Below are 48636 nucleotides of genomic sequence, written 5' to 3' on the forward strand. Positions count from 1 at the left end.
GACACCAATCCATGAACTACGCATCCCGGACTTGACGAAAGACATAGAGGCACCCCCCCGCCCGGGGGGCCGGACCGGCCATGCCCGCCGCCCTCTCATGAAGCGACCTCCGTTGCCATGCAGTTTTCTGAATCAAGCTGCGCACTTGTATTGACTCACGCGCACTCCTGATCCAAGGTGCAGTGACGCAACGCCGCAGAAGGAGCCGCCGTGGTCTCTCACCGAAGAAGCTGGAATGCCCGAGCACTCCTGGCCGCCGCGACGGCGACCCTGATGCTCGCCTCGTGCGGCATCGGGGGGTCGGGGGCGGACGAGGGCCCGACGACCGTCACGTTCTGGTCGTGGACCTCCGGATCCCAGGAGATGGCGGACCGCTTCAACGCCACCCACGACGACATCCGCGTCGTCTTCGAGCAGATACCCGCGGGCACCGGCGGCGGCTACTCGAAGATGTACAACGCCGTGCGCGCGGGCAAGGCGCCCGACGTCGTGAACGTCGAGTACCCGCAGGTCCCGGCGTTTGTGACGCACGAGGTCATCCAGCCGCTCGACTCCCATGGCGTGGCCGACCTCCGCGACGCGTACCCGGAGTGGGCCTGGAACCAGGTGGCGCTCGGCGGCGAGGTCTACGCCGTCCCCAAGGACATGGCGCCCCAGGTGTTCCTCTACCGCGCCGACCTCTTCGACGAGCTGGGCATCGAACCCCCCTCCACCTGGCAGGAGTTCCGCGACACCGCCGAGCGGGTGCGCGCCGAGCGCCCCGACGCCGTGCTCGCCACCCTCGGGAACACCGACGCCGGGCTCATCGCGGGCCTGGCCTGGCAGGCCGGGGCCCGCTGGTTCGACACCTCGGACAACGTCTGGCAGGTGAACAGCACCGATGACGCCAGCCTGGAGATGGCGCGCTTCTGGGACGAGATCATCGGCGACGGGCTGGTCAACGCCGAGCCCGTCTTCGCCGAGAAGCACATCGCCGACCTCCAGGAGGGCCGTTCGCTCGCGATGATCGCCGCGCCCTGGATGGCGGGGAACCTCTCCCGCTTCGTGCCCGACCTCGCCGGGCGCTGGGGCGCGGCGCCCCTGCCGACCTGGGACGGCGTCGCCGCCGGCAACTACGGCGGCTCGACCCTCGCGATCCCCGAGGGAGCCGAACACCCGGAGGAGGCGATGGAGTTCGCCCGCTGGGTGGCCACCTCCCCCGACGCGGTCGCCGCCGCCGCGCCGGTCAGCACGGGCATGCCAGCCAACGCCGAGCTGTTCGACGCCTGGCGCACGGAGTTGGAGGCGGCCAACCCCTATGTCCAGGGCACGGGGCTCCCCGAGGTGGCGCTCGCCGCCGCGGAGAGCGTTCCCCCGTCCTGGGAGTGGGGGCCCGATATGACCGAGGGATTCGCCCGGCTCATCGACGAGATGGCCACCTCCGTCGGGCGGCGGGGCGGCCTGGAGTCCGCCCTGCGCCGCTGGCAGGACGGCACCGTCGACCAGCTGCGGCTGCGCGGCTTCGACGTGCGCGCCTGACCGCTCCCGCCACCAGCACGACCCTCGACCTCCGCCTCCCGTCCACCGCTTCCCCGGGGAATCCCATGGCATCGACCGCGCCGTCCCGAACCGGGCCACGCGGGCAGGGCCGCAACGGCGTCCTGCTCCTGCTCGGCCCCTTCTTCCTGCTCTTCTTCCTCACCTATGTCGTGCCCCTCCTCTACGCCGTCGGGCTCAGCTTCTTCCGCGAGCGCTTCAGCGGGATCGGCTGGGACGGGCCGCGGCTGACGTTCGCCGGGTTCGACAACTACGCGCGGGCGCTGACCGACCAGGAGTTCATCGACGGCGTCGGCCGCGTGCTGCTCTACGGGCTCGTGTACGTCCCGCTGCTGATCGCCCTGGCGATCGCGCTCGCCCTGCTGCTCGACAGCGCGATGACCTACGGCCGGCGCTTCTTCCAGACGCTGCTGTTCCTGCCGCACATCGTGCCGGGGCTGATCGCGGCGATCATCTGGCTCTACCTCTACACGCCGGGGCTGAGCCCGGTCCTTGACGCGTTCTCGGCGCTGGGCTGGGAGATCGACTTCCTCGGCGGCGACGGCGTGCTGTTCTCGCTGGTCAACATCGCCGTGTGGGGCGCGCTCGGCTTCAACGTCGTGCTGATCTTCGTCGGGCTCCAGGCGGTGCCGAGGACGATCGTCGACGCGGCGAGGATCGACGGCGCGGGCGAGCTGCGCATCGCCCTCGGCGTCAAGCTCCCGCAGGTGCTCCCCACCGTGCTGGTGGCCACGCTGTTCACGATCATCGGCGCGCTCCAGCTCTACACCGAGCCGATGATCCTGCGCACCTCGGGCGAGAGCCCCATCAGCAACACCTGGACGCCCAACATGCTCGCCTACTCGTCGGCGTTCAACAGCAACGACTACCACTACGCGGCCACGGTCTCCGTGCTGATCGCCCTGCTCGCGGGCGTTCTGTCGTTCCTCGTCACCCGGTTCGCCAACAGAAGGGCGCTGCGATGACCCACCTCGTCGACACCGAGCGGCGGGCCGCGGAAGGCGAGCGGCGCGGCGCCGGGACCCCCGCGCGGCGCCCCGCGGCGCCAGGGGCGGACACGCCCTGGTGGCTGCGGCGCTCGGCGGTCACCGCGCTGAGCGCGCTCGCGGGCCTCTACACGCTGCTGCCGCTGGTGTGGCTGCTGTTCGCCGTGACGAAGACGCTGCCCGAGCTGTACAGCGGCAACGGCTTCTCGCCGTCCGCGGGCTTCCATGTGGTCGACAACGTCCGCGACCTGTTCACCGAGGACTCGGCCCGCTTCGGGCGGTGGATGCTCAACACGGCGGTCTACGCGGTCGGCGGCGCGCTGATCGCGACGCTGCTCTCGGTGGCGGCGGGCTACGCGTTCGACAAGTTCGCCTTCCGCGGCAAGGAGAAGTGGTACGGGCTGGTCATCGCGGGCGTCCTCGTCCCGCACACCGCCATCGTCATCCCGCTCTACCTGATGATGGCCAACCTCCAGCTCACGGACACGATGTGGTCGGTGCTGATCCCGCTGACGGTCAACCCGTTCGGGGTCTATCTGGCGCGCGCCTACGCGTCGGGCGCCATCCCGGGCGAGCTGCTCGAGGCGGCGCGGATCGACGGGGCGGGCGAGGTGCGGACGTTCTTCTCCGTGGGCCTGCGGATGATGATGCCGGGGGCGGTGACGATCTTCCTCATCCAGTTCATCGGCATCTGGAACAACTTCTTCCTGCCGATGGTGATGCTCACCGACAACGACCTCTTCACCGTGGCACAGGGCCTGTTCACCTGGAACTCGGCGGTCAGCCAGAACCCCGAGTACACGCGCCTCGTGGTCGTCGGCTCAGCGGTCACGACGATCCCGCTGCTTCTGCTGTTCATCCCGCTGCAACGGCGCTGGCGGGCCGGGCTCGCCGAGGGCGGACTCAAGTGAGCACGGTGGGTGACACTGCTCTAGGATGCCCCATATTTGTTCACTGGAGGAACCATGGCCGACATGCTCGTCACGCAGCGACATGAGCTGCTGGTGCGGGAGTTGGAGTCCTCCGGCATCCTGAAGGTCACCGAGCTCGCCGAGCGGCTCGGCGTCTCGCGCGCCACGATCCGCCGTGACCTGATGGACCTGGAGACCGGTGGCCGGGTCACCCGGGTCCGCGGGGGCGCCGTGCTGGCCGCGGGCGCCGGGGGCGCTGCGGCCGCCGGGGCGCCCGAGCGGGCGCCGGGGTCGGCGGGACGCGCCGCGGGGGCCGCGGCGGCGCAGGTGATCGGGCTGCTCGTGCCCTCGGCCACGTACTACTACCCCCGGGTGGTGGCGGGCGTTCAGGCGGTGGCGGCGGAGCGCGGCGCGCGCGTCGTCATCGGGCTGACCGACTACGCGCGGCCGCGTGACCTGGAGCAGCTGGACGAGCTTGCCGCGTCGGGGGCCACGGGGCTGCTGATCGCCTCGACCGGGGGCCACCATCCCCCGTCGGCCACGCTGGAGCGGCCGCGGGGGCGCGGGCTGCCGTTCGTACTGCTCGAACGCCAGCCTCAAAGCCCGTTCGAGCCGTGCGAGTTCGTGATCTCCGACCACCGGCAGGGCGCGTTCGCGGCGGTGAGCCACCTCGCGGGCCTCGGGCACGACCGGGTGGGCCTGTTCACCAACGGCAGCCCCACCGCGCCACTCGTGGCCGAGGGGCACGCGGAGGCCAGGGCCCGACTGCCGCTCGATCCCTCGGCGCCGGTGCTCGACAGCGGCCGCCCCACGCTCGGCAGCGCGGAGGCGGCGGACTTCTACGACCGTTTCCTCGCCGAGTGCGCGGCCAGCGGGACGCGCGCGGCGCTCGTGCACTCCGACCACGACGCCATCGAGCTGATGCGGCGCATGCGCGCGCGGGGGCTGCGCGCCCCTGACGACCTGGCGCTCGTGGCCTATGACGACGAGATCGCCGCGCTCGCGGACGTGCCGCTGACGGCGGTCGCCCCGCCCAAGCACGAGCTGGGCGAGCTGGCGGCCCGGCTGCTGCTCGACCGGCTCGACGCGCCGGAGCCCGGCGCCGTGCCCGTGCGCCAGCTCGTCCTGCAACCGCGCCTGATCGTGCGCGCCTCGTGCGGGGCCGGCGCCCGCGCCTGACCGTTCACCCCACGCGCGCTCATGCACGGTGAGCCTGCGCTTTGGATGGTCACGGACACCGATGATTAGAATGAAGCATTCTATTTACTCGTTGATGCATGTGGTCATGGTTGAACGACCCATGCCCGCCGATCGAAGGTGTTCCCTCGCGATGCGCCAGCGCCCCACCGCCCTGTTCGCCCTCGACGGCGGGAACCTCCCGCGGCTCTTCCCCTCGGATGTGCTGTCCTCACTCGTGGACCTCCTCGACATCGATCCGGCGCTCACGGTCTCGGACTTCGACGACGCCGCCGTCCGGCACCGGCTCGCGGACGCGGAGATCCTGGTCACGGGCTGGGGCTGCCCGCCGATCACCCCGCGCGTGCTCGACGCCCTGCCCCGCCTCCACACGATCCTGCACACCGGCGGCACGGTGAAGAAGCTCCTGGCGAGCGAGGTGTGGGACCGCGGCATCGCCGTCTCCACCGCCGCGGCGGCCAACGCGCTCCCCGTGTCCGAGTACACGCTCGGCATGATCCTGCTCACGGGCAAGGACGTCTTCGCCGCCGCCGACAACTACCGGGCCACCGGGTCCCCCTCGGGCCACGCCCGCCGCCAGGACATCGGCAACGTCGGGCGCCGGGTCGGCATCGTCGGCGCCTCCAGGATCGGCCGCCGCGTGATCGAGCTGCTGCGCCCTTTCGACTTCGACGTCGTGCTCCACGACCCCTATGTGGACGCCGCCGAGGCCGAGGCGCTCGGCGTGCGGTCGATGGCGCTCGACACGCTGCTCGCGAGCAGCACGATCGTGTCGGTCCACGCCCCCGCCACGCCCGAGACCCACCACCTGCTCGACGCCACGCGCCTGGCGCTGCTGCCAGAAGGCGCGGTGCTCATCAACACCGCGCGCGGCAGCCTCGTCGACACCGAGGCGCTGGTGAAGGAGCTGGCCACCGGGCGCATCAGGGCGGTCCTCGATGTCACCGACCCCGAGCCCCTGCCCGCCGACTCGCCCCTCTTCACCATGCCCAACGTCTTTCTGACCCCCCATGTCGCGGGCTCGCTCGGCAACGAGCTGCGCCGCCTCGGGCTCACCGCCGTGCGCGAGGCCGAACGGCTCGTCGCCGGGCGCCCGTTGGCCCACCGCGTCGAACGCGCCGAGCTCGACCGCACCGCCTGAGCGGACAGCGGGCAGCGGGCCCGCCCCCGAGCGCCGTCACCCACCGAAGGAGCCGCCGTGTTTCCCCGTTCGCACAGCCGCGTCGCCCCCGCCGAGGGCTCCCCGATCACGGGCCTGGGCCGCGGCGACTGGGAGCGGACCGCCGAGCGGCTGCTCGACGCGGTGCGCCCGCACGCCGAGCCAGGCCACTCCCTCATCCACCTGCCGGGCCCGCCCAGCGGCTCGGGCCGCCTGAGCGACGGCCTCGAAGGATACGCCCGCACCTTCCTGCTCGCGGCCTACCGCTCCGCGCACGCGGGCAGGCACCTCGCCGACCACGTTCTCGCCCCCTATGCCGAGGGCCTTGAGCACGGCACCGACCCCACGGCCCCCGGGCGTTGGCCGCTGCCCGCCGAGCTGCCGCAGGCCAGGGTCGAGGCGGCGGCCGTCGCGATCGGCCTGCACGAGTCACGGCACCGGCTGTGGGACCGGCTGCCCGACCGGGTCAGGCAGCGGACCGCCGACTGGCTCGGCGGCATCTCCGACACCGAGGTGCCGCCCAACAACTGGCTGTGGTTCAAGGCGGTCGTCGCGGCGTTCCTCCGCTCGGTCGGCGCGCCCCACTCGGCCGACGACATCGCGCGCGCCGTGGAGCGCACGGAGGAGTGGTACGCGGGCGGCGGCTGGTACAGCGACGGCGCGAGAGGCCCAGGGCAGCGGCGCAACTTCGACCACTACAACGGCTGGGCGATGCACCTCTTCCCGCTCTGGTACTGCCGGATCTCCGGCACCCTGGCCGAGCCCGAGCTGCTGCCGCGCTACCGGGAGCGGCTGCGCGCGTTCCTCGCCGACGCGGCGCACCTGGTCGCGGCCGACGGGGCGCCGCTGTTCCAGGGGCGCTCCCTCATCTACCGGTTCGCCGCCGCCGCGCCGTTCTTCGTCGGCGCCCTGTTCGACGCCACGCCCCTCGCCCCCGGGCTCACGCGCCGCGCGGGCAGCGGCATGCTGCGCCACTTCCTTGACCGCGGCGCCACCGAGCAGGACGTGCTCTCCCTCGGCTGGCACGCGCGCTTCCCCCTGATACGCCAGAACTACTCGGGGCCCGCATCGCCCTACTGGGCCTCCCAGGCGTTCACCGGGCTGCTGCTCCCGCCCGAGCACCCCGTGTGGACCGCGCCCGAGGAGCGACTGCCGGTCGAGCGGGGCGACTTCACCCGCGCGCTTGCCGCCCCCGGGTGGCTGGTCTCGGGCACCGCGTCCGACGGCGTCATCCGGGTCGTCAACCACGGCACGGACCACACGCCCCCCGACCGGCCCGCCCGCGACGACCCCTTCTACGCCCGCCTCGCCTACTCCACCCACACCGCCCCCGACCTCGGCCCGCGCCCCGACCTCTCGGGCGACCCGCAGGCCCACCCCAGGGACGGCGACGCCCGCGCGCCCCAGGGCCCCGACAACCGCGTCGCCCTCGCCGACGCCGACGGCGCGCTCTCCCACCGCAGCCCGCTGCGCCGCATCCTGCTCGCCGAGGGGGTCGCGCTCTCCGCGCACACCGCCCACTGGCCGGTGCTCGGCGAAACCGCGCGCGAACGCTGGCCCACGGGCCCCGACCTCCTGACCGCCTCGCTCGTGCGCGGGCCCTGGGAGGTGCGCCTGGTCCGGGTGGCCGACGCGACGGGACACCCGGTGGTGATCGGCGGCCACGCCCTCGCCGCCGAACGGCCGCCCGAGGTCAGGGCGGCGGAAGGCCGCGTCGTCGTCACCCGCCCCGACGGGCTCACCAGCGCGCTCGTCGTCCTCCACCCGCCGTCGGGCGGCGCCGCGCTGTCGGCGCGCCGGGCGACGGCGGTCAACGCGTTTGGCACATTCAGCGCGACGCCCGTGTACGAGGCGGGAGGAACGCTGCACGCCACGGCGGTCTTCCTCGGCACGCCTCGGGAGGCGGCGGCGCTGCCGCCGCCGCCCGAGGTCCGCCTCACGGCGTCGTCGGCCACGGTGTCCTGGCCGGACGGCACCACGGGGGAGGTCGCGCCGTTCACCCTCACGCCGCCTTCCGATGTCGCGGCGGGCCTGCGCGGGTCCGGGGGCGCGGCGCGATGACGCTCAGTCGCGGCGTGATGACGCTCAAGGGGCCGCGGTCCCACGTGGGTTCGGCGACGACGCGGCTGATCACCCCGCGGCGGAACTCGGCGTCGGGCACGTCTTGCGTGGCCGCCGAGATCAGGGCGCGGTACGGGCGCGGTTCCGGCCGCTCGCTCTGCCGCCCGGCGCGGTCGAGACCGTCGTGCCCGCGTCCAGTGGCCTCGACGCGGCCGTCGACCTGGTGATGCGGGAGGCCGGGCTCGTCCCCGCGGATCAGGGCTGACGTGCCGGTGCCAGTGCGGGTGGGCGGGGGGTCGGCGGGTGACACTGTCCCCCGTGTCGGACATGTCAGAAAAGGGGCGGAAGGGCGAGGCGGCCGAGGTAGGGGGTGTGCCGACCCCGTCCGCGTTGCTGCCGCGGCTCGACGACGAGCAGATCGCGGTCCTGCGGCAGGTGGGGCGCGAGTGGGGGCGGGTCACGGGCGACGCGGAGCTGTGGCGGCGCGCGCTGCCGGTGACGCCTGACGTCGGCAGCTTTCCCCGCCCGACGAGGCGGGTCCGACGCAGTTCAGCCGACTTGTCGACATCCCGGTGCTCAAGGGGCAGCCGCCCGCGATCGAGTTCGAGGAGGGCGAGGTCCCGCGGCGCGGCCGCCGGGCCCGCGCCGCGCACCGGGCGAGGCGTCTGGTGCTCGGCGCCGCGCTGCGCAGCAGCGCGATCGCGCGGGAGCGGATGAGCGAACGGGTCGCTCTGCCCGTACTGTCGGCCGACGCGCTGTCGTCGGTGGCGTACGGCCCCGAGGCGCTGCTCGGCATCCTCGTCCTCGCCGGGAGCGCGGGGCTCGGCTACTCGATGCCGATCGCCGGGGCCATCGTGGTGCTGATGGTGGCCGTCGGGGTGTCGTACCGCCAGACGATCCGCGCCTATCCGCACGGCGGCGGCTCCTCCCTGGTCGCCAGCCGGAACCTCGGCCGCCTCCCCGGGCTGATGGCCGCGGGCGGGCTGATGGCCGCGGGCGGGCTGATGACGGACTATGTGCTCACGGTCGCCGTGTCGATCGCCTCGGGGGTCGCCGCGTTCTCCGCCGCGTTCCCCCTGTCGGTGGTCGCGCTCGCCGTTCTCGACCTCGCCGGGATGCGGCGCTGGCCTATGCCGCCTCGCTGCGGCAGCCGGTGCTCGCGCTGCATGTCGCGCCGAGCGACGACGAGGCGGCGCGCTTTCGCGCGTACTGGGCGCAGTGGGGCGACCACCTGCCGCTTGAGGTGGTGGTGACGCCGTATCGGGCGATCGTCGCGCCGCTCGTCGACTACGTGGAGGCGCTGCACCGCCAGCGCCCCGGTCAGACGCTGACGGTGATCCTGCCGGAGATCGTCTCCAGGCGGCGCCGCTACCGGATCCTGCACAGCCGGATCGCCGCCCGCCTCCGCCACTCGCTCAGGCCGCTGCCCAGGATCGTGGTCACCACGATCCCGTTCCACGTCTGAGGCTTCGGGGGCTCTCGGGGATCTCGGGGATCTCGGGGCGCGCCTCACTCCCCCGCGAGCAGGCCGTCGGCCACCAGGTCGTCCCACAGCGCCTCGGGGACGGGGGTGGCGGCGCGGGTGGCGTTCTCCCTGATCTGCTCGGGGGACTGGGCGCCGACCGCGACGGCCTTCACGGCGGGGGCGCGCAGGGGGAACGCGAGGGCCGCGGTCGGCAGGTCGACGCCATGGCGTTCGCACACCGCCCTGAGCGCGGTGATCCGCTCGAACACCGCGGCGGGCATCGCGCCGTACTCGTAGGGCAGCGAGGGGTCGGGCTCGGGGCGGCTCAGCGCGCCCGAGTTGAACACGCCCGCGGCCACGACGCACACGCCACGGGCCGCGCACGCGCGCAGCAGCGCGGCGGCGGGCTGTTCGAGCAGGGTGTAGCGGCCCGCGATCATGAGCACGTCGACCAGGCCGGTCTCCACCGCCGCGGTCAGCGTCGGCACCGACTTCGAGCCCACGCCCACGGCCCGCACCAGTCCGTCGGCGCGCAGCGCCGCGAGCGCCCGCAGCCCTGAGCGCAGGGCCGCACCCGGGTCGGCCGGGGCGTCGGGGCCCGCGGCGGCGGCCGGGTCGTACTCGTCGGGGTCGTGCAGATAGAGGGTGTCGACCCGGTCGAGGCCGAGCCGGTCGAGGCTGGCGGCCAGGGACCGTTCGACCCCGGCGCGCGAGACGTCCCACACGCGGCGGTGCGTGGCGGGGACGGCGAAGCCGCCTGCCAGGTCGTCGCCCACCGGCCCGCCCACCGGCCCGCCCACCGGCTCCAGAACGCGGCCGACCTTGGTGGACACCGCGAACTCCCCGCGCGGGCGGCCCGCGAGGGCCGCGCCGAGCCGCCGCTCGGACAGCCCGAGGCCGTAGTGGGGCGCGGTGTCGAAGCCGCGCACCCCGGCCTCCCACGCGGCGTCGACCGTGGCGCGCGCGACGGGGTCGGCGACCTCGCGGCCGAGGTTGCCGATGCCCGCGCCGCCGAACCACCAGGGGCCCGCGCCCCCGCCGCCCGTCACCCCAGGCTCCAGACCAGCGGCAGCCCGTCGTCGTCGCCCGCGTAGTCGTCCTCGACCTCGAGCAGCTCGGCCATGCGGGCCTGCCACGCGACGTTCACCGGGTCGTCGGCGAGCGCCCTGCGCATCGCGCGGTAGTCCTCCACCTCGATCTCGTGGAAGAGGTCCCTGCCGCTGCGCCAGATGCGCCAGTCGACCACCCCGGCCGCCCGCAGGCGCTCGGCCAGCTCGGGCGGGATGGTGGCGTGGACGCGGTCGTAGTCCGCCTCGCGGCCCGGCTTGAGCCGGGTGTGGACGGCGACGCGCTGGGTCACTCGGCCTCCTTCGCCGCCGCGTCGTCGGTCAGGAAGATCTCCACCACCGGGACGGCCACGTCGGGCCGCACGACCGGCAGGGTCAGGGTCAACGTACCCGGGGGCTGGCCGCCCATGCCGGTGAGCGACGCCTTCAGGCCGGGGTCGATCTCGCGGAACGCCACCTCGGACGCGTCGTGCAGGAGCTGCGCGTAGGCGACCTTGCCCGCGAGCCCCGGCAGGTGGACATGCTCGAACGGCCAGCTGAAGAGGTGCAGATAGAGGCGGTCGCCGCGCTGGGTGTACCGGGCGTCGGGCGGCGCGGTGAACGCCGCGGGCCCCGCGCCGCGGATCGAGCGCTCGTGGCGGCGCATCCACTCCCCGATCCCCGCGAGCGTGGCCAGCGCGACGGGGTCGAACTCGCCGCGCCCCGTGGGGCCGACGTTGAGCAGCATGTTGCCGTTCTTGGAGACGCCGTCGACGAGCATGCGCACCAGCAGCTCGACGCTCTTGACGTTCTGGTTGTCGCGGTCGTAGCCCCAGCTGCCGTTCAGGGTCTGGCACGCCTCCCACGGCACCGGCTCGCCGTCGATCTCCATCGGCGCGTCGGGCTGGTACTGCTCGGGGGTGACGAAGTCGCCCGGGAGGTCGAGGCGGTCGTTGACGACGATGCCGGGCTGGAGGCGGCGGGTGAGCGCCAGCAGCTCCTTGGCCCCCCAGTCGTCGGCGCCCTTGCCGCCCCAGATGTCCTGGTGGTCGTCGTCGCGGTAGGAGAAGTCGTAGAAGAGGTAGTCGATGGTGCCGTAGCCGGTCAGCAGCTCCTCGACCTGGCCGTGCAGATAGGCGCGGTAACGGGCCATGTCGCGGCCCTCGTTGAGGCGGTCGACCTCCTCGCGGGGGTCGTCGCGGCGCGGGTGGTGGCCGTCGATGGTGAAGTCGGGGTGGTGCCAGTCGATGAGGGAGTGGTAGAAGCCGACCTTCAGGCCCTCGGCGCGCACGGCGTCGGTGAACTCCCTGACGAGGTCGCGCCCGATGGGCGCGTGGACGGCCGTGTAGTCGGTCAGCTTGGAGTCCCACAGGCAGAAGCCCTCGTGGTGCTTGGTGGTCAGCACGACGTACCGCATGCCCGCGTCCTTGGCCGCCCTGGCCCAGGCGCGCGGGTCGTACAGGTCGGGCTCGAAGCGGGCGAAGTAGCGCTCGTAGTCCTCCACGGTGCGCCGCTCGCGGTTCATCACCCACTCGTGGCGGGCCGGGAGCGAGTACAGGCCCCAGTGGATGAACATGCCGAAGCGGTCGTGGGTGAACCAGTCGGGGACGGGCACGGACGTTTCCTTTCGGGAAGCGGGACGGGCGCGGTCAGCGGCCCCCGAGGCCGCTGGTGACGATGCCGCGGATCAGGTGTCGCTGGAGGAGGAGCAGGATGATCACGGTGGGCAGCATGGAGATGACGGACGCGGCCATGACCAGGTGCCACTGGCTGCCCTGCTGGCCGAAGAACTGCTGGAGCCCGAGCGGGACGGTGGCGTGCGCCTCGACGTCGTTGACGATGATGAGCGGCCACAGGAACGAGTTCCAGTAGGCGATGAACGTGAAGACGGCGAGCACGGCGAGCGTCGGCCTGGCCAGCGGCAGCATCACGGCGAAGAACGTGCGCACGGTGCCCGCGCCGTCCATGCGCGCGGCGTCGTCGAGCTCCCGCGGGACGGTGAGGAAGAACTGCCGCGACAGGAACGCCCCGAACGCGGTGAACGCCCACGGGATGATCAGTGCCTGGAAGGAGTCCACCCAGCCGAAGTCCTGCATCATCACATACATCGGGATGACCAGGACGTCCTGCGGGATCATCAGCGTCGCCAGGAAGAGCGCGAAGACGAGGTTCCTGCCGCGCCATCTCAGGCGCGAGAAGGCGTAGCCGCTCAGGGCCGCGACCGCGACGTTGATGGCCGTGCCGAGGACGGCGACGATCACGCCGTTGACGATGAAGCGCTCGAACGGCAGGTAGGTGAAGACGTCGGCATAGTTCTGCCAGCGCAGCTCCGAGCCCCACAGGGTGGGCGGGCTCTCGAACGTCTCGCCCGCGGGCTTGAGGCTGGTGGCCACCATGTAGATGAGCGGCGCGAGAAACGCCAGGGCTATGAGGCAGAGCAGGGCATACCCGATGGCGTGCCGCAGCCGGGACGGGGTGGCGGGCGGTCGGGCCCGTGTGAGGCTACTCATAGTGCACCCACCGCTTCTGGCCGAGGAACTGGACGGCGGTGACGCCCAGGATGATCATGAAGAGCACCCACGCCCCCGCCGAGGCGAGGCCGAGCTGCTGCACCTGGAACCCGGTGGTGTAGATGTACTGCACCAGCGTCTCCGTCGAGGTGCCGGGGCCGCCCTTGGTCAGCAGGAACGGCTGCGCGAAGACCTGGAACGACGTGATGAGCGTCATCATCGTGCCGAAGAAGATCGTGGGCGAGATCGCGGGGAACTTGATGCGCCAGAACGTCTGCCACGGGCCCGCGCCGTCCAGCTCGGCGGCCTCGATCAGGTTGTCGGGGACCGCGTCGAGCGCGGCCGAGAACAGCAGCATGTTGTAGCCGAAGCCCTGCCAGACGCTCATGGCGACGATGGCGAGCATCGCCCAGTTCTCGTCCACCAGGAAGTTGGGGGCCTGGACGCCGACGGTCGACTCGAGCGTCGCGTCGATGAACCCGCCAGGCTCGTAGAGCATGCGCCAGACCACGACGTTGGCGACGATGGGCGTCACCGTGGGGATGAAGAACAGCACTCTGAAGACGTGCCGGTGCCGGATCCGCGGGGTGAGCCAGGCGGCGAGGCCCAGGGATATCACGAGGTTCAGCGGCACATAGAGGAGCACGAACCCCACGGTGTTGAGGATGACCGTTCTGAAGACGGGGTCGCCGAAGAGGTCGGCGTAGTTGTCGAGGCCGACCCAGCCGCGTTCGCCGACCATGGGCCAGCTCATGAAGCTCACGACCAGGGAGGCCACGATGGGGACCGCGGTGAAGATCGCCAGGCCAAGCGCGTGGGGCCCGGCGAAGACCGCGCCCCACCACGAACGCCGCCCGGGCTCTCGCGGCGCCGGTGCCCGGCTCGCGCCCGCCGCCTTGCGCGAGGCGGCGGGCGCGGACTCGTCGAGCCGCGGGGGAATCACACTCGTCACTTGATGATCACCGCTCACTGTCCGAGCTGGCCCGCGATGGACTCCATCGTGTCGGCGCCCGACTGCTGCCCGTTGACGGCCTGGACCGCGTACTGGGTGAGCAGCTGCGCCAGCTGGTCGCTCTGCTTGTTGCCCGGCAGCGGCACGGACGCCTCCTGCGCCGCGGTCAGCACCTCCTGGGCGCCCTCGATGCCCGCGCTGTCGTACCAGACCTGCTGCACGGCGGTGCGCGCGGGGAACGCCCTGCCCTGCTCGGCGAGCGAGCGCAGCACGGGCTCGCTCGTCATCGTCTGGATGGCCTCGAACGCCCGGTCGGGGTGCTCGCACTCCTGGGAGATGCCGAATCCGGAGCCCGCGGAGAACGTCGAAGGGCCTGACGTCCCCGCGGGGACGGTCGTGACGCCGAGCGTGAAGTCGACGCGGGCCTTCTGGGCGAGCAGCGACCAGGGGCCGTCGACGTACATGCCCGCCTGCTGGTTGACATAGGCGTTGTCGTCCGCGGTGCCCTCGGCGCTCGCCTGGGTGGCCCGGCCGCTCTCGACGAGCGAGGCGATCCAGTCGAGGCCGTCGGAGAACGTCGGGTCGGTGGGGTCGAGCGCGCCGTCCTCGTCGATGACGCGGCCGCCGTTGTGGCCGAGGATCAGCGACTCGAGGAACATGTCCTCGACCGTGGAGGCCAGCAGGGGCGTGCCCGCCTCCTCGAACCGCGCGGCGGCGGCCTCGAACTCGTCCATGGTCCAGCCCGGCTCGGGTATCTCGGCCCCGACCTCATCGAACAGGTCCTCGTTGTAGAACATCACGACGGGGCCCGTGTCGTACGGCAGCGCGTACAGCTCGCCGTCCACCCGCATCCCGTCTATGGCCGTCTGGTCGAACTCTGCGAGGTCCACGCCCGCTTCTTCGGCGAGGGAGTCCAACGGCACGAGCACATCGGTGTAGTTGGCGGCGCGCAGGCTCTGGATGCTGACGATGCAGGGCGCGCCGCCCGCGCTGAGCTGGGTGCGCAGCTTGGTCCAGTAGTCGGTCCACGGGGAGCCCTGGATGGTGACCTCGGGGCCGCCGTTCTCATGGACGGCGTCGGCGACCTCCTGCCATGCCGCCTTGTCCTCGGCTCCCGAGATCCACATCGACCACACGAGGCTGTCCTCGCTCTGGCTCGCGGCGTTGGTCCCCGAGGAGCAGCCGGTCAGCACGAGCCCCGTGGTGGTGGCGACGGAAGTGACGCCCAGGATGAGTCGTCGTCTCATTGCATGTTCCACTTCGTTGCGAATGTCGGCCGGGGCGCGAGGTCAGGGACGCCGGGGTGCCCTGAGCACACGGTGCCGCGATAAAAACATCCGATGTATCCCGCGTCAAGGCATCGGACAGAACCGCAATTATTCCGTTCGCCGGAAGCGCGCGGGGAAAGAGCTTGGATGTCCACGTCGCGGAGCGAGGAGGAGGGCCGCCGACACCGCCCTCCAGAGGTCGGGTGTCTCATGGGGATGCGGCGGACTTTCCCGCATCTCAGGGCACTTGACGGCCCATACATCGGATCTATAATCTCCGCTCTGATCAGCGTCCCCCACCCGCCGGCCGCCTTCGAAGACGAGGTCCCGCTGTGGCAGAACGTGGTTCCCCCCGACGTGCGTTCACCACCGGCATGACGCTGTGGTACGACGAGCCCGCGACCGCGTGGGAGTCGGAGGCGCTGCCCCTGGGCAACGGCGCGCTCGGCCTGACCTTCTTCGGCGGGCTCGCCGAGGAGCGGCTCCAGTTCAACGAGAAGACGCTGTGGACCGGGGGCCCGGGGGCCGAGGGCTATGACTTCGGGAACTGGCGGACCCCGCGCCCCGGCGCCATCGACGAGGTGCGCGCCCGCATCGACGAGGAGCTGCGCGTCTCCCCCGAGCGGGTCGTCGGCAGGCTCGGCCAGCCCAGGACCCACTTCGGCGCCTACCAGGCGTTCGGCGACGTGTGGGTGCGCTTCACGCGCCAGCCGTCCGGCGTGACCGGCTACCGGCGCCACCTCGACATCTCCGAGGCGGTCGGGGGCGTCACCTACGCGTCCGAAGGCGTCACGCACACGCGCGAGTACTTCGTCTCCGCGCCCGACGGCGTGATCGTCGCCCGCTTCACCGCCGACCGCCCCGGCTCGATCGGCTGCGCCGTCTCGATCACCACGCCTGGCGACAGGTCGTCCGAGCTGCGCGCCCACCGCGGCAGGATCGCCCTGTCCGGCGCGCTGGACGACAACGGGATGCGCTACGCGTCCCACCTCCAGGTCCTGCACCGGGGCGGGAGCAGGACGGAGAACGCCGACGGCTCGGTCACCGTCGCCGACGCCGACTCCGTCACCCTGATCCTCGGCGCCGCCACCGACTACGCCGCCCGCCACCCGGGATACCGCACGGGCGAGGACCCGCGCGCCGAGGTCGCGCGGCGGGTGGACGCGGCCGCGGCCAGGGCGTTCGGGGAGCTGCGCGACGACCACACGGCGGACCACCGCGCGCTGTTCGACCGGGTGCGGCTGCGCGTGGGCGGGGAGGACCCGGGGCTGCCCACCGACGAGCTGCTGACCGCCTACCGGGACCGGACGCTGACGCCGGGCGCGCGCAGGGCGCTTGAGACCCTGTACTTCCAGTACGGCCGCTATCTGCTGATCGCCTCGTCCCGCCCCGGCTCGCTACCCGCGAACCTCCAGGGCGTGTGGAACGACTCGACAAGACCGCCGTGGGGCGCGGACTACCACGTCAACATCAATCTCCAGATGAACTACTGGCCCGCCCACACCACCAACCTCGCCGAGACGACAGGGCCGCTGTTCGACTACATCGAGTCGCTTGTGCCGCCGGGCGAGGTCACCGCGCGTGAGATGTTCGAAAGCCGCGGCTGGGTGGTGAACAACGAGACGACGCCGTTCGGCTTCACCGGGGTCCACGACTGGGCGCAGTCGTTCTGGTTCCCCGAGGCAGGCGCGTGGCTGGCCCAACACGCCTGGGAGCACTACCTGTTCACACGCGACGCGGGGTTCCTGCGGGAACGCGCCTATCCGCTGATGAGGTCGCTCTCGCTCTTCTGGATCGACTTCCTGGTCACCGACCCGCGCGACGGCCATCTCGTGGTGTCGCCCAGCTACTCGCCCGAGCAGGGCGACTTCTCCGCGGGCGCCTCGATGTCCCAGCAGATCGTGTGGGACCTGTTCACCTCCACCGCGGCGGCGGCCGAGCGGGTCGGGGACCGCGGCGCCTTCGCCGCCGAGCTGGCCGACGCGCTGGACCGGCTCGACCCGGGGCTGCGGATCGGCTCGTGGGGGCAGCTGCGGGAGTGGAAGGAGGACTGGGACGACCCGGCGAACACCCACCGGCACGCCTCCCACCTGTTCGCCCTCCACCCAGGGCGGCAGATCACGCCACGCGACGACCCCGAGTACGCCGAGGCGGCGCGGGTCTCGCTGACCGCGCGCGGCGACGGGGGCACGGGCTGGAGCAAGGCGTGGAAGGTCAACTTCTGGGCCCGGCTGCTCGACGGCGACCGCGCCCACACCATGCTGTCCGAGCAGCTGCGCTTCAGCACCCTGGCCAACCTGTGGGACACCCACCCGCCGTTCCAGATCGACGGCAACTTCGGCGCGACGGCGGGCGTCGCCGAGATGCTGGTCCAGAGCCACCGCGGCGTGATCGACGTGCTGCCCGCGCTGCCCGCCGTCTGGGCGAACGGCTCGGTCGAGGGCCTGCGCGCCCGCGGCGATGTCACCGTGGACATCGCGTGGCACGGCGGGGCGCCCACGCGCGTGGCGCTGCGCCCCGGGCGCACGGGCGAGCTGACCGTGCGCGGCGAGCTGTTCGACGGCCTCTTCGACGTGCGCGACGAGGACAGCGGTCGCCGCGTCGACCTCCGGCGCGACGGCCCCGAGATCACCTTCGGCGCCAGGGAACAGCGCGCCTGTGTGGCGACATCGCCCGTGCGGATGTCGCTGGCCGCGCCCGAAGGAGGCGGGGCGGGAGGGCCGTTCACCGCCGAGGTCACCGTGGCGGCGGACGGGCGCTCGCTCCCCGCGGCCGGGCTGGCCCTGGACCTGCCCGAGGGCTGGAGCGCGACCCCGGCGAGCCGCCCGGTGCCGCCGATCCCCGACGGGCGGAGCGCGTCGTTCGCCTTCGAGGTCACGCCAGGGGCGGGCGAAGGGCCCCGGCAGCACCGGCTGCGCGCCGTGCTGCGCGGCGACGGCTGGCGCTCGGCGGCCGTCGCCGCGGTCACCGTCGAGCCGACGCCGCCGTGACCCGCGCCGGACGAGGCCGCCGCGCCGGACGAGGCCCGCGCCGGACGAGGCCGCCGCGCCGGACGAGGCGGCCGCCGCCGTGGGCGCCGCTCAGCCGTGGGCGTACGCGCCGAGGGACGCGGCCACCATCTCGGTGCCCGCGCCCGGCGCCTGGGGCGCGAAGTACCGCCCTTCGCGCACGTCGACCGGGGTCACAAAGTGCTCGTGCAGGTGGTCGACGAACTCGATCATGCGGTCCTCGACCGTGCCCGAGACCGCGACGAAGTCGAACATCGCCAGGTGCTGCACCGCCTCGCACAGCCCGACGCCGCCCGCGTGCGGGCAGACCCTGACGCCGAACTTGGCGGCGAGCAGCAGGATCGCGACGTTCTCGTTGACCCCGGCCACACGCGTGGCGTCGAGCTGGAGCACGGAGGCGCCGCGGGTCTGGAGGAGCTGCTTGAACACCACGCGGTTCTGGGCGTGTTCGCCCGTGGCGACGGGGATGGGCGCGATCGCCTCGGCGATGGCGGCGTGCCCCACGACGTCGTCGGGGCTGGTGGGCTCCTCGACCCACGCGAGGTCGTATGGGCGCAGCGCCTCGACCCAGCGGATCGCGTCGGCCACGTCCCAGCGCTGATTGGCGTCCACGGCGATGCGGATGCCGGGGCCGCACACGTCGCGCGCGAGGGCGAGGCGGCGCACGTCGTCCGCCAGGTCGGCGCCCACCTTGAGCTTGATCTGCCCGAAGCCGTCGGCCACCGCCTCGCGGCACAGCCGGGCGAGCTTGTCGTCGTCATAGCCGAGCCAGCCCGGCGTGGTGGTGTACGCGGGGTAGCCGTCGGCGAGCAGCCGCGCCTCGCGCTCGGCGCGCCCCGGGCCCGCGGCGCGCAGGATGCCGAGCGCCTCGTCGGGGGTGAGCGCGTCGGTGAGGTAACGGAAGTCGACGAGGTCGACGATCTCCTCGGGGCTGAGCGACGCGAGCAGCCGCCACAGGGGCTTGCCCTCGCGCTTGGCGCGCAGGTCCCACAGGGCGTTCACGACCGCGCCGATGGCCATGTGCATGATGCCCTTCTCGGGGCCGAGCCAGCGCAGCTGCGAGTCGTGCACCAACTCCCGCCACATCCCGCCGAGATCCGCCAGGGTCGCCTCGACGTCGCGCCCGAGCACATGGCCTTCCAACGCGCGCAGGGCGGCGACCTGCACATCGTTGCCCCGCCCGATCGTGAAGACGAACCCATGGCCCTCGAGCCCGTCGCCCGCGTCGGTGAGCAGCCGCACATAGGCGGCCGAGTAGTCGGGATCGGGGTTCATGGCGTCGGAGCCGTCCAGCGTGCGCGAGGTGGGGAACCGCACGTCGTGCGTCTGTATGTCGATAAAGCGAGCCACGGACACACTCCCTTGAACGAGCTGGGCTTCCGGCGACAATAGACATCCGATGTATCGAGCGTCAAGACTGCGTGAAGCCCGCCGATTCCCCCGTGATTCCCCTCCGTGTCGCCGCGACGGCCCGGCCCGATCGGCCAAGAGACCCGATCATTGGGGGTGTTGGCGCGACGCGTGGGGCGCGGTGCCCGGGGCGGCGGCTCAGCGCCGTTCGACGAGGGTCTGGCGGAGCCACTGCTCGACGCCCGCGACGTGCACGGTGGCCGTGGCGCGGGCGATGTCGGTCTGGCGCCCGGCGAGCGCCTGCACGATGGCGCGGTGCTCGGCGAGCGTGCGCGCCACCGCGCCCTCCTGGGTCAGCCCGCGCCAGGTGCGGGCGCGCTGCGTGCGGCCCGAAAGGGTCTCGACGAGCGAGGCCAGCATGGCGTTGCCCGAGCCCGCGGCGATGCGCCGGTGGAACTCCAGGTCGTTCTCCACCAGTTGGTCGACCGTGGGGTCGTCGCCCAGCGAGTCGAGCAGCTCGGCGAGCGCGTCGATGTCGGCCATGGGCATCTTGAGCGCGGCCAGCTCGGTCGCGGCGGGCTCGATGATGCGCCGGGTTTCGAGGAGCTGGAGCACGGTGTCGTCGCGGTGGAAGTCGACGACGAAGCCCATCGCGTCCATCAGCAGCGAGGGCTCGAGGCTGGTCACATACGTGCCGTCGCCGCGCCTGACGTCGAGGACGTGGATGAGCGAGAGCGCGCGCACGGCCTCGCGCAGGGAGTTGCGCGACAGGCCGAGCCGGTCGGCCAGGTCCGGCTCCCTCGGGAGGCGGTCGCCTGGCCGCAGCTCGCCGTCCACGATCATCTGCTTGATCGCCTCGATGGCGTCGTCGGTCACGGACATCGCGTTCCTCCCCACGTCGACGCCCCAGCAGAATACATCGGATCTTTCATGCGGGACGGCGGTGGAAGCGGGGGACGGCCATGGGCCCGCGGGCATCGGCGGCGGGTCGCCCGCCGCGGCCCGCTCAGCCGGTGAAGACGTGCTGCCCCGCGATCTCGTCGAGCAGGGTGCGGGACAGCTCGGCGGCGCGGTCGCCGGGGAGCAGGAGATTCAGCCAGGGGTGGGCCCAGGTCCCGTACCCGGCCTTCTTGAGGTCCCTCACGCCGGGGGCCAGGCGGTCGAGGAAGTCGAAGTAGTCGAGCGTCTCGGCGAGGATCGGCGCCGAGCCGTCGTGCCGCAGGCCGCGCAGCGTCTCGGCCTCGGCCTCGGCCGCCTCGCCGCCCTCGGCCGTCCCGTCGGCGCCCCCGGCGGGCGGCCCGTAGGAGACGGCCTCCAGCACGAACGACGTGCCCCGGCGCGGCTTCTCCGCGTGGGAGCAACCGTGCCCGTACCACCGGGGGGGTTCACCGCCGTGGAGTCCCTGCTGCTGCGCACCGTCTCGTCGCTCGGAGCCGACGCGGACGACGAGCCGTGCGCCCGCGGCGCGCCGCCGTGCGAGGCGCTGACGCAGGTGGTCCAGCGCCTTCCTGGCGACCACGACCCGCACTTCGGCGACATTCCGAGACCGGATCCCGGGCTCGCGGCGCGCCTGGAGGAGCGCATCGCCTCGTGACACGCGCCTCGTGACACGCGCCTCGTGACGCACGAAAGGCAAGGGGCCCACGGGCTCCCTGCCGCTCCCGACGCGTGGCGCGCCCGAGGGCTCCCGCGTCGGGTCGCTCACCCCTGAGCTCGGCGAGGGAGTCCCCGGAGCGGTCGACCGCCGTGTCGCGATGACAGGGCGCCCCAGCGGCTTGTGGTCCTCACACGCCCGTGACCCCACGGGCACGGGGCCGTCAGGGGGCCGCGGCGCGCCACCCGGCGGGTGTCAAGGCCGCGCCGCTGGCCCGTTCTCGCGCTCAGTCGCCGTCGATCTCCACGTCGACGCCGATGTCCTCGAGCGCGTCCTCGGTCTCGTCAAGGGCCTCGTCCACCACTTCGTCCAGGAAATCGTCCATCGCAGCTCCGCCTCTCGCGCGTCAACGCCCCGTGGCCCGGGGCGCGTTGATAGTAGCGGCGGCCCAGCCCTGCCGCCCCACCGCGGGCGGATGCTCTTCCGAGACGGGGCACGTTCTGTTCGACACAACGTGTGCGCCACCGCAACCGACCACGCAGAGGTCGGCCATCCGCAACGGGCGCGCCGCCGTCTTCTCCCTCGCCGACGCCCCGGCGCGGGTCGCCGTGCCTCTGGCCTCGATCGGCGCCCGGCCCGACGACGCGGTCAGGGAGCTGTGGACCCACGCCGAGATGCCGCACGAGGGCGGCACCCTGCACGCCGACCTCGCCCCGCACGGAGGCGCCCTCTGCCGCCTGCCCCGGCGGGGGCGAGGGCGGCCTCACGGCCTGACGGCTACGCGCGGGCGGTCGACCGTGACGGAGGCGCGCGTGGTCCGGACGGCGCGTCGACGCGCGCGGCTGAAGCCACGGGCGGCTACCACCGGTTGCCTGACGTAGCCGGGCTCGGCATACCATCACCTGGACAACAGCCTGGGAGCCCGCGACGCCCACGGGGGGCTCGGCTCCCGTGAACTGGTGACACAGGTGAGGGATTTCACGACCATGCCGACCGAGACGTTCGAGTTCCAGGTTGAGGCGCGCCAGCTCCTCCAGATGATGATCCACTCGATCTACTCGAACAAGGACGTGTTCCTGCGGGAGTTGATCTCCAACGCCTCCGACGCGCTGGACAAGCTCCGCATCGAGGCGCTGCGGGACGACACGCTGGGCGCCGACGTGTCCGACCTGCACATCGCGCTCGAAGCCGACAAGGACGCCCGCACGCTGACCGTGCGGGACAACGGGATCGGGATGTCGCACGACGACGTGGTGCGGCTCATCGGCACCATCGCCAGGTCCGGCACCGCCGAGTTCCTCCAGCAGCTCAAGGAGGCCCAGGCCGCGGGGGCGGCCGAAGGGCTCATCGGGCAGTTCGGCGTCGGCTTCTACTCCAGCTTCATGGTGGCCGACGAGGTCACGCTGGTGACCCGCCGCGCCGGTGAGGACAAGGGCACCCGCTGGACGTCCACGGGCGAGGGCACGTACACCGTCGAGACGCTCGACGAGGCGCCCCAGGGCACGGCGATCACCCTGCGGCTCAAGCCCGAGGACGCCGAGGACAGGCTCTTCGACTACACCGCGCCGTGGAAGATCAAGGAGATCGTCAAGCGGTACTCCGACTTCATCACGTGGCCCATCCGGATGGTCACGGGGGAGAAGGCCGCGGGGGAGAAGGCCGCGGGGGAGGAGAAGGACAACGAGGGCGAGGAGGCCGCCGAGCCCGAGACGCTCAACTCCCGCAAGGCCCTGTGGGCGCGTTCCCGCGACGAGGTCTCGGACGCGGAGTACCACGAGCTGTACAAGCACATCAGCCACGACTGGGCCGATCCCCTGGAGATCATCCAGGTGCGCGCGGAGGGCACGTTCGAGTACCAGGCGCTGCTGTTCCTGCCCTCGCACCCGCCGCGCGACCTGTTCGCGCAGGACAGCAAGCGGGGCGTTCAGCTCTATGTGAAGCGCGTCCTCATCATGGAGGACTGCGAGGCCCTGATCCCCGAGTACCTGCGCTTCGTCAAGGGCGTGGTCGACGCCGCCGACCTGTCGCTCAACGTGTCCCGCGAGATCCTTCAGCAGGACCGCCAGATCCAGCTGATGCACCGCAGGCTGGCCAAGAAGGTGCTCTCCACGATCAGGGAGATGAAGTCCGCCCGCCCCGACAACTACTCGGCGTTCTGGCGGGAGTTCGGGCACGTCGTCAAGGAGGGCCTGCTCAGCGACTTCGACAACCGCGACGCGATCCTCGCCGTCGCGTCGTTCGCCTCCACGCACGACGCGGAGACGCCGACGACGCTCGCCGAGTACGTGGAGCGCATGAAGGACGGGCAGAAGCACATCTACTACATGACCGGCGAGTCCAGGGCGGCCGTCGAGAACTCCCCGCACATGGAGGCGTTCCGCGAGAAGGGCGTCGAGGTGCTGATCCTCACCGACCCGGTCGACGAGGTGTGGGTCGGGGCGGTGCCGCCCTTCGACGGCAAGGAGCTGCACTCCATCGCCAAGGGCGAGGCCGACCTCGACGCGGGCGACGAGGCGGAGGAGGCCAAGGCCGAGCGCGAGCAGCGACGCGAGGAGTACGCGGGGCTGCTGACGTGGATGGGCGAACGGCTCGGCGATGACGTCAAGGAGGTGCGGCTCTCCTCCCGGCTCACCGTCTCCCCCGCGTGCGTCGTGTCGGACACGGGCGATGTGACGCCCGCCCTCCAGGCGATGTACCGGGCGATGGGCCAGGAGGTGCCCGCGAGCAAGCGGATCCTGGAGCTGAACCCCGGCCATCCGCTGGTCGAAGGACTGCGCAGGGCGCACGCCGAGCGCGCCGACGACCCCGAGCTGCCCGGCACCGCCGAGCTGCTGTACGGCATGGCGCTGCTCGCGGAGGGCAGCCAGCTCGGCGACCCGGCGCGCTTCACCAAGCTCCTGGCCGAACGCCTGGAGCGCACGCTGTAACGTGCCGCACCGGGACGACGGCGGGAACGAGGGGATCAGGTGGCGGCGAGTGGGAGCGCGCGATGAGTCGGCGTGAGGGTCGCGGCGGTCTCGACCGCGAGCTCGAACGGCTCGACGGCGCGCCGTACGGCAGGTACAAGGGGCTCGTCGGCCCATGGCAGCTGCCGGGCGGATGGACGGTGGAGCTGGTCAGGGCGCAGGCCGACCCGTTCGCGCCCCCGGCGCGCGTGGCCGTGCGGGTGCCGGGGGAACGGGCCGCGTTCCCCCGGGACCTGTGGGACTCCCCCGTGCGCCGCCGCGCCCTCGCCGGGTACGTGGTGCGCCGCGCGGCGCGCGAGGCGGCCCCCGAGCGGGCCCTGCGCGTGGACGCGGGCGGCCAGGAAGTGCTCGACCGCTCCTCGTGCGTGGTGGACGCGGCCGACGGCTCGGTCACGCTGCGGCTCGGCGTGGCCCTGCCGGGCCAGGGGCGGCGGATCGAAGGGCGGGCCGCGCGCCGCCTGCTGTGCGACGTGCTGCCGCGCCTCGCCGAACGCGCCCTGTGCCACAGGGCGTCGGACGCGGACGCGGCGCGGGAGTTCGTGGCGACCGTGGAGGACTCCGCCGCCCTGCGGGCCGCGCTGCCGGGGCTCGGCCTGGTGGCGTTCGTCGCCGACGGCGCGCTGCTGCCGCGCCGCACGGGGGCGGACGACCGCCCGGCCGATGGCGCGGACGGCGTCCCGTTCACCGCGCCCGACGCGCTGCGGGTGACGGTGCGGCTGCCGCACGCCGGGCCCGTCACCGGGACCGGGATCCCCGAGGGCGTGACGCTGATCGTCGGCGGCGGATTCCACGGCAAGTCGACGCTGCTGCGCGCCCTGGAGACCGGCGTCAGGGACCACGAGCCGGGCGACGGGCGCGAACGGGTCGCCTCGCGCGCGGATACGGTCAAGATCCGTGCGGAGGACGGGCGTTCGGTGACGCGGGTGGACGTGCACGCGTTCGTCGACCGCCTGCCGCAGGGCTCGGACACCCGGGACTTCTCCACGCCCAACGCCTCGGGCTCCACGTCGCAGGCCGCGTCGCTGTGCGAGGCGGTGGAGGCCGGGGCGCGGGTCCTGCTCATCGACGAGGACACCGCCGCCACCAACCTGATGATCAGGGACGCGCGGATGCGGGCGCTGGTGTCCAGGGAGCACGAGCCGCTGACGCCCCTGGTGGACACGGTGCGCTCGCTGCACCGCGACCACGGGGTGTCCACGGTGCTGGTGATGGGCGGCTCGGGTGACTATCTGGAGGTCGCCGACCGGGTGTTGATGATGGACGCCTACCGGCTGTCCGACGTCACCGAACGCGCCAGGCAGGTGGCGGCCGTGCCCGAGGGGCGGCGCGCCGAGGCCGAGTCGTTCCCCGGCGTCGTCCACCGCCGCCCCGACCCGGCGTCGCTGGACGCGACCGCGCGCGGCCGCCCGCGCGTGCGCGCCAGGGGGCGTGACCTGCTGGTCCTCGGGGAGCACGAGGTGGATGTGCGCGCCGTCGAGCAACTGGCAGACGCCCAGCAGGTGGTGGGCGTCGGCCTGGCCATCGACCTGCTGGTGCGGCGCGGGCACCTGGACGGGCGGCGTTCCCTCGCCGAGGCGCTCGACCTGCTCGACCTGGACCTGGCGGGCCCCGAGGGCGTCGCGGCGCTGCTGGCCGTCAGGGACGAGGACTTCGCGGTCCCCCGCCGCTTCGAGATCGCCGCCGCCGTCAACCGCGTGCGCGGCCTGAGGGTCAGCCGCTGAGGCGCCGCTGACGCGGAGTCGCCCCCGCGCGCCGCTCGCGTCCGGGCGGGGCCTCTCGGACCCGCCCGGACATCCCACCCCGGCGCGCGCCGACGAGGATATGCCCGGGGACGCCCTCTGATCCATGACGTCGCGTCGCCGTTCCCTTGACGACGCGTGCCCGGCTCCCCGCGGGACCGCGCCACCGCCCCGGCCGCAGCGCCTACGATGCGGAGCGGCTTCGGGGTGAGGGAGTGGGACGGCGAGGGAGTGGGACGGCGAGGGAGTGGGACGGCGAGGGAGTGGGACATGGTCGGCACGGGGGAGTCGCCGGTGGGCGGCGCGCGGGGTGGCGATCGTGGCAAGCCGGGCGATGTGCACTACAACCGGATCAAGGACGACCTGATCCACGGCGCCTATCCCCCGGGCAGCGTCCTGCTCGAGACCGTGCTGGGCGAGCGGTACGGCGTTTCGCGGACCCCGGTCCGTGAGGCGTTGGCGCCGCCGACGCCTTCGCGGCGCGGCTCACCGCGCGGGGCCTGCCGGGTTCAGAGCTGGCGGGCCCCCGGCACGCCGTTCTCGACGACGAACGACGCGAACGTCTCCACCGGCGCGTCCGGCCTGCCGACCGTGCTGACCATCCGCAGATCGGTCACCCACGCGTCCCGCTCGACCGTGCACCGCACATAGCCGCGCCGGTCGCCGTCGAAGAAGCGGATGTGCGGGTTGTGGCGGATCATCGGGCCGTAGTAGGGGCCGTGGACCTCGCCGTCGCCGTTGGTGGAGATCGACGTGCCGACGAACTCCGTGGCCACGACGGCCGATTCGGGGTTGTCGAAGTCCCGGTGGATGTCGTTGACGAACGTCGAGTGCCAGTCGCCCGTGATCACCACGGGGTTGCTCACCCTGGCCTGCGCGAGCCGGTCCGTGACGCGCGCGCGGGCGGCGGGGAAGCCGTCCCACGCGTCGTGCCACAGCACGTCCCCCGCGGGGCCGTCGTGGTCGAGGCGGCCCATCATCACGTTGTTGGCCAGGACGTTCCAGCGCGCCCGCGAGTCGGCGAGCCCGTCGAGCAGCCAGCGCTCCTGCCGCTCCCCCAGCATCGTCACCGACGGGTCGTACGCGGCCTCGGTCGCGGGGGCCTCGCCCCAGCCACCCGGCGGGATGTCGCGGTACTGGCGGCCGTCGAGCACGTTGAACTGGGCCAGGTCGCCATACGTCAGCCGCCGGTAGAGCCGCATCTCGTGGTCGCGCGGGATGGCGGAGCGGCGCAGCGGCTGGTGCTCGTAGTACGCCTGGTAGGCGGCCAGGCGCAGCGCGCGGATGTCGTCCTCGTACTGGGAGACGTCGCCCGCGTAGTCGTTCTGCACCTCGTGGTCGTCCCAGGTGACGATCCACGGGAAGAGGGCGTGCGCGCGCTGGAGGTCGGGGTCGGACTTGTAGAGCGCGTACCGCAGCCGCCACTGCTCCAGGGTGCGGGGAGCGGCGCGCAGCCGCTCGGGCACCGGAGTGTTCCGGTAGCCGCCGTCGGCGGGTATGCCGCCCTCGTAGACATAGTCGCCCAGGTGCGCGACCAGGTCGATGTCCTCGTCGGCGAGGTTGCGGTAGGCGGAGTAGTAGCCGGACGCCCAGTCCTGGCAAGAGGCGTAGGCGAACGACAGGCGCCGGGGGCGCGCGCCCCGCGCGGGGGTGGTGCGGGTCCTGCCGACCGGGGAGAGATCCGCGCCATGGCGGAACTGGTACCAGTACTCGCGGTCGGGGCGCAGCCCCACGGGCTCGACGTGCACCGAGTGCCCGAGCTCGGGCAGCGCGGCGACGGTGCCGCGGCGCACGACGTGCCGCATGTCCGGGTCGGCGGCCACCTGCCAGGAGACGGGGAAGGGGCGGCGCGGCATCCCGCCGTCCGGCTCGAACGGCTCGGGCGCGAGCCGCGTCCACAGCACGAAGCCGTCGGGCGCCGGGTCGCCCGAGGCGACGCCGAGGGAGAACGGGTCGCGCCCGTGGCCCCGGCGCGGCGCGGCGAAGGCGCCCCGTCCGAGCGGCACCTGCGCGAGGGCGGCGAGCCCGGCGACGCCGCCGAGCGCCCCGGCGAACCGTCTGCGGTTCCAGGGGGTTGCGGGTGGGGTCATGGCCGTACTCCAGGGCGCCGATTGCGGATTGCGGTGAGGCCGGGCCATCGTGCGGGGGCCCGGTGTACCGCGCCTTAAGCCCCGGTGACATCCGACGCCCCGTCGGCTGATGGCCGGGGCGTCACGTGCTCCCGGCGATGCGGCGCATCAGGGCCTCCACGGCCGCCACCATGTCCTCGAGGCCCGCGACCTGGGTGCGCAGCGGGCGCGGCAGGTGCTGGCGTTCCCAGCGGGCGACACTCTGGGCCGCCGGTCTGCGCGCCCACACGCGGTCGAGCTCGCCCGCGAGCGTCACCGCGGGGTGCAGGGCCGCCTGGGCCGAGACCAGGGCGCGGCCCAGGCGGGGGCCGAACGCCCCGACGCCTGGCGGGTGTTGGCGCGTCACCGCGGTGAGCGACGCCTCGGCGCCCGCGAGCCCCCGCAGCCGGGGCAGCCAGCCGCCGCCGGTGCCGGAGGTGCCGAGCGCGGGGACGAGGGTGGCCAGCTGCGCGGCGGCGAAACGCTCGGCGCTGCCCGGCGCCCAGTGCCGCGCCGCGTGGCGCGAGCCGATGTCCGCGAGCTGGTCGAGCGTCAGCTCCGCGGCCTCGCGCCAGGCGGGGACGGTGCCGGGCAGGCCCGCGGAGCGCACGGCCCTGACCCGGTCGCCCCACAGCGCGGGCGGCATGCCGGGAGCCCCGCCGTTGGTCTCGTCGGCCACGTCGTCCTCGACGGCGGCGGCCAGGTGGCGTTCGACCACGGCGCGGGCGGCGCGCGCCAGCATGGGGCCACGCCGCAGGATGCCGCGCCAGCCGGGCGGCGGGCCCGGCACGTCGGCGGGCGGGTGGCCGCGGGTGAGCAGGCCCTCCACGCGGGCGTCGCCGAGCCGCCCCGCCACTGCGGCCAGCGGCACGTCCTCGACCGGGAGCCCAAGGTCCCCGGCGACGCGCCAGGCCGCGAGCGCGAGCAGGTCGGTGGCCAGCCGCCAGGTCCTCGCGGGCTCGCCCTCGCCCGGATCGCGGCCGATGTGCCACTCGGTCAGCGCCCGCGCGCTCTCCCGCGCGTACGCCCATGCCTCGCTCGCCCGTGACAGCACGGCCCCTCCCCCTCAAGGCGCGGTCACTTCTCCTGTATGGTTCCGCGCCCGACGGGCCTTCACGCCGGTGTGCGCCGGGCGCTCAGGGCCCGTGGTGCGGCACGGGGGCGCGCCCCGGCGCGGGCGCGGCGGGCGCGACCCTGCGTGGCTCCGCGACCTCCGGCAGCGCGCCCGCGTCGCTCGCCACGGCCGTACCGATCGCCACGGCCGTCCCGATCGTCCCGGCCGTCCCGATCGTCCCGGCCGTCGACACCGTCATCAGCGTCATCGCCCCTTCCACACGTCCGCGGATCTCGCCCACCGGCGAGCGCGCTGACCAACCGAGCAACTGGCTCGGCGCCTACCCCCGTTGACACGTCCCATGCGGCCCCGGCGGCGTCAGCGCTCCGTCGCCGTCCAGCCGTCGGGGACGAAACGGGCCGCGTCCGCGGGGCGTTCACCGGCCAGGATCACCCGGTGGCCCCGGTGACGCGGATGGCGTCCACCACGACGCCACGGCCCTGCTCGGGTCGGGGGCGTGGGCGGGCGGGGCCGCGCGGCCGGGTCAGCGGTACGGATCAGCGGTAGATGAGGTGGTCGCGGCGCAGGCGGCGGAAGGCGGCGAGGTCGTCGGCCCAGAGCGCGGGCAGCTCGTCGGCGTCGGCGCCCTCCTCGATGGCGAGGCGGACGGCGCCGTTGCCGCTGAGCTTGTCGAGCCAGTGGGCGGAGCCGCCGTCCTGGGAGCGCCAGCGGTGCTCGGGGAAGAGCCGCCACTGCTCGGTGAGCAGGGTGAGCCCCACGGCAATGGGGTCGTGGGCGTCCGGGTCGGTCACCTGGACCTCGACGCCGCCGCAGGTCTCCCCCGCCCACTTGGAGAAGGTGGGGCTGAAGTACGCCTCGCGGAAGCGGACTCCCGGCATGCCGCGGTCGTTCAGCGCCTCGGACCAGCGGTGGTCGATACCGGGGGCGCCGAGCAGCTGGAACGGCAGGGTGGTGCCGCGGCCCTCGGACAGGGCGCTGGCCTCGAACAGGCACGTGCCCGCGTAGAGGTCGGCGGTGGCGGGAGTGGGCATGTTCGGCGACGGCGGCACCCAGGGCAGCCCGGTGTCTGCCCAGCGGTGCGAACGGCGCCAGCCCCCGAGCCGTTCCACGCGCAGCTCGGCGGCGCGGCCCCCGGTGGCCTCGGGGACGAAGACCGCGTTGAACAGCCCGGCCAGCTCGCCGATCGTCATGCCGTGCCGCTGCGCGATGGGCTTGAGGCCGACGAACGAGGCATGCTCGGGGTGCAGCACGGGACCGGTGGCCTCGGCGCCCGAGAGGGGGTTGGGGCGGTCGAGGACGACGAACCGCAGGCCGAGGCGGGCGGCGGCCTCAAGCGCCAGATACATGGTCCAGATATAGGTGTAGAACCGGGCGCCGACGTCCTGGATGTCGAACACCACGGTGTCCAGGCCCAGTTCGGCGAAGCGCTCCTCCATCGTCGCGGCGTCGTTGTAGGCGTTGTAGACCGGCAGGCCCGTCTTGGCGTCGACGAAGAAGTCCTCCCCCTCGCCCGCCTGCGAGGTGCCGCGGAAGCCGTGCTCGGGGCCGAAGACGGCGACGAGGTCCACGCGCCCGTCGGCGACCATGACGTCCACCAGGTGGTTGAGGTCGCGGTCGACGCCCGTGGGGTTGGAGATGACGCCGACGCGCTGCCCCGCGAGAGCGGCGTAGCCGTCGGCGCGCAGCGCGTCGAACCCCGTGGTGACCCGGCGCCCCCGGCGCGCGGTCTCGGCGGGGGCCGGGGAGGCGGCGCTCACCGGGGCCGCGGAGGCGGCCAGGGCGGCGGGGGCTGCGGCCAGCAGGTGCCTGCGGCGCAGGGGGCGGGGCAGGGGATGGCGCATCGGGTCCTTCCTTCGCTTCTCGCTCGCGCTTCTCGCTCGCGCTTCTCGTTCGTCTCCTGGCTACGGGTAACGCAGGCCGTGGCCCAGGGGGTAGAGCACCCGGTCGGGGTCGTCGGCGGCGGGGACCTCGACGGGCAGCGTGCCCACAGGGCCGCTCTCGCCCAGCAGCACCGCGGCGGCGGCGTCGAGGGCGACGGGCACCGATGAGTAGAGCGCGAGGTGCGCGTCGGCCGACGGGTGGTGGGCGATGTCGTAGGGGATGTCGGTGGAGAGGGTGATCACGGGCCTGCCGGTCGCGGCCAGCGCCTCGACGAGCGCGGCCTGCCCGGCGTTGGCCGCGGTGTTCGCGGTGACGACCAGCACGGTGTCGTGGCCCTCGGCCGCCGCGACCGCCTCGGCGATCGCGTCCGCGCCAGGGTCGGCGCCCACCGGGTGGGCAGCGGCGGGCAGGCCATGCGCGGCGAGCCGGTCGGCCAGGCCGCGCACCGCGCCGCCCGCGCCCGTGACCAGCGCGTCGCGGCCGTCGGCGGCCAGCGGCAGGGTGGCGCCTTCGTTGCGCACCAGGGTGGTGGTGCGCCCGGTGATGTCGAGGGCGGCGGCGCGGTGGTCGGCGTTGCCCACGATGTCGTCCACCCGGTCGATGTCGGCGAACGGGTCGTCCACGATGCCCGCTTCCCACTTGAGGGTGAGCACGCGGCGCACCGACGCGTCGACGCGGTCCTCGGTCAGCTCGCCCGAGGCGACGGCGTCGAGGACCGCCCGGTGGGCCAGCTCCAGATCGGGCGGCATCAGCAGCAGGTCGACGCCTGCCGCGAGCGCGCGCACGGGGACCTCGGCGTCGGGGTAGCTCTCGCGCACGCCCGCCATGCGGAGCGAGTCGGTGATGACGACGCCGTCATAGCCGAGCTCCTCGCGCAGCAGGCCGGTCATGATGGGCTCGGAGAGGGTCGCGGGCGCGCCCGAGGGGTCGAGTTCGGGGAACGTGAGGTGCCCGCTCATGACCGCGCCCGCCCCGGCCTCGACGGCGGCGGCGAACGGCGGGGCGTCGAGCGCGCGCCACTCCTCGAGGGTGTGGGTGATCACCGGGAGCCCCACATGGCTGTCGACGGCGGTGTCGCCATGGCCGGGGAAGTGCTTGGCGCTGGCGACCACGCCGCCTTCCGACTGGTATCCGGCGACCTGGGCGGCCGTCAGCTCGGCGGCCAGGGCCGGGTCGCCCGCGAACGAGCGGATGCCGATCACGGGATTGGCGGCGTTGACGTTGACGTCGGCGACGGGCGCGTGGTTCATGGTGATGCCGACGGCGCGCAGCTCGGCCCCGGCGATGCGGGCGGCCTCGCGGGCGTCGTCGGGGTCGCCCGAGGCGCCAAGGGCCATGGAGCCGGGGAGGCGGGTGGCGGGCTCGCCGAGGCGGGTGATGGCGCCGTGCTCCTGGTCGGTGGTGACCAGCAGCGGCACCTTGGACGGCTGGTCGAGCGCGGCGCGCTGGAGGCCGTTGGACAGCTCGGCGACCTGGACGGGGTCGGCGAGGTTGTCCGACCACGTGAAGTAGATGACCCCGCCGAGGTGGTAGCGCTCGACGGCCTCGTGGCCGTTGTCGACGCCGAGCCACTCCTGGTTCCTGGCGACGTCATCGGGGTCCGTGGTGTCGGCGGTCGCGCCGTAGGCGTAGGTGACGAAGAGCTGGCCGACCTTCTCGTCGAGCGTCATCGACGCCAGCCGCTCCTCCACCCACGAGGCCCGCGCTGCGGGGTCAGGGGCGTGCGGCGCTTCCGCGGGCGGCGCCGTGGGGGCGGGAGCCGGGGACGGGGTGGGGGACGGGGTCGGGGACGGGGTCGGGGACGCGGTGGGCGCCGGGGTGGCCGTGGGGGCCGGGGTGGTCAGCAGCACCCCCGCGGTCACCACCGCCGCGGCGAGCGACCGCAGGAGCCTCCTGCGTCGGGCACGGGACATCGCGCACTCCTGTGGGGGGAAGGGGAGCGGAGGTAGACCGTTCGATTTCCGAGAATGGCGTAAATCTCCTCCAGATCAAGGGGGTTGGGAGAGAAAGATTCCTTCAGCGGCGTCGTTGCGGCCACGCGGGCGGAACGGCGAATGCCGGGGATGGCGAGGCGCCCGGCCTACCCTCGTTCCGTCATGAGCCGATTTGTCGGCAATGCCGGACGCTGAGGAGCCGCACGATGACCCCCGAATTCGCCGCAGTCAAGGACTACCTGGGCACCGCCAACACCATCCGCATCGCCACCCCGCTCGCCTCGGGCGGCGAGCGGGAGACCCCGATCTGGTCCGTCACCGTCGACGACGTGCCCTATGTCCGCAGCGCCTACGGCGAGGGCTCCCACTGGTACCGGCGGGCCACGCGCGCGGGCCGGGCGACCATCGTGTCGGACCGCGGCAGGCACCCCGTCGCCGTGACGCGGGTGGACGACGAGGCGACCCGCGCCGCCGTGGACGACGCCTACCGCGCCAAGTACGCGCGCGAGGCGTCCTCGCTCCAGCCGCTGCTCGGCGAGACGTCCCGCGTCACGACGCTGCGCATCGGCGAGGCGTAGGGCCCCTCTGATCGTTCCCGGTGGATCAGCGAGCGGCGGATGGCGCCCGCCTGGCAAGGCGCCGGATCGCGGCTCGTACGGTGGGGGCACCTCCCGGACGGAGTCCGGGGGACGTACCCGCGCGATGCGGCAACACAGCCCGGGAGTCCCCCCGGACGAAGTCCGGGGGAGGGATGCCAGTCGTCGCGAGCCCGCCGGGGATGGTCAGACAGGCCCTCCGCGCCGTTCGGTCAGCGGGGCCGCGCGGGGGGCGGGGCGACGGAGTCGCGGAGCGCGACCCGGGTGCCGAGCAGGACGTGCTGGTCGCCGGGGGACGCGGCGCGGCCGTGCCGGTCGAGCGCGAGGCGGACGGCGGTGCGGCCCATCTCCTCGTAGGGCACATGGACGGTGGTCAGCCGGGGCCGCAGATCCGTGGCGGGAGGGACGTCGTCGTAGCCCACGAGCGAGATGTCGCCGGGAACGGCGAGCCCGGCCTCGGTGATGGCCCGCAGCGCCCCCGCGGCGACCGCGTCGGTCAGGGCGAAGACCCCGGTGAAGTCACGGGCGCGGGCGAGCCGTTCGCGCATGGCGGCATGGGCCTCGCCCCGGTCGAACGGCACCTTCTCGACCAGCGACTCCCGGTAGGGGACGCCGAAGTCGGCCAGCGCGCGGCGGTACCCGGCCAGGCGCGCGGCGCTCGTGGTCAGCGCGGCGTCGCCGCCAAACAGCAGCACATCGCGGTGGCCCGCGGCCAGCAGGCGCCCGGTGATCGCGTGCGCGCCGCCCTCGTTGTCGTACTCGACGACCGTGGCGGGCACGGCATCGCCAAGCGGGGGGCGGCCGACGAGCACGAGGCGCGAACCCGACCGGTCGAGGGCGCGGGCGAGGGCGGCCATCGTGCGGCGGTAGGGCTCGTCGTCCACGACGCTGCCGATGAGGATGACCGCCTCGGCGCCCTGCTGGCGCATCAGGTGCACGGCCTCCACCTCGCGCGCCGGGTCGCCGCCGCTCACACACAGCAGGCACAGCCGCCCCCGGCGCGACGCCTCCTCCTCGATGCCGTGGGCGACCTGGGCGAACGAGGGGCCGCGCACATCGCTGAGCACGAACGCCACCGTCTTGGCGCCGTGGCCGCGCAGCGCGCGGGCGTGGGTGTTGGCGACATAGTCGAGGTCGCGCAGGGCCTTCTCGACGCGGCGGCGGGTCGCGGTGGCGACCGGGTAGTTCCCCGCGATCACCCGGGAGACGGTCGGCACGGAGACCCCGGCCCTGCGCGCGACGTCCTTGAGCGTGGCCCGCCCGCGCCCGGCACGGCCGGGCACCCCGCTCTGTGTGGTCACGGCGGCCAGTGTAATCCGCCGCACCGGCCGGAAAGTCCGGCCCGGCGCCCCGAACGCCCGCGTGCGCCAGGGGTGTTGGGATCGCTGGGATCAGCAGGCGCCGTCGGTCGGCTTGGGGTTGACCAGGCCGAACAGCGGGCGCAGCCTGAGCCCGGCCCAGGTGCCCACCAGGGCGGTGGCGCCCCACAGCCAGCCGTGCAGGCTGCCCGAGGCGATGCCCGCGAGATAGGCGCCGATGTTGCAGCCCCCGGCCAGGCGGGCGCCGATGCCCATGAGGACTCCGCCGAGCACGGCCGCGACCGCGGTCCGCCACGGGATGCCGCGGTGCAGGGCCCACGTGCCGCCGAGCGAGGCGGCCACGGCGGCGCCGATCATGATGCCGATGTCGGTCAGGCTGTTCTTGTCGGCCAGGATCGGTCCCGCCAGCATCTCGGCGTTCCCCGGCTGCTGCCAGAAGCTCCAGCTCTCGGGCGAGCCGCCGAGCGCGCCGAACGCCTCGCTGCCCCACAGCGCGAACGCGCTGGTCACGCCCCATGCCCCGCCCGAGACCAGCAGCACGCCGGCGCCGAGCAGCGCCAGGACCACGGCGCCAGCGGCCAGCGGCCACGAGCCGCGCAGCGCGCGCCGTGCGGCGCCCCTGGTGGTGGGCACGGCGCCGACCGGCGGGGGGTTGCGGCGGCGCTGGACAAGGCGGGTGAGGGCGACAAGGCCCACCAGGGCGAGGATCGTCACGCCCCAGGAACCGAACCAGCCGATGTGGTCGGAGAGCACCACGGGGTCGAGGGCGGGCAGGTCGTTCCACAGGTCGAACTGCCAGGCGGCGAGCGTCGATCCGAGGATGAAGCCGCCGAGCGTCAGCACGATCGAGGACTGGCCCGCGCCCACGGCGAAAAGCGTCCCCGACGCGCACGCGCCGCCGAGCTGCATGCCGACGGCGAAGACGAACGCGCCGAGCAGCAGGCCCACGCCGAGCGCGCCCGCCGACGGGGCGGGCTCGGAGCCGAACAGGCCCGTGCCGGTGCCGATGATCAGCGCGAACAGGGTGGCCGTGGTGCCGAGCAGCAGGGCGTGGGCGCGCAGCCCCGTGCCGTTGCCCACCGCGATCAGCTGGCGCCAGGCGGAGGTGAAGCCGAACCGCGAGTGGAACAGCGCGAATCCGAGGCCGAGGCCGAGCAGCAGGAGCACGCCGGGCTTGCCGCCGTGCTCGGCGAAGACATAGGCGTCGAGGCCCGCGGCCAGCAGCGCGGCGACGACGAGCGGCACCTTCCGCACGGGCGGCGCCTCGGGCGCCTCGGGCGGGGGCGCGCTCGTGGGCGCAGGGCGAAGGACGGGGGGCAGGGGGGAGGTGGTGGTCACGGGGACTCCGGGGACACGCGGGACGTACGGGGAAGAGCGGCACCGGCCGCGCGGGGCGGAACCGTGCGGAGCGGGGGGAGGGGCTCAGCGGCGACAGAGGCCGTCGTCGACGCACCACGCCGAGCTCGCGAAGAGCGCGAGGCACAGAAAACGGGCGGGTGCGAGCATGTGTCCCATCCTAGGAGTCCGCCCGCGGCCCCGTCACCCCCCTCCCCCGCACCCCGGCCAGGCGGCCTTCGCCGGGGAACGGGCCAGCGCCGGGGGGAACGGTCAGCGGCCCAGGCCCTCGACCACTTCCGAGCCCGCGATCTGGAGCAGCGCCTTGCCCGGAAGGATCAGTTCGCCCCTGCGGCGGCCGCTGCCGAGCAGCACCCACGGCAGGTCCACGACGGCCGCGTCAAGCAGGACGGGCCAGTCGGCGGGCAGGCCGATGGGGGTGATCCCGCCGTACTCCATGCCGCTCTCGCCGTCCGCGACCTCGTGCGGCGCGAACGACGCCTTGCGGGCGCCGAGATGGCGGCGGACCGTGCCGTTGACGTCCACCCGGGTCGGGGAGCGCACCACGCACGCGGCCAGACGCGTCTGGCCGCCGCGCTTGCCCGCGACCACGACGCAGTTGGCCGAGACGGAGCGCAGCTCCGGCCCGTGTGCCGCGACGAAGTCGGCGGTGTCGGCCACCGCGGGGTCGCTGTCCACGAACACCACCTGGTCGGCGGGAACGGGCCCCGACCACGCGGCGAGGGCCGCGGACACGGGCTCGGGCAGCAGCTCCAGCGCCTCGGGGGCGGGGCGGTGCTGCCGTCCGGCGGCCTGGCGCCGGTGCGGCGCGCGCGCCCCGCGTTGACGCTCGTCGGCCTGGCGGACGCGGCGGCCAACGGCACCTATGCGCTGGCCGTCGGCATGGGCCCGGTCACCGTGGCCGCCTCGCTCGCCGCGCTCGACCCGGTGGTCACTGCGGTGGCGGCGCGGGGCGTGCTGCGCGAGCGGCTGCGCGCGGTGCAGGCGGCGGGCGCGGCGCTCGCGCTGGCGGGCACGCTCCTGCTGGCCTCGGGCTGACCGCGCGCCCGCGCCCGCGCGCCCGCCGCGCGCCTCAGCCGGTGGGGCGGAGGGTCCAGGTGATCGTCATCTCCCCGGTGACCGCGCCGTCCTCGCGCTCGATGGCGACCGCCACGGGGAACTCCGGGCGCCCGCCCGCCCGCAGCTCGGCGAGCACGTCGTCGACCGGGCGGCCGAGCGTGGCGGTCGCCGTGACCGGGCCCTTGGCCAGCTTCCGGTAGGCGATCTCCGCGCGCACGGCGAGCGGCACGGCGTCCGAGAGGTGGTCCGCGAACGCCGCGAGGACGATCGCGCCGCTCGCCGACTCCCCCAGCGTGAACATCGCGCCAGCGTGCGGCCCGCCGACGTGGTTGTGGAAGGCGGCGTCGTCGGGCAGGCGGACCACGGCCCGGCCGGCGTCCGCCGCCAGGACCTCGAGCCCGAGCGTGCGGACCATGGGAACGGTGGCGGCGAGGAGGTCGCCGAGCGCGGGCCGGGCGTCGGACGTCTGTTCGTCGGTCATGAACACAGGTTACCAACGGGTAAGTCGCAGGTCCGTAGCAATACCCGAGGCCGACGTAGCCCCGGCGCACAGCGGGCCGTAGGGTCACGCGCATGAGGGCAGGAGAACAGCAACCGGGGGGCGAGCCCAACTCCCCGTGGTCGAACCCGTATCAGCAGCCGGGGTATCAGCAGCAGAATCCCTACCAGGGCGCGACGCCTCCCGGGCAGCAGCAGTGGGGGGCCCAGCCGGGGCAGCCCCAGCCGGGACAGTGGCAGCAGCCGGGACCCCTGGGCCCGCCGACCGACGGCCAGGGCATACCCGCGCCCGACGCCCCACCGCCCGGCGGGGGTTCGGGCGGGCGCAAGGGGAAGACGACGGCCATCGCCATCGTTTCCGCCACCGCGGTGCTGGCCGCCGCGGTGATCACCGGCGTGGTCGTGCTGAGCGGGGACGACGGCGACGGCGACGCGGGCGCGAGCGGCGACTCCTCGCCCAGCCCGTCGGAGGAGCCCACGGCCGAGGAGGAGGGCCCCGACCTCGGCCCCGACGACCCGCGCCAGGGCATCGCCCAGATCCCCGACCCGGTGGTCGCGCCCGACTGGCAGGTGCAGACCCTGGAGAACCGCCACCTCGCGTTCGACGTCCCGGCCGAGGACTGGACGATCGGCAGCGAGGGCATGTACGTCGGCTACGAGGACCCCGAGGCCGAGGAGCCCGCCGACGACGAGGAGTGGGCGGCGCCGGAGCTGTATGTCTCCATGGCGGGCGCCGCCATCTTCATGGACGGCTGGTGCCCCGAGTCGGAGACCGGCGCGAGCTGGCGCGCGACGGCGGGAACCAAGGGCGCGCAGGGCGCGACCGGCACCGAGGAGGCCGCCTACAACGAGGCGGGCGCGTGGGCCTGGGCGGCCTACGACCCCGACCGCGAGGGCACGATCGAGGTCACGGACGCCGTGCCGTTCGAGAGCGACCACGGCATCGTCGGGCACACCGCGACCGCGACCGTCACGGGCGTTCCCGAGGACCCCGACGAGCCGTGCGGCTCGCCGGGCGGCGGCAAGGTGATCACCGTCTCCTACCAGGACCTCAGCAACGACATGGCGACCTGGGTGCTGGTCATGGACACCGGCTACGAGGGCGAGCCCTCCCAGGAGACCGTCGACCAGATCGTCGGCAGCCTGCGGCCCTTCCCCGTCGAGGAGTGACGCGGGCCCGCGTCGGCGGACGGTGGTCGGCCGATGGCGGCAAGGTGATCGTGGTCAGCGGATGGTGAACGCGCCCGACGGCGGGCGGGGCGAGGGCAGCGGCGCGTCGTCGGGCACCGGGGCCGCGTCGCCGACGAACCGGTCGAGCACGTCGCCATCGACCACCCGGGCCGGGAACGGGTCGGCGGCGGCGCGCCGGGCGATCCCCGCGGTGTCGAGAGGGCGGCGCGAGGCGGCCACCACCACGTTGCCCAGGCGCCTGCCGCGCAGCACCGAGGGCTCGGCGACCAGGCACAGCTCGGCGAAGTGGGCGCGGAGCGTGGCGAGTTGGGAGCGGAGGAAGGCGAAGGGGGCGGCATCTGCGAGGTTGGCGGCGTAGACGCCGCCGGGGCGCAGGGCGCGGGCCGCGGCCCGCGCGCAGCCCAGGGTGGTCAGATGCGCGGGGACGCGGCTGCCGTTGAAGACGTCGGCGATCAGCGCGTCCACCGACGCCTCGGGGGTCGCGACCAGGCGGGCCAGGGCGTCCCCCGTCTCGACGGCGATGCCGCCGCCATCGGGCAGCGGCAGGTGCTCGGCGACCAGCGCGACCAGCCGCCCGTCCGCCTCGACGACGCGCTGCCGCGCCCCAGGGTGGACGGCCGCCACTCGGCGCGGCAGGGTCAACGCGCCCCCGCCCAGGTGCAGCACGTCGAACGCGCGCCCCTCGGGCGCGGCGGTGTCCAGCACGTGCGCGAGCCTGCGCGTGTACTCGAACTCCAGGTGGGTGGGGTCGGCCAGGTCCACATACGACTGGGGCGTGCCGTCCATCGTGAGCAGCCAGGCGCCCTCACGGTCCAGGTCGGGCAGCAGGCGGGCCTCGCCGAGGTCGGTGTCCCTGATCACGGGCAGCCGTTCGTCCACCCACCCATTGTGGCCCCCCGGGCCGCGTCACGGGCCGGGGGGCCGTCTCTCACGGGCTCACGGGCTCACGGCTGTTCGACCGCGGTCACGGTGCCCGCGCCGACCGTGCGGCCGCCCTCGCGGATCGCGAAGCCGAGCCCGGGCTCGAGCGGCACAGGATGGCCGAGCCTGACCCTCATGGTCACGGTCTCGCCCGGCAGCGCCATCGCCGCGTCGCCCAGCGCGATGTCGCCGACCACGTCCGCGGTCCTGATGTAGAACTGCGGCCGGTAGCCGGTGACCACGGGCGTGCGGCGGCCGCCCTCGTCGCCGCCGAGCAGGTACACCTCGGCGGTGAACGCGTCGCGCGGCGTTACGCTGCCGGGCCTGGCCACCACTTGGCCACGCCGCACCGCGTCCCGCGGAACGCCGCGCAGCAGCAGCGCGACGTTGTCGCCCGCCTGCGCCTCCTCCATCGGCTTGCCGAACGTCTCGAGCCCGGTGACCACCGTCTCCGTGTCCGCGCCGAGCACCTGAACGCGGTCGCCCATCCTGACCGTGCCGCGCTCGACGGCGCCCGTGACGACCGTTCCGCGCCCCGTGATGGTCAGGACGTTCTCCACCGGGAGCAGGAACGGCGCGTCCAGGTAGCGCTCGGGCACCGGGACATAGGTGTCCACGGCGTCGAGCAGCGCCTCCACGGCCGCCGTCCACCGCGGCTCCCCCGCGAGCGCGCCGAGCCCGGAGACCCGGACCACCGGCAGCGTCTCGCCCGGGTAGCCGTGCGCGGTCAGCAGCTCGCGGACCTCGAGCTCGACCAGGTCGGTCAGCTCGGGGTCGCCCGCGTCGGCCTTGTTGAGCGCCACGACGATGTGTCTGACGCCGACCTGACGGGCCAGCAGCACGTGCTCGGCGGTCTGCGGCATGACGCCGTCGACGGCCGAGACGACCAGGATCGCGCCGTCCAGCTGCGCCGCGCCGGTCACCATGTTCTTGACGTAGTCGGCGTGGCCCGGCATGTCGACGTGCGCGTAGTGCCGCGTCTCCGTCTCGTACTCGACGTGCGCCAGGGTGATGGTGATCCCGCGGGCCGCCTCCTCGGGGGCCTTGTCGATCCGGTCGAACGGGACGAACGTGCCGGTGCCCCGCTCGCTGAGGACCTTGGTGATGGCGGCGGTCAGCGTGGTCTTGCCATGGTCGACGTGCCCCATGGTGCCGATGTTGAGATGGGGCTTGGTGCGCACGTATGCCTGCTTCGGCATGACGGTCTCTTCCTCGCTGCTGAGGTGGGATCCCGGCGCGCGGCCGGGACACGGACCCCTGGCTTCCGGCCGACCCTCCCCCTGCGGGGTCCGCGGAACGATCCGGGAAGGGTCAGCGTCGGGCGCCGTCTGCCGCGACGAAGGAGAAGCCGTGCGGCTCGGCGACACCGGCGAGATCGGCCAGACCCGCGGCATCGGCGTGGAGGAAGGTAAGGGCGGCCCTCGGCGCGGCCGCGCTTGCGGCCGGCGCTGCGGGGAGGGCGTACCGGATCACGGAAGCGATGATGGCGCGCCGCGGGCCCCCTGTCGAACGGTTTTCTTCCAGGCCGCGGTACAAGGCACTCCCCCGGCTGGCTTAGAGTGATCCCGATCAATCAACTCCACGCGCTTTTCGCGCCCCTCACGCTCCTTACGACACTCTCCCCTGGGATGCCGCAGAGTTCATGTCTTGGTTCGAATCACTGATTCTCGGTCTGGTCCAGGGGCTGACAGAGTTCCTGCCGATCTCGTCCAGCGCCCATCTGCGGCTCACCGCCGTGGCGTTCGACTGGGAGGACCCGGGTCCGGCGTTCACCGCGGTCACCCAGATCGGCACGGAGACCGCGATCCTGATCTACTTCCGCAAGGACATCGTCAGGATCGTCAGGGCGTGGTTCAGGTCGCTCCGGGACAAGGCGGCGCGCTCGGATCCCGACGCGCGGATGGGCTGGCTGGTCATCGTCGGCTCGATCCCGATCGGCGTGCTGGGGCTGACGCTCCAGGACGCGATCGACGGCCCCTTCCGGGATCTGCGGCTCATCGCCGTCAACCTGATCGTGCTCGGCATCATCCTGGGCGTCGCCGACCGCATGGCGCTGCGGGACGCGACCGGCGGGAAGCACCGGGCGGTCAAGCCGCGCAAGACGCTTGAGCAGCTGTCGGTCCGCGACGGCCTGATCTACGGATTCGCCCAGGCCATGGCGCTGGTCCCCGGCGTCTCCCGCTCCGGCGCCACCATCACGGGCGGCCTCTTCCTCGGCTACACCCGCGAGGCGGCGGCGCGTTACTCGTTCCTGCTGGCCATTCCCGCGGTGCTCGCCTCGGGCGGGTACGAGCTGACCTCCATCGGCGAGGAGGGCTCGCACATCTCGTGGGGCCCGACGATCCTGGCGACGGTCGTGTCCTTCCTGGTGGGCTTCGCGGTGATCGCGTGGTTCATGAAGTGGGTCAGCACCCGGACGTTCATGCCGTTCGTGTGGTACCGCATCGTGATCGGCGTGGCGCTGCTGCTGCTGATCTTCTTCGGCGTGGTCGAGCCGCACGCGGGCGAGGACGTGGGCACGGGGGACGAGATCACCTCGGAGGAGTGACCCCCGGCGCGATGCCCGCCCCGTGCTCCTCCAGCGCGGAGATGACGATCCGTTCACACAGCTCATGGGTGCGCAACGCGTCCCGCGCGCCCGGTGTGCGCCCGGCGCGCACGGCGTCGAGGAACGCCAGGGCCGCCTGCTCGATGCCGCGCTGACGCGGGACGGGCACCCAGTCCCCCCTGCGGCGGACGCTGGGCTGGCCCTTGTGGTCGATGATCTCCGCGAGGTTGCGGACCTCGCGCTTGGCGTCCTGCCCCGAGACCTCGACGCTCTCCTCGGTCGACCCCGAGCGGTGGTTCATGGCGCCGACGGCCGTGAACCCCTCGCCCGAGAGCTGGAGCACCACATGGTGCAGCAGCCCGCCGCTGACCCGCGTGGCGACGGTGACGCGGTCCACCGGGCCCGGCGCGAGGAAGCGCAGGGTGTCCACGACATGGACGAAGTCGTCGAACACGAAGCGCCTGGGGTCATCGGGCAGGCCCTTGCGGTGCTTCTGCATGACGATCAGGTCGCGCGGATGCTCCAGGAGGCCCGCGTAGGCGGGCGCGTGGCGGCGGTTGAAGCCGACGGTCAGGGCCACGCCGCGGGCCTCGGCCAGCTCGACCAGGCGCTCGGCCTCCACGAGGCGGTAGGCGAGCGGCTTGTCGACATAGGTGGGTATGCCCGCCTCGATGAGCCGGGTGACGATCTCGGGGTGGGTGTGGGTGGGCGCGTGGACGAACGCCGCGTCGGGGCGGGCGGCGATGAGCGCGTCCAGATCGTGGTGGCGCTGCTCGGCGGGGATCCGGAGGGCGTCGCCCGTCCGGTCCAGGGTGGCGCGGGTGCGGGTGTGGAGATGGGGCTCGACACCGGGCTGGGTGGTGAGCACGGGCAGGTACGCCTTGTGGGCGATGTCCCCGAGCCCGATCACGCCGACCTTCACAGGGCGCTCCTTCGCGATCGCACAGGCATGGACCGGCAGGATACGCGGGCGCGCCGCCCCGCGGGACGGCGCGGGGCGGGCCACCGCGGCGGCCGTCCCCCGCGCCCCCGGCCGGGGGGCCGTCCTCACACCCCGGCCCTGACGGGCCTCACCTCCCCTGCCCCTTCCCCAGATCGGGGATGCGCCAGTCGATCGCGGTGTGGCCCTGGGCGGCGACCGCCTCGTCGATCTGGGTGAACGGCTTGGACCCGAGGAACTTCTTGGCGGAGAGCGGGGAGGGGTGGGCGCCCTCGACCACGGCGTGCCGCTCGGTGTCGATCAGGCGGAGCTTCTTGCGGGCGTAGGCGCCCCACAGCACGAACACCGCCGGGTCGGGGCGGGCGGCCACCGCGCGGATCACGGCGTCGGTGAAGGTCTCCCAACCCTTGTTCTTGTGGGAGTTGGGCTCGCCCGCGCGCACGGTCAGCACGGCGTTCAGCAGGAGGACGCCCTGCCGGGCCCAGGGCATCAGATAGCCGTTGTCGGGGATGGGGTGGCCGAGCTCGGCGTGCATCTCCTTGTAGATGTTCCGCAGGGAGGGCGGGATCCGCACGCCCGGCCTGACGGAGAAGCACAGGCCGTGCCCCTGGCCCTCGCCGTGGTACGGATCCTGGCCGAGGACCAGCACCTTGACGTCATCGAACGGCGTGGCATCGAGCGCCGCGAAGACCTCATCGCGCGGGGGGTAGACCGGGCCGCGCGCCCGCTCCTCCTCGACGAACTCGGTGAGCTCCTTGAAATAGAGCTTGCCGGGCTCCTCGCCGAGAACGCCCTGCCAGGAGTCGGGCAGCATGCCGGTCACGTCGTGAACCTCCGAAGGTACGCGGTCAGTTATTGATCAGAACGTACCCGGTGCCACTGACAGCGGAGGAACGGACAGCGGAGGAACGGCGGCTCAGGCGAGGCCCGCGTTGAGGAAGAGGCCGCCATCCACGACGAGGGTCTGGCCCGTGATCCAGGAGGACGCGTCGGAGGACAGGAACGCGACGGCGCCCGCCACGTCGCCCGGCACCCCGAGGCGGCCCAGGGGGTAGCGGGCGGCCGCCTCCTCCTCGCGGCCCTCGTAGAGCGGGGCGGCGAACTTCGTCTTCACGACCGCGGGGGCGACCGCGTTGACCCGGGCGGCGGGCGCGAACTCGTGGGCCAGCTGCTGGGTGAGGCTGATCAGCGCGGCCTTGCTGACGCCATAGGCGCCGAGGAACGGCGAGGCGGAGAGCCCGGCGACCGACGAGACGTTGACGACGGTGCCGCCGTGCTCGCGCTGCCAGGCGTGCCAGGCCCTGCGGGCCAGGGCGAGCGGCGCGAGGACGTTGATCTCGAAGACCTTGCGCAGCACGCCGGGGTCGAGGTCGGCGAGGCCGCCGAGCACGGGGTTGGTGCCCGCGCTGTTGACGAGGTGGTCGACGCGGCCCCAGGCGGCCATGACGCGTTCGATCACCTCGTCCTGGTGCGCCTCGTCATGGACCTTGCCGGGGACGGCCATCGCCCGCCCCGGGCCGCCAAGCTCGGCGACGGCGTCGTCGAGCGGCCCGGCGTTCCGCCCGGTGATGCACACGCGGTCGCCGCGGGCGGCCAGCGCCCGCGCTATGCCGAGGCCGATGCCGCGGCTCGCGCCGGTGACGACGGCGACGCGCCGCCGCGCCGCCCCCTGGGCCTCCGTCATGATCGCTCCCACCCTTCGGAACATGCGCTTCGGGACGCGCCCTTCGGAACGTGCGGTCAGTCGAGCGGGCCGCCCGCCACATAGAGGACCTGGCCCGAGACAAAGCCCGCGGCGTCGCCCGTGAAGAACGCGATGGCGTCGGCCACGTCCTCGGGCAGGCCGACCCGGCGCACGGGGGTCTCTTCGGCGCGCGCCTTCTGGAACTCCTCGAAGCCCACGCCGATCCGCGCCGCGGTCTGGGCGGTCATCTCGGTGACGATGAAGCCGGGGGCGACGGCGTTGGCCGTGATGCCGAACTTCCCCAGCTCGATGGCCAGCGTCTTGGTGAAGCCCTGGAGACCGGCCTTGGCAGCGGCGTAGTTGGCCTGGCCCCGGTTGCCGAGGGCCGAGCTGGAAGAGAGGCTGACGATCCGCCCGAAGCCCGCCGCGACCATGTGCGCCTGGCAGGCGCGCGACATCAGGAACGCGCCCCGCAGATGGACGCTCATGACGGTGTCCCAGTCGGCCTCGCTCATCTTGAACAGGAGGTTGTCCCGCAGCACCCCGGCGTTGTTGACCAGGATCTGCGGCGGGCCGAGCGTCTCGGCGACCCGGGTGACCGCCCGCTGCACCGCCTCGGCGTCCGCCACGTCGCAGCCCACCGCGACGGCGGTGCCCCCGGCGCCCTCGATGCGCTCCACCGTCGCGGCGGCGGCGTCCTCGGCCAGGTCGAGCACGGCGACGGCGCGGCCTTCCGCTGCCAGCCGCTCGGCGGTGGCGGCGCCGATGCCTCGGGCCGCGCCGGTGACGATGGCGACGCGCTGCTCGGTGGGTGCCATGGGGCGTTCTCCTTGCCGTCGGACGAGTGGCTACCGCACGGTAACCACGCGGAGGTGAGGTTGGGAAGGGGAGCGCGGTCGTGAGGATCGCTCCGTGGCCGCGGGGATTCAGTGGACGAGCACGCGCACCAGGCGGTCGAGCTCGCCGCCCGGGTCGGCGGTCAGCCCGGTGTGCACGGGCCCTGGCTGGACGACCGTGCTGCGCGGGGCGATCAGCCAGCGGAAGCGGCGCCCCGGGTCGTCGCCCGCGGCGGCTCCTGCCCCGTCGCCGCCCTCGCACACGCACTCGGCGGCGCGCAGCGCGGCGCGCACGCCGTTGACATCGGCCCCGGGGTCGAGGGTCAGCAGGCGCCGCTCGTCGAGGTGGACGCGGGCGGCGAGGAAGGACCGGGCGCGGCAGTAGAGGATGACGCCGCCGTTGATGGACTCGCCGCGCTCCACGCGCGGCACGACGCGCAGCACCGCGTACTCGAAGACCTCGCGCCCTTTCACCGTGCGGCCTCGCTCTCCGGATGGGCGCGGCCGGTCAGCCAGCCGGGGGCCCGGGAGGGCCTGTCCTTCGTGGGGCGCCCGACGGTGATGGCGTCGGACACGGTGCGCGCCCGGGTGATCAACGCCTCGGCGTAGGCGGCGCGCACGGCGTCGGGCGAGTCGAACCCCGGCTCGTCGGCGAGCCACTCGTCGGGAACGTCGGCGAGCGTATCGGCCAGCAGCTCGCCCGTGACGCGCGGCGCCAACTCGGCGGCGGCGCCCGCCAGATCGGGCCCGAACAGCGCCAGCGCGTGGTCGGACGCGTCATAGGGGCGGGCGACCGATGCGGCAGCGGTGGGCCAGTTGTGGTGCCAGATGAGCGCGGCGCCATGGTCGATGAGCCACAGATCGCCGTGCCAGACGAGGAGGTTGGGGTTGCGCCACGAGCGGTCGACGTTGTTGGTCAGGGCGTCGAACCACACCACGCGCCCGGCCTCGGCGGCCGAGACCCGGTAGGCGAGCGGGTCGAAGCCGAGGGATCCGGGGAGGAAGTCCATCCCGAGGTTGAGGCCGCCGCTGGCCTTGAGCAGTTCCTGCACCTCCTGGTCGGGCTCGCCCAGCCCGATGACCGGGTCGAGGCCCATCAGGACCAGCTCGGGAACGCGCAGCCCGAGCCGCCTGGCGAGGCCGCCGCAGACGACCTCGGCCACCAGGGACTTGCGCCCCTGCCCGGCGCCGGTGAATTTCATGACATAGGTGCCGAGGTCGTCGGCCTCCACGATCCCCGGCAGCGAGCCGCCCTCCCGCAGGGGGGTGACATAGCGGGTCGCGAACGTTTCGCGCAGCATCGTCACAGGTTATACGCCCCTCCAGCCTTCGAATGCACGGTGGGCCGCCGAGCCCTCCGGCCCGGCGGCCCACCTTGATCATCTCTGGGGAGTTCCTGGGGAGTTTCGTCCGTCGAAGCCTACCGCCGCGCTCCCCCGCCGAGCAGCGCGTCGATGGCGTGACGTCCCTTGTCGCCGGCCTCCGACATGAAGTGCGCGTAGTGGTCCAGCGTGATGGCCGGTGACGAGTGCCCCAGCCACCGTGCGAGGGTAACCACAGACTCCCCCGCCTCCAGCATGATGGAGGCATAGGTGCGCCGGAGCACATGGAAGCCGTCCTTGGGCGACGCCGCCCATTGCCAGGGCTTCGCTCCCTCGGCCAGTGGAGGGATGACCCCGGCCTTCGCCAGAGCAGGCTTCCATGTGTACGTGTTCCAGGTGTTCACGGCGACGGCGTTGCTGTATCGAGTGGTGAGCAGCAAGGAAGACCTATTCCACTGCTCCGCGCCGGGTTCTCCCCACGGCAGCTCCACCGTGACCGGTGGATAACTCTTGATATGCCGTTCCAGCTCCGACGCCACTGAGGCGGGCAGGTCCGCGTTGCGGACTCGTCCCCCTTTCGGGAGGGCGTAGTACTCCAGTCGCAGTTTGCTATTCCCGCTGGTCAGAAGCGTGGTTCTGAGTGTATTCAGCTGACGGGGTGTCAGGGGTGCTGAGTTCGTGACCTCGGGTGCGGCGGTGCCGTTGTGCTGGTCATGCAAGATGATGTGCGGCCCGAGGTGTGGTCGGCGGAGCTGGAAGAGATGCTGGTGCGGGTGGGCCACCGGTTCGGGCGGGTGGACCTGCGACGGCGGATGCGGGCCTATGTGCGTGGCCTGCTGGGACCGGTGGCCCGGAAGAACGGCTGGCAGCTGGCCGAGTACGCAGGCCACAGCACTCCGTCCGGGTTACAGCACTTACTCAGCCGCGCCCACTGGAACCCCGATGAGTTACGCGATGACCTGCAGGAATACGTCGCCGAGAAGCTCGGAGACCCGGCAGGCGTCCTGATCATCGACGACACCGGGTTCATCAAGAAGGGCGTCACCTCCGCCGGTGTCCAGCGGCAGTACTCCGGCACCGCCGGCCGCACCGAGTGTCGCGGGTTCCTGAAGACTGACCCCCAGGAGTCTTCCGAAAGTTGACCCCCTTGTTGATCATGGAGGGTGCTGAAGGTGGAGGATTGGGCCGAGATACGTCGTCTGCATCGAGCGGAGGGCGTGCCCATCAAGGAGATCGCGCGGCGACTGGGGGTGGCCCGGAATACGGTGCGGGCCGCATTGTCCTCGGACCGGCCGCCCAAGTACGAGCGTGCGCCGCGGGGTTCGGTGGCGGACGCGTACGAACCGCAGATCCGGGCCTTGCTGAAAGACTGGCCCCGAATGCCGGCGCCGGTCATCGCGGAACGGATCAACTGGCCGTACTCGATGTCGCCGTTGAAGAAGCGACTGAGCGTTTTCCAACCTGGCTGGTGCGGGCCGGTGTTGGAGTGGGGGTGGGGTCCGGACAGAGGTGAAGCTCCTGGTAGATGAGTTCACGACCAAGATCACTCGCTCGACCAGGAGCTTCGTCGTGCTTGTCTACCCGTCCGGGCTGGACCTGTCCAGTTCGCACCTGCGCTAC

At 73.3% G+C, this 48636-nt stretch carries 45 protein-coding genes and 4 pseudogenes; 21 read left to right on the forward strand and 28 right to left on the reverse strand.

The genetic code is table 11. From position 1 onward, the window contains the following. Positions 1-210: 210 nt before the first annotated feature. The 9 genes from DEH69_RS20220 to DEH69_RS32940 all read left to right on the forward strand — a co-directional run bounded on the left by DEH69_RS20220 (position 211) and on the right by DEH69_RS32940 (position 9315). Entirely contained in the window at positions 211-1518 is a 1308-nt protein-coding gene (locus tag DEH69_RS20220) for an ABC transporter substrate-binding protein (protein WP_147255730.1), read from the forward strand. A 65-nt stretch (positions 1519-1583) separates the two neighbouring features. After that, positions 1584-2501 (forward strand): carbohydrate ABC transporter permease, encoded by a 918-nt coding sequence (locus tag DEH69_RS20225; RefSeq protein WP_113688402.1) that lies wholly within the window; start codon positions 1584-1586, stop codon positions 2499-2501. Beyond that, complete coding sequence (locus DEH69_RS20230) at positions 2498-3433, forward strand: carbohydrate ABC transporter permease (protein ID WP_113688403.1); 936 nt, start codon at positions 2498-2500, stop codon at positions 3431-3433. Before DEH69_RS20225 ends, DEH69_RS20230 begins: the two co-directional genes overlap by 4 nt. A gap of 54 nt (positions 3434-3487) precedes the next feature. Further along, positions 3488-4612, forward strand: a complete 1125-nt coding sequence (locus DEH69_RS20235; protein WP_258534824.1) for a substrate-binding domain-containing protein — start codon at positions 3488-3490, stop codon at positions 4610-4612. Positions 4613-4763: 151 nt separating this feature from the next. Further along, complete coding sequence (locus tag DEH69_RS20240; RefSeq protein ID WP_113688404.1) at positions 4764-5771, forward strand: hydroxyacid dehydrogenase; 1008 nt, start codon at positions 4764-4766, stop codon at positions 5769-5771. A gap of 57 nt (positions 5772-5828) precedes the next feature. Continuing rightward, positions 5829-7850, forward strand: coding sequence for a DUF2264 domain-containing protein (locus DEH69_RS20245; RefSeq protein WP_113688405.1), 2022 nt, complete (start codon positions 5829-5831; stop codon positions 7848-7850). A gap of 103 nt (positions 7851-7953) precedes the next feature. Continuing rightward, positions 7954-8115, forward strand: a complete 162-nt coding sequence (locus DEH69_RS31665; RefSeq protein WP_181727523.1) for a hypothetical protein — start codon at positions 7954-7956, stop codon at positions 8113-8115. A 307-nt stretch (positions 8116-8422) separates the two neighbouring features. Continuing rightward, positions 8423-9103, forward strand: a complete 681-nt coding sequence (locus tag DEH69_RS32935) for a hypothetical protein (protein WP_258534825.1) — start codon at positions 8423-8425, stop codon at positions 9101-9103. Next, complete coding sequence (locus DEH69_RS32940; protein WP_258534826.1) at positions 9100-9315, forward strand: hypothetical protein; 216 nt, start codon at positions 9100-9102, stop codon at positions 9313-9315. The genes DEH69_RS32935 and DEH69_RS32940 overlap by 4 nt, the downstream gene beginning before the upstream one ends. A gap of 44 nt (positions 9316-9359) precedes the next feature. Here DEH69_RS32940 and DEH69_RS20260 read toward each other — a convergent pair whose 3' ends face one another. From DEH69_RS20260 to DEH69_RS20285, 6 genes are read right to left on the reverse strand one after another with little or no spacing between them, the layout of a single operon-like run. Beyond that, positions 9360-10364, reverse strand: coding sequence for an aldo/keto reductase (locus tag DEH69_RS20260; protein ID WP_113688407.1), 1005 nt, complete (start codon positions 10362-10364; stop codon positions 9360-9362). Then, the gene (locus tag DEH69_RS20265) at positions 10361-10675 is read right to left on the reverse strand and encodes an L-rhamnose mutarotase (RefSeq protein WP_113688408.1); all 315 of its coding nucleotides are present in this window, start codon (positions 10673-10675) and stop codon (positions 10361-10363) included. Before DEH69_RS20265 ends, DEH69_RS20260 begins: the two co-directional genes overlap by 4 nt. Beyond that, positions 10672-11976 carry an alpha-L-fucosidase gene (locus DEH69_RS20270; RefSeq protein WP_113688409.1) on the reverse strand — a complete coding sequence of 435 codons (1305 nt, stop codon included), beginning with the start codon at positions 11974-11976 and terminating at the stop codon, positions 10672-10674. The genes DEH69_RS20265 and DEH69_RS20270 overlap by 4 nt, the downstream gene beginning before the upstream one ends. 34 nt (positions 11977-12010) lie before the next feature. Next, on the reverse strand, positions 12011-12871 hold the full coding sequence (locus tag DEH69_RS20275) for a carbohydrate ABC transporter permease (RefSeq protein ID WP_113688410.1): 861 nt from the start codon (positions 12869-12871) through the stop codon (positions 12011-12013). Next, a complete protein-coding gene (locus DEH69_RS20280) occupies positions 12864-13823 on the reverse strand; it encodes a carbohydrate ABC transporter permease (protein ID WP_113688411.1) in 960 nt (319 codons plus the stop codon). Before DEH69_RS20280 ends, DEH69_RS20275 begins: the two co-directional genes overlap by 8 nt. A gap of 14 nt (positions 13824-13837) precedes the next feature. Continuing rightward, complete coding sequence (locus DEH69_RS20285) at positions 13838-15070, reverse strand: ABC transporter substrate-binding protein (protein ID WP_113688412.1); 1233 nt, start codon at positions 15068-15070, stop codon at positions 13838-13840. Between the two features lie 395 nt (positions 15071-15465). Between DEH69_RS20285 and DEH69_RS20290 the strand changes: the two genes are divergently transcribed. Further along, the gene (locus DEH69_RS20290) at positions 15466-18081 is read left to right on the forward strand and encodes a glycoside hydrolase N-terminal domain-containing protein (RefSeq protein ID WP_113688413.1); all 2616 of its coding nucleotides are present in this window, start codon (positions 15466-15468) and stop codon (positions 18079-18081) included. A 90-nt stretch (positions 18082-18171) separates the two neighbouring features. Here the strand turns inward: DEH69_RS20290 and DEH69_RS20295 are convergent, their stop codons facing one another. The 3 genes from DEH69_RS20295 to DEH69_RS32950 all read right to left on the reverse strand — a co-directional run bounded on the left by DEH69_RS20295 (position 18172) and on the right by DEH69_RS32950 (position 20770). After that, complete coding sequence (locus DEH69_RS20295; RefSeq protein WP_113688414.1) at positions 18172-19449, reverse strand: enolase C-terminal domain-like protein; 1278 nt, start codon at positions 19447-19449, stop codon at positions 18172-18174. A 198-nt stretch (positions 19450-19647) separates the two neighbouring features. Further along, positions 19648-20331 (reverse strand): FadR/GntR family transcriptional regulator, encoded by a 684-nt coding sequence (locus DEH69_RS20300; RefSeq protein ID WP_113688415.1) that lies wholly within the window; start codon positions 20329-20331, stop codon positions 19648-19650. A 124-nt stretch (positions 20332-20455) separates the two neighbouring features. Further along, complete coding sequence (locus DEH69_RS32950; RefSeq protein WP_258534827.1) at positions 20456-20770, reverse strand: hypothetical protein; 315 nt, start codon at positions 20768-20770, stop codon at positions 20456-20458. A 42-nt stretch (positions 20771-20812) separates the two neighbouring features. On the opposite strand from DEH69_RS32950, the gene DEH69_RS32955 reads away from it, so the two are divergent. The 5 genes and pseudogenes from DEH69_RS32955 to DEH69_RS20325 all read left to right on the forward strand — a co-directional run. After that, on the forward strand, positions 20813-21043 hold the full coding sequence (locus DEH69_RS32955; RefSeq protein WP_258534828.1) for a hypothetical protein: 231 nt from the start codon (positions 20813-20815) through the stop codon (positions 21041-21043). Between the two features lie 416 nt (positions 21044-21459). Further along, positions 21460-21924, forward strand: coding sequence for a hypothetical protein (locus tag DEH69_RS33670; RefSeq protein WP_113688417.1), 465 nt, complete (start codon positions 21460-21462; stop codon positions 21922-21924). 105 nt (positions 21925-22029) lie between these two features. Then, positions 22030-23970: a molecular chaperone HtpG gene (gene htpG, locus DEH69_RS20315; protein WP_113688418.1), complete on the forward strand. Its 1941-nt coding sequence runs from the start codon at positions 22030-22032 to the stop codon at positions 23968-23970. Between the two features lie 62 nt (positions 23971-24032). Next, positions 24033-25730: an ABC-ATPase domain-containing protein gene (locus DEH69_RS20320; protein ID WP_113688419.1), complete on the forward strand. Its 1698-nt coding sequence runs from the start codon at positions 24033-24035 to the stop codon at positions 25728-25730. Between the two features lie 354 nt (positions 25731-26084). Next, positions 26085-26207 (forward strand): annotated as a pseudogene (locus DEH69_RS20325) (GntR family transcriptional regulator); the annotation flags it as partial. 50 nt (positions 26208-26257) lie between these two features. Here the strand turns inward: DEH69_RS20325 and DEH69_RS20330 are convergent. From DEH69_RS20330 to DEH69_RS20350, 5 genes are all read right to left on the reverse strand, one after another. Then, on the reverse strand, positions 26258-27838 hold the full coding sequence (locus DEH69_RS20330) for an alkaline phosphatase (RefSeq protein WP_113688420.1): 1581 nt from the start codon (positions 27836-27838) through the stop codon (positions 26258-26260). Between the two features lie 121 nt (positions 27839-27959). Further along, positions 27960-28910 carry a hypothetical protein gene (locus DEH69_RS20335; RefSeq protein ID WP_113688421.1) on the reverse strand — a complete coding sequence of 317 codons (951 nt, stop codon included), beginning with the start codon at positions 28908-28910 and terminating at the stop codon, positions 27960-27962. A gap of 82 nt (positions 28911-28992) precedes the next feature. Beyond that, positions 28993-29178, reverse strand: coding sequence for a hypothetical protein (locus DEH69_RS20340; RefSeq protein WP_113688422.1), 186 nt, complete (start codon positions 29176-29178; stop codon positions 28993-28995). Positions 29179-29467: 289 nt separating this feature from the next. Beyond that, on the reverse strand, positions 29468-30772 hold the full coding sequence (locus DEH69_RS20345; RefSeq protein WP_113688423.1) for an exo-beta-N-acetylmuramidase NamZ domain-containing protein: 1305 nt from the start codon (positions 30770-30772) through the stop codon (positions 29468-29470). A gap of 60 nt (positions 30773-30832) precedes the next feature. Continuing rightward, positions 30833-32725 (reverse strand): glycoside hydrolase family 3 protein, encoded by a 1893-nt coding sequence (locus DEH69_RS20350; RefSeq protein ID WP_113688424.1) that lies wholly within the window; start codon positions 32723-32725, stop codon positions 30833-30835. Between the two features lie 227 nt (positions 32726-32952). Here DEH69_RS20350 and DEH69_RS20355 point away from each other — a divergent pair, with 227 nt between their 5' ends. Continuing rightward, positions 32953-33324 (forward strand): DUF2255 family protein, encoded by a 372-nt coding sequence (locus DEH69_RS20355; protein WP_113688425.1) that lies wholly within the window; start codon positions 32953-32955, stop codon positions 33322-33324. Between the two features lie 230 nt (positions 33325-33554). On the opposite strand, the gene DEH69_RS20360 is transcribed toward DEH69_RS20355, so the two are convergent. From DEH69_RS20360 to DEH69_RS20370, 3 genes are all read right to left on the reverse strand, one after another. After that, positions 33555-34643 carry a LacI family DNA-binding transcriptional regulator gene (locus DEH69_RS20360; RefSeq protein ID WP_258534829.1) on the reverse strand — a complete coding sequence of 363 codons (1089 nt, stop codon included), beginning with the start codon at positions 34641-34643 and terminating at the stop codon, positions 33555-33557. 90 nt (positions 34644-34733) lie between these two features. Further along, a complete protein-coding gene (locus DEH69_RS20365) occupies positions 34734-35999 on the reverse strand; it encodes a YeeE/YedE family protein (protein WP_113688427.1) in 1266 nt (421 codons plus the stop codon). A 270-nt stretch (positions 36000-36269) separates the two neighbouring features. Next, positions 36270-36752, reverse strand: coding sequence for a YbaK/EbsC family protein (locus tag DEH69_RS20370; protein WP_113688428.1), 483 nt, complete (start codon positions 36750-36752; stop codon positions 36270-36272). Positions 36753-36773: 21 nt separating this feature from the next. Here DEH69_RS20370 and DEH69_RS32960 point away from each other — a divergent pair. Next, positions 36774-37055 (forward strand): annotated as a pseudogene (locus DEH69_RS32960) (EamA family transporter); the annotation flags it as partial. Positions 37056-37089: 34 nt separating this feature from the next. Here the strand turns inward: DEH69_RS32960 and DEH69_RS20380 are convergent. Beyond that, positions 37090-37557 carry a DUF4442 domain-containing protein gene (locus tag DEH69_RS20380; RefSeq protein ID WP_113688440.1) on the reverse strand — a complete coding sequence of 156 codons (468 nt, stop codon included), beginning with the start codon at positions 37555-37557 and terminating at the stop codon, positions 37090-37092. 92 nt (positions 37558-37649) lie between these two features. Here DEH69_RS20380 and DEH69_RS20385 point away from each other — a divergent pair, with 92 nt between their 5' ends. After that, complete coding sequence (locus tag DEH69_RS20385) at positions 37650-38744, forward strand: hypothetical protein (RefSeq protein WP_147255734.1); 1095 nt, start codon at positions 37650-37652, stop codon at positions 38742-38744. A gap of 54 nt (positions 38745-38798) precedes the next feature. On the opposite strand, the gene DEH69_RS20390 is transcribed toward DEH69_RS20385, so the two are convergent. The 3 genes from DEH69_RS20390 to DEH69_RS20400 all read right to left on the reverse strand — a co-directional run bounded on the left by DEH69_RS20390 (position 38799) and on the right by DEH69_RS20400 (position 41159). Further along, complete coding sequence (locus DEH69_RS20390) at positions 38799-39644, reverse strand: spermidine synthase (protein ID WP_113688430.1); 846 nt, start codon at positions 39642-39644, stop codon at positions 38799-38801. 65 nt (positions 39645-39709) lie between these two features. After that, on the reverse strand, positions 39710-40885 hold the full coding sequence (gene tuf, locus DEH69_RS20395; RefSeq protein ID WP_113688431.1) for an elongation factor Tu: 1176 nt from the start codon (positions 40883-40885) through the stop codon (positions 39710-39712). 112 nt (positions 40886-40997) lie between these two features. Further along, the gene (locus tag DEH69_RS20400; protein ID WP_181727524.1) at positions 40998-41159 is read right to left on the reverse strand and encodes a hypothetical protein; all 162 of its coding nucleotides are present in this window, start codon (positions 41157-41159) and stop codon (positions 40998-41000) included. Positions 41160-41328: 169 nt separating this feature from the next. Here DEH69_RS20400 and DEH69_RS20405 point away from each other — a divergent pair, with 169 nt between their 5' ends. Next, positions 41329-42234 (forward strand): undecaprenyl-diphosphate phosphatase, encoded by a 906-nt coding sequence (locus DEH69_RS20405; RefSeq protein ID WP_113688433.1) that lies wholly within the window; start codon positions 41329-41331, stop codon positions 42232-42234. Here DEH69_RS20405 and DEH69_RS20410 read toward each other — a convergent pair. The 7 genes from DEH69_RS20410 to DEH69_RS32965 all read right to left on the reverse strand — a co-directional run bounded on the left by DEH69_RS20410 (position 42218) and on the right by DEH69_RS32965 (position 47456). Then, a complete protein-coding gene (locus DEH69_RS20410) occupies positions 42218-43156 on the reverse strand; it encodes a Gfo/Idh/MocA family protein (protein WP_113688434.1) in 939 nt (312 codons plus the stop codon). The two genes, DEH69_RS20405 and DEH69_RS20410, sit on opposite strands and share 17 nt — an antisense overlap. A gap of 148 nt (positions 43157-43304) precedes the next feature. After that, positions 43305-43988: a uracil-DNA glycosylase gene (gene ung / locus DEH69_RS20415; protein ID WP_113688441.1), complete on the reverse strand. Its 684-nt coding sequence runs from the start codon at positions 43986-43988 to the stop codon at positions 43305-43307. A gap of 102 nt (positions 43989-44090) precedes the next feature. Beyond that, entirely contained in the window at positions 44091-44858 is a 768-nt protein-coding gene (locus tag DEH69_RS20420; RefSeq protein WP_113688435.1) for an SDR family oxidoreductase, read from the reverse strand. A 56-nt stretch (positions 44859-44914) separates the two neighbouring features. Then, complete coding sequence (gene fabG / locus DEH69_RS20425) at positions 44915-45676, reverse strand: 3-oxoacyl-ACP reductase FabG (protein ID WP_113688436.1); 762 nt, start codon at positions 45674-45676, stop codon at positions 44915-44917. Between the two features lie 108 nt (positions 45677-45784). Next, a complete protein-coding gene (locus DEH69_RS20430) occupies positions 45785-46168 on the reverse strand; it encodes a DUF3037 domain-containing protein (RefSeq protein ID WP_113688437.1) in 384 nt (127 codons plus the stop codon). After that, positions 46165-46995: a HipA family kinase gene (locus DEH69_RS20435; protein WP_113688442.1), complete on the reverse strand. Its 831-nt coding sequence runs from the start codon at positions 46993-46995 to the stop codon at positions 46165-46167. The genes DEH69_RS20430 and DEH69_RS20435 overlap by 4 nt, the downstream gene beginning before the upstream one ends. 119 nt (positions 46996-47114) lie before the next feature. Then, positions 47115-47456, reverse strand: a complete 342-nt coding sequence (locus tag DEH69_RS32965; RefSeq protein ID WP_258534830.1) for a tyrosine-type recombinase/integrase — start codon at positions 47454-47456, stop codon at positions 47115-47117. 321 nt (positions 47457-47777) lie between these two features. On the opposite strand from DEH69_RS32965, the pseudogene DEH69_RS20445 reads away from it, so the two are divergent. Further along, positions 47778-48110, forward strand: a pseudogene (locus DEH69_RS20445) (transposase); the annotation flags it as partial. Between the two features lie 69 nt (positions 48111-48179). Then, positions 48180-48479, forward strand: a pseudogene (locus tag DEH69_RS20450) (helix-turn-helix domain-containing protein); the annotation flags it as partial. Positions 48480-48636 lie beyond the last annotated feature (157 nt).

This window comes from Streptomyces sp. PT12, assembly GCF_003311645.1.
Lineage (GTDB): Bacteria > Actinomycetota > Actinomycetes > Streptomycetales > Streptomycetaceae > Streptomyces.

Bases quoted from the DNA above. Each gene is read 5' to 3' on its own strand.
- DEH69_RS20420 (WP_113688435.1), bottom strand. From the start codon at position 44,858: ATGACGGAGGCCCAGGGGGCGGCGCGGCGGCGCGTCGCCGTCGTCACC.
- DEH69_RS20235 (WP_258534824.1), top strand. From the start codon at position 3,488: ATGGCCGACATGCTCGTCACGCAGCGACATGAGCTGCTGGTGCGGGAG.
- DEH69_RS20285 (WP_113688412.1), bottom strand. From the start codon at position 15,070: ATGAGACGACGACTCATCCTGGGCGTCACTTCCGTCGCCACCACCACG.
- DEH69_RS20290 (WP_113688413.1), top strand. From the start codon at position 15,466: ATGACGCTGTGGTACGACGAGCCCGCGACCGCGTGGGAGTCGGAGGCG.
- DEH69_RS20330 (WP_113688420.1), bottom strand. From the start codon at position 27,838: ATGACCCCACCCGCAACCCCCTGGAACCGCAGACGGTTCGCCGGGGCG.
- DEH69_RS20380 (WP_113688440.1), bottom strand. From the start codon at position 37,557: ATGACCGACGAACAGACGTCCGACGCCCGGCCCGCGCTCGGCGACCTC.
- DEH69_RS20345 (WP_113688423.1), bottom strand. From the start codon at position 30,772: ATGCGCCATCCCCTGCCCCGCCCCCTGCGCCGCAGGCACCTGCTGGCC.
- DEH69_RS20240 (WP_113688404.1), top strand. From the start codon at position 4,764: ATGCGCCAGCGCCCCACCGCCCTGTTCGCCCTCGACGGCGGGAACCTC.
- DEH69_RS20340 (WP_113688422.1), bottom strand. From the start codon at position 29,178: ATGACGCTGATGACGGTGTCGACGGCCGGGACGATCGGGACGGCCGGG.
- DEH69_RS20225 (WP_113688402.1), top strand. From the start codon at position 1,584: ATGGCATCGACCGCGCCGTCCCGAACCGGGCCACGCGGGCAGGGCCGC.
- DEH69_RS20350 (WP_113688424.1), bottom strand. From the start codon at position 32,725: ATGTCCCGTGCCCGACGCAGGAGGCTCCTGCGGTCGCTCGCCGCGGCG.
- DEH69_RS20320 (WP_113688419.1), top strand. From the start codon at position 24,033: ATGAGTCGGCGTGAGGGTCGCGGCGGTCTCGACCGCGAGCTCGAACGG.
- fabG (WP_113688436.1), bottom strand. From the start codon at position 45,676: ATGGCACCCACCGAGCAGCGCGTCGCCATCGTCACCGGCGCGGCCCGA.
- htpG (WP_113688418.1), top strand. From the start codon at position 22,030: ATGCCGACCGAGACGTTCGAGTTCCAGGTTGAGGCGCGCCAGCTCCTC.
- ung (WP_113688441.1), bottom strand. From the start codon at position 43,988: ATGCTGCCCGACTCCTGGCAGGGCGTTCTCGGCGAGGAGCCCGGCAAG.
- DEH69_RS20405 (WP_113688433.1), top strand. From the start codon at position 41,329: ATGTCTTGGTTCGAATCACTGATTCTCGGTCTGGTCCAGGGGCTGACA.
- tuf (WP_113688431.1), bottom strand. From the start codon at position 40,885: ATGCCGAAGCAGGCATACGTGCGCACCAAGCCCCATCTCAACATCGGC.
- DEH69_RS20275 (WP_113688410.1), bottom strand. From the start codon at position 12,871: ATGAGTAGCCTCACACGGGCCCGACCGCCCGCCACCCCGTCCCGGCTG.
- DEH69_RS20435 (WP_113688442.1), bottom strand. From the start codon at position 46,995: ATGCTGCGCGAAACGTTCGCGACCCGCTATGTCACCCCCCTGCGGGAG.
- DEH69_RS20385 (WP_147255734.1), top strand. From the start codon at position 37,650: ATGAGGGCAGGAGAACAGCAACCGGGGGGCGAGCCCAACTCCCCGTGG.
- DEH69_RS20230 (WP_113688403.1), top strand. From the start codon at position 2,498: ATGACCCACCTCGTCGACACCGAGCGGCGGGCCGCGGAAGGCGAGCGG.
- DEH69_RS20300 (WP_113688415.1), bottom strand. From the start codon at position 20,331: ATGTCCGTGACCGACGACGCCATCGAGGCGATCAAGCAGATGATCGTG.
- DEH69_RS20355 (WP_113688425.1), top strand. From the start codon at position 32,953: ATGACCCCCGAATTCGCCGCAGTCAAGGACTACCTGGGCACCGCCAAC.